General features: G+C 69.7%; 52 protein-coding genes and 1 pseudogene (1 of these 53 running past the window's edge). 35 read left to right on the top strand and 18 right to left on the bottom strand.

Annotated elements, in window-relative coordinates:
- From ACFYQA_RS21890 to ACFYQA_RS21880, 3 genes are all read right to left on the bottom strand, one after another.
- Positions 1–1065, bottom strand: the 5' portion of a protein-coding gene (locus ACFYQA_RS21890; protein WP_386395693.1) for a pyridoxal phosphate-dependent aminotransferase. It extends 147 nt beyond the left edge of the window; the window shows 1065 of its 1212 coding nt (coding positions 1–1065); its start codon is at positions 1063–1065; its stop codon lies off the left edge, out of view.
- Between the two features lie 181 nt (positions 1066–1246).
- A complete protein-coding gene (locus tag ACFYQA_RS21885) occupies positions 1247–2857 on the bottom strand; it encodes an amidohydrolase family protein (protein WP_388920243.1) in 1611 nt (536 codons plus the stop codon).
- A 10-nt stretch (positions 2858–2867) separates the two neighbouring features.
- Positions 2868–4145: an amino acid deaminase gene (locus tag ACFYQA_RS21880; protein WP_388920241.1), complete on the bottom strand. Its 1278-nt coding sequence runs from the start codon at positions 4143–4145 to the stop codon at positions 2868–2870.
- Positions 4146–4394: 249 nt separating this feature from the next.
- On the opposite strand from ACFYQA_RS21880, the gene ACFYQA_RS21875 reads away from it, so the two are divergent.
- From ACFYQA_RS21875 to ACFYQA_RS21855, 5 genes are all read left to right on the top strand, one after another.
- Positions 4395–5504 carry a sugar kinase gene (locus ACFYQA_RS21875; RefSeq protein ID WP_388920238.1) on the top strand — a complete coding sequence of 370 codons (1110 nt, stop codon included), beginning with the start codon at positions 4395–4397 and terminating at the stop codon, positions 5502–5504.
- Positions 5501–6259: an IclR family transcriptional regulator gene (locus ACFYQA_RS21870; protein ID WP_388920235.1), complete on the top strand. Its 759-nt coding sequence runs from the start codon at positions 5501–5503 to the stop codon at positions 6257–6259. The genes ACFYQA_RS21875 and ACFYQA_RS21870 overlap by 4 nt, the downstream gene beginning before the upstream one ends.
- Before the next feature lie 31 nt (positions 6260–6290).
- Entirely contained in the window at positions 6291–6737 is a 447-nt protein-coding gene (locus ACFYQA_RS21865; protein ID WP_388920232.1) for a RidA family protein, read from the top strand.
- Positions 6738–6867: 130 nt separating this feature from the next.
- A complete protein-coding gene (locus ACFYQA_RS21860) occupies positions 6868–8355 on the top strand; it encodes a GntP family permease (RefSeq protein ID WP_388920229.1) in 1488 nt (495 codons plus the stop codon).
- A gap of 148 nt (positions 8356–8503) precedes the next feature.
- Entirely contained in the window at positions 8504–9400 is an 897-nt protein-coding gene (locus tag ACFYQA_RS21855) for a hypothetical protein (protein WP_388920226.1), read from the top strand.
- Between the two features lie 34 nt (positions 9401–9434).
- Here ACFYQA_RS21855 and ACFYQA_RS21850 read toward each other — a convergent pair whose 3' ends face one another.
- A complete protein-coding gene (locus ACFYQA_RS21850) occupies positions 9435–10781 on the bottom strand; it encodes a M14 family metallopeptidase (protein WP_388920223.1) in 1347 nt (448 codons plus the stop codon).
- Positions 10782–10980: 199 nt separating this feature from the next.
- On the opposite strand from ACFYQA_RS21850, the gene ACFYQA_RS21845 reads away from it, so the two are divergent.
- Positions 10981–12312 (top strand): Nramp family divalent metal transporter, encoded by a 1332-nt coding sequence (locus ACFYQA_RS21845; RefSeq protein ID WP_388920220.1) that lies wholly within the window; start codon positions 10981–10983, stop codon positions 12310–12312.
- Between the two features lie 25 nt (positions 12313–12337).
- Here ACFYQA_RS21845 and ACFYQA_RS21840 read toward each other — a convergent pair whose 3' ends face one another.
- From ACFYQA_RS21840 to ACFYQA_RS21825, 4 genes are all read right to left on the bottom strand, one after another.
- Complete coding sequence (locus tag ACFYQA_RS21840) at positions 12338–13597, bottom strand: hypothetical protein (protein WP_388920217.1); 1260 nt, start codon at positions 13595–13597, stop codon at positions 12338–12340.
- A 76-nt stretch (positions 13598–13673) separates the two neighbouring features.
- Positions 13674–14183 carry a SigE family RNA polymerase sigma factor gene (locus ACFYQA_RS21835; protein ID WP_388920214.1) on the bottom strand — a complete coding sequence of 170 codons (510 nt, stop codon included), beginning with the start codon at positions 14181–14183 and terminating at the stop codon, positions 13674–13676.
- Positions 14184–14260: 77 nt separating this feature from the next.
- The gene (locus ACFYQA_RS21830; RefSeq protein WP_332430319.1) at positions 14261–14452 is read right to left on the bottom strand and encodes a hypothetical protein; all 192 of its coding nucleotides are present in this window, start codon (positions 14450–14452) and stop codon (positions 14261–14263) included.
- Positions 14453–14464: 12 nt separating this feature from the next.
- Positions 14465–15316, bottom strand: a complete 852-nt coding sequence (locus ACFYQA_RS21825) for a helix-turn-helix domain-containing protein (protein WP_388920211.1) — start codon at positions 15314–15316, stop codon at positions 14465–14467.
- A 239-nt stretch (positions 15317–15555) separates the two neighbouring features.
- Here ACFYQA_RS21825 and ACFYQA_RS21820 point away from each other — a divergent pair, with 239 nt between their 5' ends.
- Positions 15556–16059, top strand: coding sequence for an ATP-binding protein (locus tag ACFYQA_RS21820; RefSeq protein WP_388920208.1), 504 nt, complete (start codon positions 15556–15558; stop codon positions 16057–16059).
- 211 nt (positions 16060–16270) lie between these two features.
- On the opposite strand, the gene ACFYQA_RS21815 is transcribed toward ACFYQA_RS21820, so the two are convergent.
- The gene (locus ACFYQA_RS21815; RefSeq protein ID WP_388920205.1) at positions 16271–18028 is read right to left on the bottom strand and encodes a chitinase; all 1758 of its coding nucleotides are present in this window, start codon (positions 18026–18028) and stop codon (positions 16271–16273) included.
- A gap of 477 nt (positions 18029–18505) precedes the next feature.
- On the opposite strand from ACFYQA_RS21815, the gene ACFYQA_RS21810 reads away from it, so the two are divergent.
- From ACFYQA_RS21810 to ACFYQA_RS21735, 16 genes and pseudogenes are all read left to right on the top strand, one after another.
- A complete protein-coding gene (locus tag ACFYQA_RS21810; protein ID WP_388920359.1) occupies positions 18506–19411 on the top strand; it encodes a hypothetical protein in 906 nt (301 codons plus the stop codon).
- Between the two features lie 104 nt (positions 19412–19515).
- Entirely contained in the window at positions 19516–20223 is a 708-nt protein-coding gene (gene cpaB / locus ACFYQA_RS21805) for a Flp pilus assembly protein CpaB (RefSeq protein WP_386395710.1), read from the top strand.
- 9 nt (positions 20224–20232) lie between these two features.
- A complete protein-coding gene (locus ACFYQA_RS21800) occupies positions 20233–21501 on the top strand; it encodes a CpaE family protein (protein WP_388920202.1) in 1269 nt (422 codons plus the stop codon).
- Positions 21502–21619: 118 nt separating this feature from the next.
- The gene (locus ACFYQA_RS21795) at positions 21620–21952 is read left to right on the top strand and encodes a pilus assembly protein (RefSeq protein ID WP_332432980.1); all 333 of its coding nucleotides are present in this window, start codon (positions 21620–21622) and stop codon (positions 21950–21952) included.
- Between the two features lies 1 nt (position 21953).
- A complete protein-coding gene (locus tag ACFYQA_RS21790) occupies positions 21954–22436 on the top strand; it encodes a TadE/TadG family type IV pilus assembly protein (RefSeq protein ID WP_388920199.1) in 483 nt (160 codons plus the stop codon).
- Positions 22437–22535: 99 nt separating this feature from the next.
- Positions 22536–23873: a CpaF family protein gene (locus ACFYQA_RS21785; RefSeq protein ID WP_388920196.1), complete on the top strand. Its 1338-nt coding sequence runs from the start codon at positions 22536–22538 to the stop codon at positions 23871–23873.
- Between the two features lie 10 nt (positions 23874–23883).
- Positions 23884–24828 (top strand): type II secretion system F family protein, encoded by a 945-nt coding sequence (locus ACFYQA_RS21780; RefSeq protein ID WP_388920193.1) that lies wholly within the window; start codon positions 23884–23886, stop codon positions 24826–24828.
- Positions 24829–24886: 58 nt separating this feature from the next.
- Positions 24887–25774 carry a DUF5936 domain-containing protein gene (locus tag ACFYQA_RS21775; RefSeq protein WP_388920190.1) on the top strand — a complete coding sequence of 296 codons (888 nt, stop codon included), beginning with the start codon at positions 24887–24889 and terminating at the stop codon, positions 25772–25774.
- A 23-nt stretch (positions 25775–25797) separates the two neighbouring features.
- Positions 25798–27504: a sensor histidine kinase gene (locus ACFYQA_RS21770; RefSeq protein ID WP_388920187.1), complete on the top strand. Its 1707-nt coding sequence runs from the start codon at positions 25798–25800 to the stop codon at positions 27502–27504.
- Positions 27505–27551: 47 nt separating this feature from the next.
- The gene (locus ACFYQA_RS21765) at positions 27552–28463 is read left to right on the top strand and encodes a response regulator (RefSeq protein WP_388920184.1); all 912 of its coding nucleotides are present in this window, start codon (positions 27552–27554) and stop codon (positions 28461–28463) included.
- Positions 28464–28623: 160 nt separating this feature from the next.
- On the top strand, positions 28624–28821 hold the full coding sequence (locus ACFYQA_RS21760) for a Flp family type IVb pilin (protein WP_388920181.1): 198 nt from the start codon (positions 28624–28626) through the stop codon (positions 28819–28821).
- Positions 28821–29420 carry a pilus assembly protein TadG-related protein gene (locus ACFYQA_RS21755; protein ID WP_388920178.1) on the top strand — a complete coding sequence of 200 codons (600 nt, stop codon included), beginning with the start codon at positions 28821–28823 and terminating at the stop codon, positions 29418–29420. The genes ACFYQA_RS21760 and ACFYQA_RS21755 overlap by 1 nt, the downstream gene beginning before the upstream one ends.
- Before the next feature lie 34 nt (positions 29421–29454).
- Entirely contained in the window at positions 29455–30036 is a 582-nt protein-coding gene (locus ACFYQA_RS21750; RefSeq protein WP_388920175.1) for a hypothetical protein, read from the top strand.
- 8 nt (positions 30037–30044) lie between these two features.
- Positions 30045–30692 (top strand): OmpA family protein, encoded by a 648-nt coding sequence (locus tag ACFYQA_RS21745; RefSeq protein ID WP_388920172.1) that lies wholly within the window; start codon positions 30045–30047, stop codon positions 30690–30692.
- Positions 30693–30786: 94 nt separating this feature from the next.
- Positions 30787–30921: pseudogene (locus tag ACFYQA_RS21740) on the top strand (transposase); the annotation flags it as partial.
- Between the two features lie 389 nt (positions 30922–31310).
- Positions 31311–32024, top strand: a complete 714-nt coding sequence (locus ACFYQA_RS21735; RefSeq protein ID WP_388920169.1) for a hypothetical protein — start codon at positions 31311–31313, stop codon at positions 32022–32024.
- 255 nt (positions 32025–32279) lie between these two features.
- Here ACFYQA_RS21735 and ACFYQA_RS21730 read toward each other — a convergent pair whose 3' ends face one another.
- On the bottom strand, positions 32280–33812 hold the full coding sequence (locus tag ACFYQA_RS21730) for a S1 RNA-binding domain-containing protein (protein ID WP_388920166.1): 1533 nt from the start codon (positions 33810–33812) through the stop codon (positions 32280–32282).
- Positions 33813–34460: 648 nt separating this feature from the next.
- Here ACFYQA_RS21730 and ACFYQA_RS21725 point away from each other — a divergent pair.
- Positions 34461–36035: a hypothetical protein gene (locus ACFYQA_RS21725; protein ID WP_388920163.1), complete on the top strand. Its 1575-nt coding sequence runs from the start codon at positions 34461–34463 to the stop codon at positions 36033–36035.
- A 137-nt stretch (positions 36036–36172) separates the two neighbouring features.
- On the opposite strand, the gene ACFYQA_RS21720 is transcribed toward ACFYQA_RS21725, so the two are convergent.
- Positions 36173–37033 (bottom strand): ABC transporter permease, encoded by an 861-nt coding sequence (locus ACFYQA_RS21720; protein WP_388920160.1) that lies wholly within the window; start codon positions 37031–37033, stop codon positions 36173–36175.
- Positions 37030–37950, bottom strand: a complete 921-nt coding sequence (locus ACFYQA_RS21715; RefSeq protein WP_388920157.1) for an ABC transporter ATP-binding protein — start codon at positions 37948–37950, stop codon at positions 37030–37032. Before ACFYQA_RS21715 ends, ACFYQA_RS21720 begins: the two co-directional genes overlap by 4 nt.
- Before the next feature lie 133 nt (positions 37951–38083).
- Here ACFYQA_RS21715 and ACFYQA_RS21710 point away from each other — a divergent pair, with 133 nt between their 5' ends.
- Both ACFYQA_RS21710 and ACFYQA_RS21705 read left to right on the top strand, forming a co-directional pair.
- Positions 38084–39256, top strand: coding sequence for a sensor histidine kinase (locus tag ACFYQA_RS21710; RefSeq protein ID WP_388920155.1), 1173 nt, complete (start codon positions 38084–38086; stop codon positions 39254–39256).
- On the top strand, positions 39253–39909 hold the full coding sequence (locus ACFYQA_RS21705) for a response regulator (RefSeq protein ID WP_388920152.1): 657 nt from the start codon (positions 39253–39255) through the stop codon (positions 39907–39909). Before ACFYQA_RS21710 ends, ACFYQA_RS21705 begins: the two co-directional genes overlap by 4 nt.
- Before the next feature lie 361 nt (positions 39910–40270).
- Here the strand turns inward: ACFYQA_RS21705 and ACFYQA_RS21700 are convergent, their stop codons facing one another.
- Both ACFYQA_RS21700 and ACFYQA_RS21695 read right to left on the bottom strand, forming a co-directional pair.
- Complete coding sequence (locus tag ACFYQA_RS21700; RefSeq protein ID WP_388920149.1) at positions 40271–40462, bottom strand: hypothetical protein; 192 nt, start codon at positions 40460–40462, stop codon at positions 40271–40273.
- A 10-nt stretch (positions 40463–40472) separates the two neighbouring features.
- Positions 40473–41324 carry a helix-turn-helix domain-containing protein gene (locus ACFYQA_RS21695; RefSeq protein WP_388920146.1) on the bottom strand — a complete coding sequence of 284 codons (852 nt, stop codon included), beginning with the start codon at positions 41322–41324 and terminating at the stop codon, positions 40473–40475.
- Positions 41325–41617: 293 nt separating this feature from the next.
- Between ACFYQA_RS21695 and ACFYQA_RS21690 the strand changes: the two genes are divergently transcribed.
- Entirely contained in the window at positions 41618–42133 is a 516-nt protein-coding gene (locus tag ACFYQA_RS21690) for an ATP-binding protein (RefSeq protein ID WP_388920144.1), read from the top strand.
- Between the two features lie 98 nt (positions 42134–42231).
- Positions 42232–42525, top strand: coding sequence for a hypothetical protein (locus ACFYQA_RS21685; protein ID WP_388920141.1), 294 nt, complete (start codon positions 42232–42234; stop codon positions 42523–42525).
- Positions 42526–42568: 43 nt separating this feature from the next.
- On the opposite strand, the gene ACFYQA_RS21680 is transcribed toward ACFYQA_RS21685, so the two are convergent.
- The gene (locus ACFYQA_RS21680; RefSeq protein ID WP_388920138.1) at positions 42569–42988 is read right to left on the bottom strand and encodes a DUF192 domain-containing protein; all 420 of its coding nucleotides are present in this window, start codon (positions 42986–42988) and stop codon (positions 42569–42571) included.
- A gap of 44 nt (positions 42989–43032) precedes the next feature.
- The gene (locus ACFYQA_RS21675) at positions 43033–44577 is read right to left on the bottom strand and encodes an alpha-1,2-mannosidase (protein ID WP_388920136.1); all 1545 of its coding nucleotides are present in this window, start codon (positions 44575–44577) and stop codon (positions 43033–43035) included.
- A gap of 102 nt (positions 44578–44679) precedes the next feature.
- Between ACFYQA_RS21675 and ACFYQA_RS21670 the strand changes: the two genes are divergently transcribed.
- From ACFYQA_RS21670 to ACFYQA_RS21660, 3 genes are all read left to right on the top strand, one after another.
- Entirely contained in the window at positions 44680–44805 is a 126-nt protein-coding gene (locus tag ACFYQA_RS21670; protein ID WP_388920368.1) for a hypothetical protein, read from the top strand.
- 368 nt (positions 44806–45173) lie between these two features.
- Entirely contained in the window at positions 45174–46733 is a 1560-nt protein-coding gene (locus ACFYQA_RS21665; protein ID WP_388920133.1) for an alpha/beta hydrolase, read from the top strand.
- Between the two features lie 308 nt (positions 46734–47041).
- Positions 47042–47848, top strand: a complete 807-nt coding sequence (locus tag ACFYQA_RS21660; RefSeq protein WP_388920130.1) for a class I SAM-dependent methyltransferase — start codon at positions 47042–47044, stop codon at positions 47846–47848.
- 23 nt (positions 47849–47871) lie between these two features.
- Here the strand turns inward: ACFYQA_RS21660 and ACFYQA_RS21655 are convergent, their stop codons facing one another.
- Positions 47872–49152 carry a winged helix DNA-binding domain-containing protein gene (locus ACFYQA_RS21655; protein ID WP_388920127.1) on the bottom strand — a complete coding sequence of 427 codons (1281 nt, stop codon included), beginning with the start codon at positions 49150–49152 and terminating at the stop codon, positions 47872–47874.
- Positions 49153–50098: 946 nt separating this feature from the next.
- Between ACFYQA_RS21655 and ACFYQA_RS21650 the strand changes: the two genes are divergently transcribed.
- From ACFYQA_RS21650 to ACFYQA_RS21635, 4 genes are all read left to right on the top strand, one after another.
- Positions 50099–50872 carry an isoprenyl transferase gene (locus ACFYQA_RS21650; protein WP_332430347.1) on the top strand — a complete coding sequence of 258 codons (774 nt, stop codon included), beginning with the start codon at positions 50099–50101 and terminating at the stop codon, positions 50870–50872.
- 353 nt (positions 50873–51225) lie between these two features.
- Positions 51226–52551, top strand: coding sequence for a PhoH family protein (locus tag ACFYQA_RS21645; RefSeq protein WP_388920123.1), 1326 nt, complete (start codon positions 51226–51228; stop codon positions 52549–52551).
- 492 nt (positions 52552–53043) lie between these two features.
- Positions 53044–53769, top strand: a complete 726-nt coding sequence (locus ACFYQA_RS21640) for a transglycosylase SLT domain-containing protein (RefSeq protein WP_388920120.1) — start codon at positions 53044–53046, stop codon at positions 53767–53769.
- A 144-nt stretch (positions 53770–53913) separates the two neighbouring features.
- Positions 53914–55401 carry an AI-2E family transporter gene (locus tag ACFYQA_RS21635; RefSeq protein ID WP_388920117.1) on the top strand — a complete coding sequence of 496 codons (1488 nt, stop codon included), beginning with the start codon at positions 53914–53916 and terminating at the stop codon, positions 55399–55401.
- Positions 55402–55489: 88 nt separating this feature from the next.
- Here the strand turns inward: ACFYQA_RS21635 and ACFYQA_RS21630 are convergent, their stop codons facing one another.
- A complete protein-coding gene (locus ACFYQA_RS21630; protein ID WP_388920114.1) occupies positions 55490–56038 on the bottom strand; it encodes a carboxymuconolactone decarboxylase family protein in 549 nt (182 codons plus the stop codon).
- Between the last annotated feature and the right edge of the window lie 245 nt (positions 56039–56283).

Raw genomic sequence — 56283 nt, 5'->3', positions numbered from 1 at the left:
GCGCAGCAGGTCGAGGACCATCTGCCGGTCGTCCTTGATCTTGAAGACCTTGGGGTCGAGGCGCGGGAAGAGGTACAGCGCCCCCTTCGGCTTCACGCAGGTCACGCCCGGGATCTGGGTGAGCAGCTCGTATGCCGTGTCCCGCTGCTCGCGCAGCCGGCCGCCCGGCAGTACCAGGTCGTTGATCGTCTGACGTCCGCTGAGCGCGGCGACCACGCCGTGCTGGCCCGGCATGTTCGCGCACAGGCGCATGTTCGCCAGGATCGTCAGGCCCTCGATGTAGGAGTCGGCGTGCGCGCGGGGCCCGGAGATAGCCATCCAGCCCACCCGGTATCCGGCCACCCGGTACGCCTTCGACATGCCGTTGAAGGTGAGGGTGAGCAGGTCGGGTGCGATCGCGGCGGTGGGGGTGTGCGTGGCGTCGTCGTAGAGGATCTTGTCGTAGATCTCGTCCGAGCAGACCAGCAGGTTGTGCCGGCGGGCGATGTCGGTCAGGCTCCTGACCATCGCCTCGTCGTAGACCGCGCCGGTCGGGTTGTTCGGGTTGATGATGACGATCGCCTTGGTGCGGTCGGTGACCTTGCTCTCGATGTCGGCGAGGTCCGGCATCCAGTCGGACTGCTCGTCGCAGCGGTAGTGCACCGCCGTACCGCCGGACAGGGCGACGGCCGCCGTCCACAGCGGATAGTCCGGGGAGGGGACCAGTACCTCGTCCCCGTCGTCGAGCAGCGCCTGCATCGCCATCACGATCAGCTCGGAGACGCCGTTGCCGATGTAGACGTGCTCGACGTCGGTCTCGATGCCGAGGGTCTGGTTGTGCATCACGACCGCCCGGCGCGCGGCCAGCAGCCCCTTCGCGTCGCCGTAGCCGTGCGCCGACGACACGTTGCGGAGGACGTCCTCCAGGATCTCGGGCGGGCACTCGAACCCGAACGCGGCCGGATTGCCGGTATTGAGCTTGACGATGCGGTGCCCGGCCGCCTCCAGCCGCATCGCCTCCTCGAGCACCGGGCCCCGGATCTCGTAACAGACGTTGGCGAGCTTGGTCGACTGGATCACCTGCATGAGGGGAGCTTACGGCCAGGTAGTGCCGTTCGGGCCGTGTTCTCCACCACGTGAGACGTGTCGGTTCGGGTGATATGCCCGGCTGCCCGCCCTGGGCGGCGGCGGCCCCGGGTGCCGCCGTCGGCCTGCCGCCGGGCCGCCGCCGAGGCCGCCGAGGCCGCCGTGGAACCGGGCGGGCGGTTCAGCGGGGTGACCTGCGGACCGCCCGTCCCGCCAGGACGTCGGTGCGCCGCCCGTCCTCGATCACGAACCGTCCGTCGACCAGCACGTACGGGATGCCCGTCGGCAGTGCCCGGGGCTGCTCGAAGGTGGAGCCGGCGGCCACCGTCCGCGGATCGAAGAGCACCAGGTCCGCCCGGTAGCCCTCGCGGACCAGCCCGCGGTCCGCGAGCCGCAGCCGGGCGGCCGGCCGGGACGTCAGGTGCGCGACGCACTCCTCCAGCGACAGCACGCCCAACTCCCTTACGTACCGACCGAGATACCGCGGGAAGGTGCCGTACGCGCGCGGGTGCGGCTTGGCGCCCTGGAGGATGCCGTCCGAGCCGCCGGTGTGCACCCGGTGCCGCATGATCTCCCGCACGTTCTCCTCGTGGCCGACGTGCTGGAGGATCGAGGGGGCCAGCCTGTCCTTGAGCAGCAGCTCGCGGGCGAGGGCCCACGGGCTCTCGCCGCGCAGCGCGGCCGACTCCTGGACCGTGCGGCCCACGTACTCGCCCAGCGCGGGGTCGCCCACCCCGGAGATCTCGATGGTGTCCCACTCCATGGGCACGCCGTGGCAGCCGTCCGAGCCGGTGACCTCCAGGTGGTGCCGGATCCGCTCGGCCGTCGCGTCGTCCGCGAGCCGCCTGAGGGTCTCCTCCGGGCCGCCCTCGCTCGCCCAGCTCGGCAGCACCGCGGCCAGCGTGGTACTGCCCGGTGTGTACGGGTACGTGTCGAGGCTGATGTCGGCGCCGGCGGCGAGCGCGTCGTCCAGCAGGGCCAGCAGCTCGGGCGCCCTGCCCTTGTTCACGCCGAAGTTCATCGTCGCGTGCGCCAGGTGCAGCGGGCAGCCCGCCTCCCGGGTGAGCGTCACCATCTCCTCGTACGCCTGGAGCGCGCCCGCGCCGTAGGAGCGGTGGTGCGGGCAGTAGTAACCGCCGTACCGGGCCACCACCCGGCACAGTTCGGTGAGTTCGGCGTCCTTGGCGTACATGCCGGGCGTGTACGTCAGCCCCGACGACATGCCGACCGCGCCCTGTTCCATGCCCTCCGCGACCAGGTGCCGCATCCGGTCCAGCTCGGCGGGGGTGGCTTCCCGGTCCTCCCAGCCGACGACGAGGGCGCGGACCGTGCCCTGTGGGATCAGGTACGCGGCGTTGACCGCGATGCCCCGGTCGAGCCGGTCCAGGTACTCGCCCACCGACCGCCAGTCGAAGTCGATGTCGTTCCCGTCGCCGTTCCATCCGGCGATCGCGCGGCGGACCTCGCCGAGCGTGCGGTCGTCGACCGGCGCGTACGACAGGCCGTCCTGGCCCAGCACTTCGAGGGTGACGCCCTGCGCGGCCTTGGCGCTGTGGTCGGGGTCGCGCAGCAGCGCCAGATCGCTGTGGGCGTGCATGTCGATGAAGCCGGGGGAGAGGACGAGCCCCTCGGCGTCCAGTTCGCGGCGGGCCTTCGGGCGCTGACAGCCCGCTGCCGCCGCCTCCTTCACGATCGAGACGATGCGGCCGCCGTCGACGACCACGTCAGCGCGGTACGCGTGGTCGCCGGAGCCGTCCACGACGTCGGCGTCCCGGATGACGAGTTCTTCCATGCCACGCCTCCTAGAAGAACGTACGGATGTAGTCGACCACCGTGCCGTCCGCCTCCGCCAGAGGGATGAGTACCCATTTGTCGAAGGAGGTGCACGGGTGGGAGAGGCCGAGGCCCAGCCAGTCGCCGACCTCCAGGTCGGCCTCGGGGGCGGTACGCAGCCAGGCGTGCTGGTCGGAGAGGGAGGTGACCGAGATCCCGGTGGCCGGGCGCTCCGTGCCGCCTCGGCGGACCACCTGGGCGAACGGCAGGTCGAGGTCGTAGGCCGCGTCCCGCTTGCCCGCGTTGGCGAAGGCCTGCCCGGCGGACGGCCGGGACACGATCTGCGTCCACAGCCGGAACGCGGGTTCCAACGCGCCTTCCTCCGGTACCCGGTTGAACGGGGTCAGCTCGCGGTAGTGCCCGTCGTCGTGCGAGACGTACGCGCCCGAGCGCAGCACCTTCAGGACGGGGAGGGAGAGTTCCGGGACGTCGGCGAAGACGTCGGCGACCGCGTCGAACCAGGCGCTGCCGCCCGCGCTCACCATGATCTCGTCGAGGCCCGCGAACCGTCCCGCCTTGTCGAATTCCACCGCCAGGGCCACCAGGCGCCGCAGCCACGCCCGCACCCGCTCCGGGTCGGCGTCCGGCACCTCGCCCTCGTACCCGGCGACCCCGACCAGCCGCAGACCGCGCGCGCCCGCCACCGCGTCGGCGACGGCGGCGCACTCCGCCTCCGTCCGCACCCCGGTCCGTGCGCCCTCGCCCCCGGCCAGTTCGACCACGACGTCCACCGGGCGGGCGGACCCGGCGAGGGCCGCCTCCATCAGTTCGACACCGCGCACGGAGTCGACGTAGCAGACGAACCGGAAGTCGGGGTCGGCGTCCAGGTCGGCGGAGATCCACCGCAGGGCCGCCGGGTCCACCAGCTCGTTGGCGAGGAACACCCGCCGCACACCGAACGCCCGCGCCACCCGAACCTGGTGCGGCACCGCGAGCGTGATGCCCCAGGCGCCGTGCTCGATCTGGCGCCGGAAGAGCTGCGGGGCCATGGACGTCTTGCCGTGCGGGGCGAAGGCGAGGCCGTGCCGGGCCGCGTACGTCTCCATCAGCGTCAGGTTGTGCTCCAGGCGCTCGGCGGACAGCGCGAGCACCGGGGTGGTGAAACCGCCGGTGAACAGGTTCCGGCGCTGGGCGGCCAACTCGCCGACGGTCAACCCGTCGGCGTCCGGCGGGAGGCCCTTGAAACGGTGGTCGACGCGTTCCTCCGTGAGGAGTGTGTAGGCGTCGGAACCGGGGTCGAGGACCATCAGAGCCTCCCTGATCTGGTGTGTTGCATTCCTTGCAACGCCCATTGCGTATGTCGCTTACCGCTGTCTAACATCTCGGCCACACGGGGTCAATGGAAACGGGTCCCGACGGCCGACGAGGACAATGCGAGCAGACACCGACGATCCGCCCCCACCCGGCCCCGCGCCACCCGCCCCGCCCCGCGCCACCGACACCGCCCCGCGCCACCGATCCCGCCTGAGCCCGCCGTACCGAGGAGCCACCCCACCGTGACCGCCACCGGACCCCGCACCGCCCCCGACGTCGACGTCGTGGAGACCGTCGATGTCGTCGCGCTGGGCGAGTCCATGGTGACGTTCCTGCCCTCCCGGCCGGGCCCCCTCGCCGACGTGCCCTCCTTCGAGCGGGCCATCGGCGGCGCGGAGTCCAACACCGCCTGCGTCCTCGCGGCGGCCGGCCACTCGGCGCGCTGGATCAGCGCGGTCGGCCGGGACGGCTTCGGCGACCACCTCCTGCGGGCGATCGGGGCGTACGGCGTCGATGTGTCGTCCGTCCGGCGCGACCCGCACCGCCCCACCGGCGTCTACTTCCGCACCGCCGGCGACCGCGCCTCCGACGCCCACGAGGTCGCCTACTACCGGGCGGGCTCCGCGGCGTCCGCGATGACCGCCGCCGACGTCGACCTGGAAGCGGTGCGCGCCGGGCGCGTCCTGCACCTGTCCGGCATCACCGCCGCGCTCTCCCCCGGCTGCCTGGAACTGATGCGGGAGCTCACCGCCCCCCGTCCGGGCCGCCCGCTCGTCTCCTTCGACGTCAACCACCGGCCCGGACTGTGGCGCGACAGCGACGCCCGCGACCGCGGCTCCGGCCCCGAGGTGCTGCTGGAACTGGCCCGCGGCGCCGACCTCGTCCTCGTCGGCGACGACGAGGCGCGCGAGGCCTGGGGTCTGCGGGACGCCGCCGCCGTGCGCGAGGCGCTGCCCGAACCGGAGATCCTCGTCGTCAAGCACGGCAGCCGCGGCGCCACGGCCTACGGCCCGCACGGCGCGGAGACCTTCGTCCCCTCCCTCGGCGTGGACGTCGTCGCCGCCGTCGGAGCCGGGGACGCCTTCGCCGCCGGGTTCCTCTCCGCCACCCTGCGCGCCCTGCCCGTACGGGACCGGCTCCGGCACGGCCACCTCACGGCCGCCGCCGCCCTCACCGTCCCCGGCGACCTCGCCGCGCCCCCCGCCCGCGACCTGGCCGACCGGCTGGCCGCCCTGGACGAAGCGGCGTGGGGGAAACTGCGTCTCGGCCCCGGCTGGACCGAGACCGCCACCGCGGGCGCGCACACGGATGCGGGCGCGGACCGGGCCGAGGAGGAGGTACGTACCCCATGAGCCAGACCGTCGACCGCGCAATGAGCATCCTGCCGCTGCTCGCCGAAGGCCCCGCCGACCTCGGGCAGGTCGCCGAACGGCTCGGCGTGCACAAGTCCACCGCCCTGCGGCTGCTGCGCACCCTGCACGAGCACGGACTCGTCTACCGCCAGTCCGACCAGCGCTACCGGCTCGGCGCCCGCCTCTTCGCCCTCGCCCAGGAGGCGATGGAGAACCTCGACGTCCGCGAGATCGCCCACGCCCACCTCGTCCGCCTCAACGAGCAGTGCGGCCACACCGTGCACCTCGCCGTCCACGAGGAGAACGAGGTCCTCTACATCGACAAGGTGGAGAGCCGCTACCCGGTCCGCATGTACTCGCGGATCGGCAAGCCCGTCGCCATCACCGTCGCCGCCGTGGCCAAGCTGCTCCTCGCCGACCTGCCCGAACACGAGCGCCGCGACCTCGCGGAGAAGCTCGACTACCCCCTGTACACGTCCCGTTCGACGCCCAGCCCGGCCGCGTTCCTGCGCGAACTGGAGAAGGTGCGCGAACAGGGCTGGGCCACCGACCTCGGCGGCCACGAGGAGTCCATCAACTGCGTCGCCGCGCCGATCCGCGGCGCCGACGGCCGGGTGGTCGCCGCGATGTCGGTCTCCGCGCCGAACGTCGTCGTCACCGCCGACGAACTCCTCACCCTGCTCCCGCTGGTCCGCCGCACCGCGGACGCGATCAGCAGCGAGTACTCCGGCCGGACCCCGGCAGAACTCCAGTGACTCCAGTGACTCCAGCGAAGGACCGCCCCTCATGACCGAGAAGACCGAGAAGGCCGACAAAACCGAGAAGACCGAGAAGGTCGCCCTCACCCCGAGTACGCACACCACCCCGCCCGCGAAGTTCTCCCACGGCGTGCGCAAGGGCAACATCCTCCAGGTCGCCGGCCAGGTCGGGTTCCTCCCCGCCGAGGAGGGCAAGCCGCCCACGCCCGCCGGTCCCGGCCTGCGCGAGCAGACTCTCCAGACCCTCGCCAACGTCAAGGCGATCCTCGAGGAGGGCGGCGCGACCTGGGACGACGTGATGATGCTCCGCGTCTACCTCACCGACGTGGACCACTTCGCCGAGATGAACGGCATCTACAACACCTACTTCGAGGAGCAGGGCCTCACCCAGCCGCCCGCCGCGCGCACGACCGTCTACGTCGGCCTGCCCGCGGGGCTCCTCATCGAGATCGACGCACTGGCCGTACTGGGCTGACGCGCACTCACCTCTTCCCGTAACCCCCTCACACCCCGTGTGCCACGGCACGGCGTCCGCCACCTCTGTGACGCCGTGCCGCGATCCCCCCTGCCCGAAAACTTCATGCGCTCAAGCAGAGGACCCCCTGATGTCCCACCCGTCCCTTTCGCTCGCCGCCGACGCGGCGGCCGAGACACCCCCGCACACCGGAGGACTTCTCCTCCTCATCGACGGCACCGCCGGTCTGCTGACCGTCGCCGCCATCGGCATCGCGCTGCTCCTCTTCCTGATCATCAAGGTCCGGCTCCAGCCGTTCGTCGCCCTGCTCGGCGTCTCCATAGCCGTCGGCCTGCTGGCCGGTCTGTCGGTCACCGAACTCTTCGGCACGGTCCAGCGCTCGGACGCGGTGTCCACCATCGAGTCCGGCATGGGCGGCATCCTCGGCCATGTCGCGATCATCATCGGCCTCGGCACCATGCTCGGCGCGATCCTCGAAGTCAGCGGTGGCGCCGCGGTCCTGGCGTCCCGGCTGCTCGGCCTGTTCGGCGAGAAGCGGGCCCCGCTCGCCATGGGCATCACCGGCCTGATCTTCGGTGTCCCGGTCTTCTTCGACGTCGGCATCTTCGTCCTCGCGCCGATCGTGTACGCCGCCGCGAAGCGCTCCGGCAAGTCGATCCTGCTCTACTGCCTGCCCCTGCTCGCGGGCCTGTCCGTCACCCACGCCTTCCTGCCCCCGCACCCCGGCCCGGTGGCCGCCGCCGGACTGCTCGACGTCGACCTCGGCTGGGTCATCCTCATGGGTGTCGTCACCGGCCTCCCGGCCGTCGTCGCCGCCTGGGTCTACTCCGCCTGGATCGGCAAGCAGATCTTCGTCGCCGTACCGCAGGACATGGTCGAGGCCGCCGAGGAGTCCCGCCAGGCCGTCCTCGACGAGCAGCGCGCCGCAGGCGTGGCGCCGCGTGAGACGCCCGTGCCGCTCGGCACCGTCCTCGGCATCATCGGTACGCCGCTCATCCTGATCCTCGCCTCGACGTTCTCCTCGATCGCCCTGGACGAGTCCACGCTGCGCTCGGTCGTGGAGTTCTTCGGCCACCCGTTCGTCGCGCTCACCATCGCCCTGTTCATGGCGTACTACCTGCTCGGCATCCGGCGCGGCTGGTCCCGCAAGTCCCTGGAGACCGTCTCGACGTCCTCGCTGAAGCCGGTCGGCAACATCCTGCTGGTCGTCGGCGCCGGCGGTGTCTTCGGCGCGGTCCTCAAGGGGAGCGGTGTCGCCCAGGCACTGTCCGACACGTTCAACGACGTCGGCCTGCCGGTGATCGTCCTGTCCTACCTGATCTCCGTGGTGCTCCGGGTCGCGCAGGGCTCGGCGACGGTGGCGATCGTCACGACGGCGGGCATCGTCGCCCCGCTGCTGTCCGAGGGGGACCACTCCCAGGCGTTCGTGGCGCTGGTCATCATGGCCATCTCCGCGGGCTCCATCTTCGCCTCGCACGTCAACGACGGCGGGTTCTGGATGGTCGCCAAGTACTTCGGCATCAGCGAGCGGGACACGCTGAAGACCTGGACGGTGCTGGAGAGCGTCCTGTCGGTGGCGGGCTTCGTGGTCGCGGCGGTACTCAGCCTGTTCGTCTGACGCCGCGTTCGTCCGACCCCGCGCGTTCGTCCGACCCCGTGTGATCATCCTCCGATTCGTACGAACGGTGGGGCGCATGTAGGCGTCTGATAACGAAGTGAGGGGCTGGCTGTGCTCCACACAGGATCGTCGACCATACTCATCCGGTGTGGAGCAGCGCATAGGTTCGAGCAGCCAGCCCCAGCCCCTGGAAGGCGCCGGATTCGACCCGGCCTTCATCCCTGGGCTCACCGCACCCGTGTCCGGCACGTCCGACCGCAAGGCGGACGTGAAGGACGCGAAGGACGCGAAGGACGCGAAGGACGCGAAGGGCGAGGAGGAACCCGAGGACGCGAAGCCCGCCTCGGAGCCGGAGGACGTGGCGCCCGAGGCGGACGCGGACCCGGCCACGGAATCGGGGAAGGAACCGGCGACGAAGAAGGAGCCGGAGCCTGAGCCGGAGGCCGGGACGGCGTCCGCGAAGGCGACCTCGCTGGAGAAGCCCGAAGCTGCGGGGACCTCCGAGGAAGAGCCTGTCCCCGACGGCCCCGTCTTCGAGGCGTCCGACCGCCGTGCCGGGATCGTCGTCGATCACAGCGGCGTACGGCTCCGACTGGACGACCAGGCGTGCGAGTTCGGCTGGGACGAGATCGGCGCGGTGGAGACGGAGACCGCCCGCTTCGGCAAGCGGTACACGGTCACCGTCCACACCACGGAACGCCGTTGGTACCCGATCGAGATCGAGGCCGCGTCCCGCAGCCGCTTCGCCACGTGGGACACGGAACTGGACGCGGTCCTGGACGCCTACTTCGACGACGGGGCACCTGAACCCGAGGCGGCCTCGTCCGATGCGGACACGCCCGATACGGACTCCCCCGACTCGGACTCCCCCGACTCGGACACGCCCGACTCGGACACGCCCGAGGCGGACCCGTCCGACACGGACTCCTCCGACACGGACACGTCCGACGAGGGCGTCGACACCGAGACGTCCGAGCCGGACGCCGGCATGGACCCGTCCGACGACAAGGACAAGTCCGAGCCGGCCACCGACCCCGTGGCCTAGGCACCACGACGACTCCTCGCGCCGGGCGGCATCGCTAACTGCAGTACTGCGCCGCCTTGCCGATGGAGCGGTACATGCAGTCCGCGTTCTCCAGGAGTTGCAGGACGGCGTCCCGGTTCCGGGACGTCTCCCGCTCGATGACCTCGTCGGGCGGGTAGAAGCCGCCGCTCGACGAGGACCTCGGATACATCTCGTAGGTGTAGCCGAAGATCTTGTGCGTGCCCCACAGGTAGTCGTCGATCGACCCGTCCGTGATGTACAGGTCGCTGGACTGCTGGGCCGTGTAGCCGTTGCTCGCGGCCATCTTCTGGCCGACCGTGCGGAAGGCGGCCTGGTCGTCGGCCGTCATCCCGGTCGTGGTGTCGGAGTAGGTGTAGCCGAACGGCCACAGCACCAGCTCGCTGTACGTGTGGAAGTCGACACCCGCCTTGATCTGCTGCACCCCGCCCACGACCCGGCTGCGCACGAAGTCGGCGACGACCTTCACCTCGGGCGCGGACTCGGGAGCCGAACCCCGATAGGTCTCGGAGGACGTGGAGCCGGAAGAACCGCCGCAGCAGCCCCAGCGGTAGTCCCAGTTGCGGTTCAGGTCGGTGCCGACGTTCGACGAACCGGAGTTGGGCTGCCGGTTCTTGCGCCATGAACGGTAGGAGCCGGTGGCGATGTCGTACTCGCCGCCGTCCGGGTTGAGGTCCGGGACGATCCAGATCTCCCGGCCGTTGACCATGTTGGTGATCCGCGAGTCGCTGCCGTATCCCGCGCCGAGTTCGCGCAGCAGATACAGCGCCATCTCCACGGTCAGGTGCTCGCGCGCGTGCTGGTGGTGGGTGAACAGGACCTCGGGCTCGTTCTCGTCCGCCGTCACGTTGTCGCTGATCTTGATGGCGACGATGTCCCGGCCCTGGTAGGACCGGCCGATCACCCGCTTGCTCATGATGTTCGGGTACGCCGACAGCCGCTGGTCGATCTCCGCGTTCATCTCGGCGTAGTTGTGGTAGCGGGAGTCGGCCGAGGGGAAGTCGAACAGGCGGATGTCGTCGGCGGCGGAGGAGCGGTCGGGTGCCGCGCCCAACGGTGTGATCTCGTAACCCTGTTGGCGCAGCCGTCCGATCTGGTCCGCGCGGCCGGAGACGACCACCGTCTCCTCGTCGGCCTCGTCCACGGTGACCCCGGACTGCTGGATCGCCGTACGGGTCACGGCGGTCGTGTGCTGGTGGATCTCGTACTGGCGGATGTCGTCGGCGGAGGGTGCCGCCCGTTTCGCGCTGTCGGCGCCGGCTTCCGTGGCCGCCATCGACACGGGCGCGGCGAGGGCCAGGGCGAGGAGTACGGCGAGCGCGGCGGAGCGTCTGCCGCGCTTGCCGCGTGTGCGAAGTCGCATGAAGTGTCCTTGTGGGAGGTGGGGTTGCTCATGGCGACGTGCGTGGTGCGGTGCCGATATAGTCCGCGCATGACATGATCAGGTCAATATTGCGTCCGGGTTCGCCACCCGCGGCCACGCGCATCCCGTCACGTACATCCCGTGAAGATCCCGGCACGCCCTCTTGCCCGACCGGCACCCATCCGCTTTCTTGGCCCTCATGGCGGACACCACGGGAAACACCCAGGACACCGGAGCCCCACCCGGCGCCGGCTCCGGCACCCAGCCCCGCAAGTCCAGTTGGAGGTACATCGGCCCCGGCATCGTCGTCGCCGCGACCGGGGTGGGCGCCGGCGATCTGGTCGCCACCCTCATCGCCGGCAGCAACTTCGGCTACACCCTCCTCTGGGCGGCGGTCATCGGCTGCCTGGTGAAGATCTCCCTCGCCGAAGCGGCGGGCCGCTGGCATCTGGCCACCGGCCGCACCCTGTTCGACGGCTGGGCGAGCCTGGGCCGCTGGACGACGTACTTCTTCGGCGTCTACGTCGTCATCTGGGGCTTCGTCTACGGAGCGGCGGCGATGTCGTCGAGCGCGCTGCCCCTGCAGGCCCTCTTCCCGGACGTGATGGACCTCGAAGGGTGGGGCATCGCCTGTGCCCTGGTCGGCCTCGCCTTCGTCTGGTTCAACAGGTACGCGGTCTTCGAGAAGGTCATGACGGTCCTGGTGGGTGTCATGTTCGCGGTGACCGTCTACCTGGCGATCAGGGTGGCCCCCAACCTCGGGGACGCCTTCGCCGGACTGCTTCCGGTCCTTCCCGACGCGGACGACTCGGTCCTCTACACCCTGGGCCTGATCGGCGGCGTCGGCGGCACGATCACGCTGGCCGCATACGGCTACTGGGTCAACGCCAAGGGCTGGACGAACACCGGCTGGATGAAGGTGATGCGCCTCGACAACCGCGTCGCGTACGTCACCACCGGCATCTTCGTCGTCGCGATGCTCTTCGTCGGCGCCGAGCTCCTGAACTCGGCGGGACTCGCGCTGGAGAAGGGCGACAAGGGCCTGGTGCAGCTGAGCGACATCCTGGAGGAAAGGTACGGCGCCGCGACGGCGAAGTTCTTCCTGATCGGCTTCTTCGCCACGTCGTTCACGTCGCTGATCGGCGTGTGGCACGGGGTGAGCCTGATGTTCGCCGACTTCGTGACGCGCGGCCGGAAGAAGGTGAAGGTGTCGACGGGCGAGGCCATCGCGTCCGGCCGCCCGGAGAAGTCCTGGCCATTCCGCGCCTACCTGCTGTGGCTGACCTTCCCACCCATGATCCTCCTGTTCGAAGGCCAGCCCTTCCGCCTCATCATCCTCTACGGCGTCCTGGGCGCCGCCTTCATGCCCTTCCTCGCCCTGACCCTGCTCTGGCTCCTCAACTCCACCCGCACCCCCCGCGAATGGCGCAACGGGATCCTCAGCAACAGCATGCTCGTCATCGCCGGCCTCCTCTTCCTGGTCCTGTGCGTCAAGCAGGTCTGGGACCAGCCCTGGTCGGAGTTCTTCTAGGGTCTTTCGTTCGGATCAGGCCGGGTCAGGTCAGGTCGTCCCACCGGGGACTGAGGGCGATCGTCCGGAGTTCCTTCATGCTCAGCGCGGGAGCGTCACGTGTGGCGTCCTCGTGCTGGGCACCGGTGTTGAAGGCGCTGATCACCACGCGTCTGCCGTCGGCGCGCATGGTGTCGACGGTCCACATGACGACACCGGCGGCGCCCTTCTCACCCGGCCCCTGGTGAGTCGCGACCCGGGTTCCGTCGGGCAACGTCTCGGCGGACCCGTAGAGCTGTCCGGCGTCACCGCGCATACCGTGCTGGACGTTGATCTGGACGAAGCTCTTCCCCTCGCCGTCGTCGAGGACGAGATAGGCGTACCCCTCCTCCTGGCCGCCCTTCGACACCACCTCGAGACGGTCGGGGACGAGCCCGGCGAGTGTCTCCCGGACCGCCGGTCCGGCGGCGCTCGGCGGCGGTGTGCTCGGAGCCGCCGACGGCTTCCCGGCCCTCTCCGGAATGGCGTCGACAGCGGCCCGCCACTGCGGAGCCGTGGCGATCTCCTTGAGCTGTGCGGCGGACAGCGGGGGCGCGGGCCGGCTGACGGGCGCGTCCTTCTCGGCGGCCGAGTTCCACTCGCTCACGTCGACCTGCTGCCCCTGGGGGGTGACCAGTACGGAGTTCCACCACCTGGTGTCCACGCGCCGGTCCGGATACACGTACCCCTTGAACAGCATGAGCTTCGACCCGTCCGCCAGGGTGCTGGTGGCACAACTGTCGTGCGGGGTGAACACCTGGTCCGGGCACCGGGTGGCTTCGCGGGCCTGGGAACTTCCCGGCTCGATGCGGGAGAGACCGACGCCGACGGCTGCGGGCCCCTCGCCGTCGTCGTACACGACCTGGGCGAACGGCCCGCCGACCGAGGCGGTCCCGCGCCCGCCCTCCCCGCTGAACTCCCCGTCGGGGAGGAGCTCCTTCAGTGTGCGGATGAGCTCCTCACCGGAGACGGGCGCCGGAGTGCCTTTGGCGCCGGCGGCGACCTCGGCTCCCGAGGCCGCCGACGTCCGCCCGTCCTCCCCGACCCCGTTGCCGCCCGGCAGGAGGAGTGCCCCGCCCACTCCTACGAGCGCGATCCCGGCCGCGCCCCCGAGAACGGCGGCCCGCCGCCGCATCCGCATCCGCCTCCCCCGGGTCCGCCCCCCGACGCTGAGGGCACCCCGGTCGGCCTCGAAGGCGCCGCCGGTGTCGTGCAGAGCGGCGGAGAGCCGTTCCTCGAAGGGGTCGCTGTGCTGGTCGACGGACATGACGAACCACCGCTTCCGTGAGGTGAACCTGGAGGAGAGTGAGGAGAGGAGCGAGGAGGGGACGGCCCGCGACCGGTCAGGCCCGGGCGTACTCACCGAGGTCCTCGCCGAGCAGTTCCCGCAACCGGGCCAGGGCGCGCACGCTGCGCGTCCGCACCGCCGCCGAGCTGACGTTCATCGCGTCGGCGGTCTCCTGGACCGAGCGGTCCTCCCAGTACCGCAGGACGATCACCGTGCGGTCCTTGGCGGGCAGCCCGGCAAGGGCGTCGAGCAGGGTGAGTCGCAGGGACGGGTCCTCGTCGGCGTCCGGCCGCTCCGGGAACGCGGCGGTCGAGCGCTCGCTACTGCTGCGCCGCCGCTGATGAGTGAGGAACGCGCGAGTGAGAACGGTCTGCGCGTAACCGGCGGGGTTACCCACGCGGGAAACCCGCCCCCAGTGCACGTACACCCGCCCGAGAGTCTCCTGGACGAGGTCCTCGGCAAGGTGCGTGTCCCCGGCGGTGAGCAGACACGCGGACCGGTACAGATGCCCGGCCCGCGCCGCCGCGAAGTCCCCGTACCCGCCCTCGCGACCGTCCTGCCCCATGCACGCATCCCCCTGGCTCTCCCCGTTGCTCCCACCTCATTGATGCGCCGGGCCCCGGGAAATGTTTCACTCCCATGTCACAGCAGGTGGTCGGCCTTCCCCGCCTTGATGTCGAGGATCATCCGCCGCAGGGCGTCACGGCTGTCGGTGAGGTGATCGTCCTCGGCGCCGGCTATGGCGATATAGCCGTTGCCGTCCTGGTCGGTTCCGAGGCGGAAGCAGGCCGACCCCTCGGCGCAGAACGGTTCTTCCCAGGCGATGTCGGGCATGGCGGCGTCTCCCTAGAGCTGTTTGGCGATGTCCTGGATGAAGCTGTGGGAATCCGCGGGCGACAGGGAGTGCTGCTCCATCCAGTCGAGCTGAGCCCGGTATTTGGACAACTGCGCTTCGTGGTAGACGAATTCCGGACCGTGGGTACTGTCGATCTGTACGGTGTCGAGGCGCCGTACCGGCCCTTCCATGTAGACGACGGTCTGGCCTGCGCCGGGAAAGGCTCCGGCCGTGAACGGAATGACCTGCAATGACACATGAGGCAGGCTGGACATGACGAGCAGATGCTCCAACTGCCCATGTGCCACCTTCGGTCCGCCGAACTGCATGCGCAGAGCCGCTTCATGGAGTATCCCGACGTATGCGGTGGGGTCGTCACCCTCCAGCACTCGCTGGCGTTCCAAGCGGTGGGCCAGCCGCAGTGCGACCTCGTGCTCCGGCAGTGGAGGCAGTGCGGCCTTGAACACGGCTTGCGCGTGAGCAGTCGACTGGAGCAGTCCGGGCATGTGAATCAGGTGCACACTCCGTAGCCGTACCGCGTGGTGCTCCAATTCGGCGATGTCGAGCAGCCCGACCGGGAGGCTGCCCCGGTACTTGTCCCACCAGTCCTGTCCTGCGGACCGTGCCATCTCGACAAGGGCGTCAACGTAGGCATCGTCATCGCAGTCGCAGTTGCAGGCCAGCGTGCGCAGCCGCTCGGGGCTGATGGTGCGGGTCCCGGATTCGATGTTGGAGATCTTGCCTCGGTCCACGCCGAGCAGTCCGGCGGCGAACTCGCCGGTCATACCGGCGGCCGTACGCATCCTCCGGACCTCTGCACCCAGCCTCTTCTGCCGTTCGGTCGGCGACGTCCTCGCGCCCATGCTGCCCCTCCTCTGGCTCGCGCCACTCTATGGGGTGCCTTTGTTGCCAAATATAGGGGCAACATAACCCCGTCATGCTTACATTGAGTAGCGCACAAGCTACCTGGCGCAGTCGGCAGTGCATTGCGTGAGCCTGCCCGCGCGACGGAGCCACCGACTGCCGCCGACCGTCATCGACCACTGACCGCCGACTGCTGCCCATGACAGGGCGCTGCCGTACCCCACCGAAGGAGCCACCGATGTCTCCGTCCCGCTGCCCCGTCGCACCCATGCTCTCCGCCGATCCCGCGGCCCCCGTCCCCGAAAACCTGGCCTACAGCTTCACGTTGCCCGCACGGCTCACGAGCCCGGGACTGGCGCGAGCGGCGTCGCGGGAGATGCTGAGGGCGCACGGACTGACGGACCTGCTGGACCCCGCGCTGCAAGCGGTGAGCGAACTGGTGACGGTGGCCTGCCGGTTCACGGAGTCGACGGACGTGTACCTCTCCCTCCGCTACCGTGCCTCCGCCCTCCGGGTGGTCGCGTACGACAGCCACCCGCGCCACACCCACCCCCGCCTGGCCACTGCGTGTGAAGCGCGTCGTCGCGCGGCCCTGCGCTTCCTGTCCTGTGTCTGCCGAGCCTGCGACGGCACCTGGGGCTTCGGCGAGGCGCGCGAACCGGGCGGCGGTACCCGCATGTGGGCAACGCTGCCCAGTGCGGGCGCGAGGTCGTACGGCAGCCCACCCGCTGTGCCTCGCTGAAAAGCGTGAGCACTTGGCGGCCGACTGTCACGTGAGCGCTCGAATGAGCGGCATCCGGACAGTGGCGGTCGAAGTGCTCACGCTTTTCGGGAGAGGGTGCGGTGCTCCCGGTCACCACCGGCGGGTGTGGTGCGGCAGAGGGTGCCGCTCCGCCCGTGACGACGCGGCCGTGGTGCGGCACCCTCGAGGCGGGGTGATGGGAGGGGTCGGGTTACGGCAGGGCGTGGACGTGCGGGCCGACCGCGTTGGACCAGGCGTTGCCGGAGGTGGCGTCCCAGTTGGTGGACCAGGTCATCGCGCCGCGCAGGGACGGGTAGGTCTTCGACGGCTTGAAGGAACCGCAGTTGGTGCCCCTGGCCAGGCAGTTCAGGGCGTTGTTCACCACGGTCGGCGAGACGTAGCCGCTGCCCGCGCCGCGGGTGGAGGCCGGGAGGCCGAGGCCCACCTGGGACGGGTCGAGGCCGCCCTCCAGTTGGATGCAGGCCAGCGCGGTCAGGAAGTCCACCGAGCCCTGGCTGTAGACCTTGCCGTCGCAGCCCAGCATCGAACCGCTGTTGTAGTACTGCATGTTGACGACCGTGAGGATGTCCTTCACGTTCAGCGCGGTCTGGAAGTACGAGTTGGACGTGGACTGCATGTCGATGGTCTGCGGAGCCATCGTCAGGATCATGTCCGGGCCGGCCTTCGCGGACAGCGACCGCAGCGCCTGCGTCATATAGGTCGCGTTGAGGCCGTTCTCGAGGTCGATGTCGACGCCGTCGAAGCCGTACTCCTGCATGACGGCGTAGACCGAGTTCGCGAAGTTCGTCGCGGAAGCGGGGTTGTTCACCGACACGGCGCCCAGTTCACCGCCCACCGAGATGATGACCTTCTTCCCGGCCGCCTGCTTCGCCCGTACGTCCGCCTTGAACTGGGCCACGGTGTAGCCGTTCAGACCCGCCGAGTCCAGGTTGAAGGTGACCGCGCCCGGCGTGCCCGTCGCGTCCGCGAAGGCGACCGCGATGATGTCGTACTGCGCGGGCACGTCCGAGATGCGCTGCACCGCGGCGCCGTTGTTGAAGTTCTGCCAGTAGCCGGTCACCGCGTGCCGGGGCAGGTCGCCGCCGCCACCGCCGTTGCCCTCCGTCGTCCGGGCCGTCACGGCCGTCGACTTCGGGGACTCGCCCGCCGCGTTGGTCGCCGCCACCTGGAAGGAGTACGAGGTGGAAGCCGCGAGGCCGGTCACCGTCGCCGACGTGCCCGTCACCGCAGTGATCTTCGTACCGTTGCGGTAGAGGGAGTAACCCGTCGCTCCCGATACGGGGTTCCACCTCAACGACGCCGTCGACGACGTCGTACCCGAGACGCTGAGGCCTCCCGGCGTGCCGGGAACGACCGGATCCGGGTCACCGCCTCCGCCCCCGTCGGGGCCGAAGACCGACAGGTCGTCCGTGTAGTAGGGCTGCTGCCCGTACCAGCCGTGGGTGTAGACCGTCACCGATGTGGTGGCGGAGCCGGTGCGGAAGCTCGTCGTCAGCTGCTTCCAGCTGGTGGAGTCCGGGGTCCAGGTGGAGACGTCCGTCGTGCCGGTGCCGGTCACGCCCAGGTAGGCGTAGCCGCCCTGTACCCAGGTGCTCAGCGAATAGGTGGAGTTGGGTCGCACGGCGACGGTCTGCGTACAACGGGCGTTGTCCTGGCCGGCCGGGGTGGCCTTGAGCGCGGACGTGCCGCCGTGCACGGGGGACGGGACGGTCGTCCCGCTGTTCGCCGAACAGGTCCAATTGCTCAGACCCGACTCGAAACCGGCGTTCTTGACGTTGTTCACGTCCGCCGCGGACGCCTGGCCCGCGCTCACGAGGGGGAGGGTGAGAGCGAGGGCGGAGGCGAGGGCGCCCGCCCAGAGGCGGCCCCTGCGGCCGGCCGGGCTCCTGCCTGCGTCTCTGTCTCTGTTTCTGTCTCTGGGTTCGGTCGTGGCTGGTGCGCGGTCCACTGAAGCCTCCGGTGGGGGGAAGGGGCGGGATACGGGGGTACAGAGGTAGGGGGAGTGGAGTGGGAGGAGAGCCATGGGGACGGCAGTCGTCGCCACTGGACCCATAAGGTGGTCCAGACCAATAGGGTTGTCAATGGGTCCAGACCAATTGCGGGGAGTCGGGTCGACTTCGCTCGCTCGGCACTCCGGGGCGCCGGTCGCCCTCACGGCGGGATTCCGGCGTCAAGGCAGTGCACGGGATCTCCGCCCTGCGCGTCATACCGAGACCGGCGAGATGCTCAACGTGCCCCGTTTTGGCGCAACTTGTGCAACGCCAGTTGCTTACGAGCTACACAAACGCTGTTCTCCAGCCATAAAGCCGTGGTTACAGTGCTCGCATAGTCACGCAGCGAAGTCATCAGGGTGTACCGGAGTGACTTCCGGTGGGCCGAGGGACATGGGGAGAACGGGGAGCCGCGCGTGCCAACTGCCATTGCCGTGACCAGTGCCGACCTGGCGCTGCCACCGCAGGACGAACGAACCCTGCCCGCCGTGGTGCTGCGGGACATCGCCACCCTGCCGCTCGAACAAGCGCTGACCGAACTCCAGGCACTCATCGAGCAGCACGGGCACGTCATCGTGGTCTGCTCCAGGGCAACCCCCGTCGCCGTCCTGCGGCGGCTGCACACCCTGCGCTCCCTGCTGGAGAGCGACCGGATCGCCCTCTTCAGCCCCGATCTGCCCCCGCTCGGAATCGCCGTACTGGCCCGCCAGTTGAGGCAACTGGGCTCCTGCGATCTCAGCCCCGGCGTGCTCGCCTCGGCCGGCCGGCTGCTGGTCCACTACATCCACTCCGGTGCCGTGCTCGGCTCCGTCGCCCGGCTCGACCGGATCCCGGTGAACCTGAAGCAGCACGCCAAGTCCTGGATGCCCGGCAGTCAGTTCGCCGTCCTCGCCCACCCGCAGCCGCAACTCGTCCGCCTCGGCCCCGAAGCCGCACTGGACGGACCGGAGTTCGGCACCTGGATGCTCGTCGCCAAGGGGCAGCTCCAGTCCGACTGGGTCACCGGCACCCTGGCGTCCTCCTGGAAGGTGCAGGGACTGCGCGAGGCGCCGCTTCCCGCCGAGTCCCCGAGCTGGTGGGGGACCGGCAAGGTCATCGAGTTCTGCACCTACCTGCCCGACCTCTCCGTCCTCTACCAGCTGGTCACGAGCGTGCGGCGCGGCATCTGCCACTGGTGCGGCATCGACGTCATCGGCGACCGGTGCGTGTTCTGTTCGGCCACGCCACCGTCCGTACCCGCCCACGACAGCAGCCACGACAGCAGCCGCGACAACAGCCGCGGCAGTACCCGCGGCATCAACCGTGGTGCCGGCAGCAGAGCCCTCGTCCGCGGCACATGAAGGGGCGTACCTGAACCGGCGTACGGCAGCGCCGTACCCCCACCCGAACCGCGGTCTCCCACCGTCCCGCTCGGCCCACATCCCCCAATGAGGTTGCACGGTCTATGAACTCCCGTCAGCGCCGCGGCGTGATACTCCTGCTCCTGTCGATCCTGTGCGCCCTCGCCGCGTTCGCCGGCGTGCTCTCCGTCATCAACGACGTGGAGTCCAAGGTCGGCCCCGAGGTCACCGCGTACCGGCTGAAATCCAACGTGGCGCCCTATACGCCGCTCAGTACGGGCCAGTTCGAGAAGATCGAGATGCCCGAGCGCTGGCTGTCACAGAACGCGGTCACCGATCTCGGCGACATCCGGGGCAAGATCGCCGTCACCACGCTGCGCGAGGGCTCCCTCCTGCAGAGCGACATGATCGTGAACCAGCCCGCCCTGCAACCGGGGCAGCAGGAGGTCGCCATCATGATCGACGCGGCCACCGGTGTCGCCGGAAAGATCACGCCGGGTTCGTCGGTCAACGTCTACGCCACCTTCGAAGGGGAGCGTGAGGGCGCCCCCGCCCAGTCCAAGATCATCGTGACCAACGCCAAGGTCCTCGACGTCGGCCGGATCACCGCCCTCGAACCCGACGAGAACGACCGCGGCCGGCAGCCCACGGACGCCGTCCCCATCACCTTCGCGCTGTCCACCATCGACGCCCAGCGCATCACCTACGCCGAGTCCTTCGCCCAGCGGGTCAGACTCGCGCTCGTCGCCCCCGGCGGCGACCCCACGGTCCCGGAGCAGGACCGTACGTACGAACTCGCGAAGGACAAGTGAGAGGCCCGCATGCCCACGAGGATCCTCCCGGCAGTCGGTGACGCGGACGCCGTCCGGTCCATCACCACGCTGCTCAGCCAGCTCCCGGACGCCGAGCCGATGGCCCCGGTGATCGACTCCACCCAGCTCGTCGACACCCTCGCACGCCTGGCCGCCGAGTCGATCGACGAGCTGCCCGAGGTCGTGGTCGTGCACGAGCGGATCGGCCCGGTCCCCGCACTGGAACTGATCCGCGAAGTGGCCCTGCGCTTCCCCGCCGTCGGGGTCGTCCTCGTCACCTCCGACGCCAGCCCCGGCCTGTTCCAGGCCGCCATGGACTACGGAGCCCGCGGCCTGGCCGCCCTGCCGCTCAACTACGAGGAACTCGCCAACCGCGTCCACGCCGTCGCCCAGTGGTCGTCCGGCGTGCGCCGCCACCTCGGCGCCGGCGGCGACGTGTTCACCGGCGTCGGAGGCACGGTCGTCACCGTCAGCGGCGCCAAGGGCGGCGTGGGCGCCACCCTGACCGCCATCCACCTCGCCCTCGCCGCCCAGGCGTCCGGCCGCAGCGCCGCCCTGGTCGACCTGGACCTCCAGAGCGGCGATGTCGCCTCCTTCCTGGACGTCCAGTTCCGGCGGTCCGTCGTGGACCTCGCGACGATCACCGACATCTCCCCGCGCGTCCTGGCCGACGCCGTCTTCCGCCACGACACCGGCCTCACCCTGCTCCTCGCCCCCGCCGAGGGCGAACGCGGCGAGGACGTCACCGACCGGGCCGCCCGCCACATCATCGGCGCCCTGCGCTCCCGGTACGAGGTCGTGGTCGTCGACACCGGCGCCCAGCTCGTCGGGGCCGGCGCGGCCGCCGTCGAGACCGCCGACACCGCACTCCTGGTCACCACCCCGGACGTGGTCTCCGTCCGGGGCGCCAAACGGACGGTACGGATGTGGGACCGGCTCCAGATCCGCAAGGCGGAGGAGACCACGATCGTCGTCAACCGCCACACCCGGAGTACGGAGATCCAGCCACCGCTCATCCAGAAGATCACCGGCACCGCGGTCGCGGCCACCGTGATCCCCGCCAACTTCAGGGAACTCCAGCAGGTCGTGGACGCCGGCCGGGTCCACGAACTGGAGAACAAGAGTGCGGTGAAGCAGGCCCTGTGGACCCTGGCCGGAGAACTCGACCTGGTCAAGCCCACCGAGGGCGCACACAAGTCCGGCCGGCTGCGGGGAGACCGACCGCGCGGCGACCGCGGCGCGGTCAGCATCCGGAGGCGCAAGGACGGAGGGGGATGAGGTGAAGGGGCAGGAAGCGCACGCCCGCTCGGACGGGGGCCGTGACCGGGACCGTGACCGGGACCGTGACCGGGACCGTGACCGGGACCGGGGTCAGGTCACCATCGAGTTCCTCGGCATGATCCCGACGATCCTCGTGACGCTCGTGGTCCTGTGGCAACTCGTGCTGCTGGGATACACGTTCACCCTCGCGGGGAATGCTGCGGACGAGGCGGTACGGGCGGCCACCGCCGCGGACCCGGGTGCGCGCGACGGCGCCTGCCGGGCGGCGGGGCTGGACAAGCTGCCCGGTGCCTGGGAGGGAGCGGCGACGGTGACCTGCGGGACCGGGGGCGGCTATGTCACCGCCGACGTGACACTGCGCGTCCCCGTCCTCTTCCCCGGCACCGTCGACTTCCCCTTCGAGGTGAAGGGTCACGCGGGCGCGGTGGAGGAGGAGGTGGGGGACTGACATGGCGTACGACGAGAGGCGGGGCGACCGCGGGCGAGGCGAGCGCGGGCGGGGCAACCGCGGGCGGGGCGAGCCAACGCGGTCCGACCGCAGGCGGGGCGAGCCGACGCGCACCGGTGGTCGCTCGCGGGACGAGCGCACACGACACCGGGACCGCGGGCAGGTGGCGATCGAGTACCTGGGCTTCCTGCCGGTCCTGATCATCGTCGCCATGGCCGCCGTACAGCTGGGCCTGATCGCGTACACCGCCCAGCAGGCCGGCACCGCGGCCCGTGCGGGGGCCCGCAGTGCCTCGCTCGACAAGGCGGCGGGGCCGGCCTGCACCGTCGCGGTCAGCAGCTGGCTGGCCGGCCGCACCGAATGCGGGGAGTCCGGGGGCGGCGACGAGGTCACCGTCACGGCCACGATCGACATCCCCTCGATCGTGCCGGGCTGGGACTTCGGCCCGGCCCGGAAGACCGCCACCATGCCCGTCGACCACTGACCACTGACCACTGACCACCCGCCACCCGCCGGAAACCGACCACAGCAGTAGGAACCACGAACCACGAACCACGAGCCAGGAACGAGGAGCGCCGGACTCATGAGTCTGCGGGCACGTATCAACTCCCCCGAGGAGAAGGGCAACCGGGGCGAGGACGGCCATCTGGTCGCCTCCTACCGCGCCAAGCTCCTCGAGGAGATCGACCTCGCGGAGATGAGTTCGCTGGCCGCCGCCGAGCGCCGGGCGAGACTGGAGCGGGTGCTCGGGCACATCATCAGTCGCGAGGGCCCGGTCCTGTCGACCGTGGAGCGCTCACAGCTGATCCGCAGGGTCGTCGACGAGGCACTCGGCCTCGGCATCCTGGAACCGCTCCTGGAGGACCCCTCCATCACGGAGATCATGGTCAACGGCCCCGACGCGATCTTCGTGGAGCGCGGCGGACGGGTCGAGCAGCTGCCGATGCGCTTCGCCTCCCACGACCAGCTGATGCAGACCATCGAGCGCATCGTCTCGACGGTCAACCGCCGCGTGGACGAGTCGAATCCGATGGTCGACGCGCGCCTGCCGTCCGGCGAGCGTGTCAACGTCATCATCCCGCCGCTGTCCCTGACCGGCGCCACCCTCACCATCCGCCGCTTCCCGCGCTCCTTCACCCTCCACGAGCTGATCGGTCTCGGCTCGCTCGACGAGCACATGCTGTACCTGCTGGCGGGCCTGGTGCAGGCCCGCTTCAACGTGATCGTGTCGGGTGCGACCGGCACCGGGAAGACGACCCTCCTCAACTCCCTCTCCGGCCTGATCCCCGAGGGCGAGCGCATCATCACCATCGAGGACTCCGCCGAACTCCAGCTCCAGCAGCCGCACGTGATCCGCCTGGAGGCACGCCCGCCGAACGTCGAGGGCAAGGGCCGCATCACCATCCGCGACCTGGTGCGCAACTCGCTGCGCATGCGCCCCGACCGGATCGTCGTCGGTGAGGTCCGCGGCGGTGAGTCCCTGGACATGCTCCAGGCGATGTCCACGGGCCACGACGGCTCGCTCGCCACCGTCCACGCCAACAGCGCGGAGGACGCGTTGATGCGGCTCCAGACCCTCGCCTCCATGTCGGAGGTGGAGATCCCCTTCGTCGCGCTGCACGACCAGATCAACAGCGCCGTCGACGTCCTCGTCCAGCTCACCCGCTTCGCCGACGGCGCCCGCCGCATCACCGAGATCGCCCTGCTGGAGAGCCACGGGGGCGAGCCGTACCGGCTGGCCACGGTCTCCCGGTTCAACGCGCAGCCGATGGCCTCCGACGGCCGTATCTACGGCGTGTACGAGCACCACCCGCTCCCGCGCCGGGCCGCCGAGCGCCTCTACATGGCGAGTCAGCCCGTCCCGCAGGCCTTCGGCATCGCCCGCTCCCTCGACCAGCTCACGACCCGGGAAGCCAGGTAGGACCGCCGCCATGGATCTGCAGAACCTGATCATGCTGACCACCGGCATCGCACTGCTGACCTGCGTCCTCGCGGTGGCCGGCGTGCACCTGTACGCCGCGGGCAGGGCTCAGCGGCAGGCGCTGGTGGACCGGTTGGCGCACACCGGCCGGGTCACGGTCAACGGGCGCCGGCGCCACTTCCCCACCCTGGACCGCAGGCTGCGCCGTACGAGGTTCGGCAGGAAACTGGAACTGCGTCTGACGGCGACCGGCCTCGACATCACCCCTGGCGAGTTCTTCGCCGGCATGATCGCCCTGGGTCTGGGCCTCCTCCTCACCGGCCAGGCCGTCCTGGCCCCGTTCTTCGGCCCGCTGGCCGGACTGCTCGGCATCTGGGCGGCGTTCCAGTTCCTCGACTGGCAGCGCCAGAAACGCATCGAGAAGTTCATCAACCAACTCCCCGAACTCGCCCGCATCCTGGCCAACGCCACCCAGGCCGGCCTCGCCCTGCGGACGGCGATCGGCATGGCGGCGGAGGAGATGGAGGCCCCGGCCGGAGAGGAACTGGCCAAGGTGGACAACCAGCTGGCCCTCGGCGCCTCGATGGACGACGCCCTGGGGGAACTCGCGGAGCGGCTCCCCTCTCGCGAACTCGTCGTCCTCGTCACCACCCTGGTGCTGTCCAACCGGGCCGGCGGCCAGGTGGTCAGCGCCCTGCGGAACCTCACCGAGACCCTGGAGGAACGCAAGGAGACCCGGCGCGAGGTCCGTACCCAGCTCTCGCAGGTGAGCATGACGTCGTACGCCGTCCCCGTCCTGGGGGTCGGCTCGTTGTTCCTGATGAACGGGGTGAAGGACGGCGCCCTGGAACGCATGACCGACTCCCCGGTCGGACAGGGCGCCGTCATCGTCGCCTTCGGCCTGTACGCGATCGGCTTCGTCCTGATCCGCCGCCTGTCCCGCATCGACGTCTGAGCAGCCTGACCGTGGAAGGCGGAGAGAAACGTGGAAGGCAGAGGAGGGAGTGACTGACATGGGACTTCTGCTGGCGCTGGTCATGGCCGTCGCCGTATGGGGCGTCTTCGCCGGCGTGCGCATGTACCGCGCCGATGCGAAACTCCCCGCCGACCTGGTCCTCGCCCTGGAGGTCGGCGGCACCCGCACCGGCGCGGTGGACTCGCTCGTCGACCGCATGGGCATGCGCTACGCCCCGGCCGTCCTGCGCGTCATGGGCCCCCAGCGGGTCGCCAAGTACCGCCGCAGGATCGACCTCGCGGGCAACCCCGGCGGCCTCACCATCGACCGCTACGCCGCCCGCCGCGCGGTCTACGGCTTCCTCGGCGGCCTCGGCTTCCTGGTCTTCCTCATGCGCGGGCAGTTCTTCGTCGCCCTGCTGCTGCTCGCCTTCGGCGCGTTCTGGACGGAGGTCGGCATCTGGTCGGCGATCCGCATCCGCCGGGACGTGATCGAACGTACGCTCCCCGACTTCCTGGACGTCCTCGCCGTCGTCGTCAGCGCGGGCCTCGGCTTCCGGCAGGCCCTGGACCGGGTCGCCACCAAGTACGAGGGCCCGTGGGCGGACGAACTGCGCATCACACTCCGCCAGATGGACCTCGGTATGAGCCGCCGCCAGGCCTTCACGGAACTGCGCCGCCGCAACGACTCCGAACAGGTCGCCATGTTCGTCACCGCGTTGCAGCAGGGCGAGGAACTCGGCGCCCCCATCGTGGAGACACTGGTCGCCCTCGCGAAGGACATGCGCCGCACGGACGCGCAGAACGCCCGCCGCAAGGCGGCCCGCGCGGTCCCCAAGGCCACCATGATGATCACCACGTTCATGGTCCCGGCCACGATGATCCTCCTCGGCGCGGGCCTGATCCTCGGCTCCGGCACCGACTTCGGCTCGATCACGGGTGAGTAGGGGCAGGGACGGTGGACGGTGGGATGACGACGACCGGGGAGCACGGGCGGCACTTAGGACGTAGGGGCCGGCTGGAGCGCAAGGACCGGCAGAGGGGCCGAAGAGGGCTGTGGCGCCGCGCCCGGCCGCCCCGGACGGCCAGGCCCTCGGCGGGCGTCCCGGCCCTCCCGGAGTATTCGGCCCTCCCGGAGTACGGCGTCAGGGGCATGCCGGACACCCCGGTGCCACCAGGGGCGCCGGTGCCACCGGTGCCACTGGGGTCGCCGGTGCGGCCGGTGAACGGCAGCCGCCCTGCAAGGCACCGAGGAGCCCTCCACCCACCCGCACCGGATGTCGACCTCCAGATCAACGCCCTCCAGGCCCTGTGCCGGCAGGTGTTCGGCTTCCGGCTGGCGATGATCGCGCTCGCCGCCCCCGCCGCCCTCCTCAACGCGGGGCCGGGCTGGGGAGTGCGCCTGGTCGGCATCGCGGTCGTGGTCACCTTCATGGCGTCCTACGTCCTCGTACGGGACTGGGAACGCTTCGGCCCCCTCCTCCTGCGCCACCCCAGCCTGCTCGCCGTGGACACCCTCTTCGGCTCCCTCCTCCTCGTCTCCGCCGGCCCCGACAGCCTCCTCGCCTACGCCGGCGTCTGCACCCCGCTCCTCGCGGGTCTGGTCTACGGCTGGCGGGGAGCGGCGGTGTTCGCCTCCCTCCAGGGCCTGATCCTGCTCCTGGCCCACGCGACCCTGGCGGACCCGCACACGCAGCTCACGGAGACACTGTTCCTGCCGGGCCTCTGCGTCATCACGGGCGCGGTCGGCTCCAGCCTCCGCAACCTCATGCTCCGCTTCGGCACGGCCACCCGGGCCCTGACCACGGTCCAGGCCCGCCTGGCCGCCACGGAGGCGGTCAGCGAGGAACGCGCCCGCCTGGCCCGCGAGATGCACGACTCGGTGGCGAAGACCCTGTACGGCGTCGCCCTGGCCGCCGACGGCCTCGCCGGTTCGGCGAACGCCGGCCACGTGAACGTCCCGCTGGTACGGCAACAGGCGGAACTGGTCGCACGCTCGGCCCGCAGAGCCGCCGCCGAGTCCCGCGAACTCCTGGCGGACCTGCGCGGCGAACCGCCCCGGGGCGCGACGGGGGGTACGGGCACGGGAGTGGGTGAGAGCACGGGTGCGGGAACGAGAGAGAAGACGGATCCGGGAACGAACACGGGAACGAACACGGGAACGGACACGGGAACGGACACGGGAACGGACACGGGGCAGAGTGTGGACCTGTTGGCCGAACTGGCACGCTGCACAAGCGACTTCAGTGCCCGTACCGGCCTCCCGGCGGCATTCGGCCGGACCGGCGACAACACGGCCCCGTTGCACCGTCCCGCCATGGTCCCCCTCCCGGTGGCCCGCCACGTCCTCACCATTGTCGGAGAGGCCATGGAGAACGCCCATCGCCACGCCTGCCCGACCCGGGTCGCCGTCGGCGCGGGCGTCCACGGCGGCCTGCTCCGCGTCATCGTCCACGACGACGGCCGCGGCCTCCCGCCCGGCACGAACCTCGAACAACTCCGCAAGGACGGCCACTTCGGCCTGGTCGGCATGGTCGAGCGCGCGGCGGCGATCGGCGCCCGCATCCGCGTCGGCCGAGGCACCCAGCCGCGTGGCACCGAGGTCCGCCTGGAACTCCCCTTGGCGCCCGCCGGGCCACGCACAGGCACGTTCATGCCGGCGAAGGCGGCCCGATGACCCCGTACACCCACCCCCCCGTACACCCCCGAGAGGAGGCACCCCCGATGACACGGACGATGCCGAACCAGGCGCCCCCGGCCACCACGACCCTGCGGGTCCTCGTCGCCGACGACAACCCGGTGGTCCGCGCGGGCCTGACGGCCCTGCTCTCCGGCCGAGGGGGGATAAGGGTCGTGGCGGAGGCGGCGGACGGCAGGGAGGCCTGTGAGGCGGCCCGCGACCACCACCCGGACGTCATCCTCCTCGACGTCCGGATGCCGGGCATGGACGGCATCACAGCGCTCCCGTACCTGGTGCGGATCGCCCCGGTGGTGATGCTGACGTACAGCGGGGAGTCGGAGATCGTCGAGGAGGCACTGCGCAGGGGAGCGGGCGGGTACCTGGTCCACGGCGAGTTCACGGCGGACCAACTGGTCTCGGCGGTGAGGGACATCAGCCGCGGCCGCCCCCACTTCACCCCCACGGCGGCGGAAGCGCTGCTGGCCCAGCTCCGCAAGACACCCTCGGGCCCGCCCCTGCCGGAAGGCCTGGGAGGCCGCACGGATGCGACTGCATACGGACTTTCCGCGACGAAGCTGCCGCATATGAACCTCCAACAAGCAGCACCACCAGGCAGATTCGGCGCACCACGGCTCGCACCCCCACCTATTTCTTCACAAAACCTTTCGCAACTGCAACCGAATGTGGGACAGTCGTCGTCAGGGTGGACAAGTGGTCGTCCGGCTGCCGCTTTCGACAGGTCGAGGTTCCAGCTGAGCAGCAGGGAGGCGGAGATCATGAACCACATCGCATCCGGCATGAACAACCAGCAGATCGCCGCCACTTGTTTCATCAGCGAGAAGACGGTCAAGAACCACATCAACCGCATCTTCGCCAAGCTCCACAGCACCAGCCGTTCCGAAGCCGCCGCGAAGTGGCTCGGCACGGCCCCGGACTCCACACGAGAACTGGGGTGACCTGCGGTGACGTCAAGGGACGTGAGGTGGCGGACCGGCAACTGGGCCCGGGATTGGGCCCAGGGGCCCTCTGGTGCAACAGGAAAATCGCCGTACGTTGCTGATATCGAATGCGGCACCCTGAAGGAAGCCGCAACCGCGTCAGCCGGAGGGGAACACCATGAGCAACTGGATCAACACCACGGTCACCTACCTCCAATCCCGCACCGCCCGCAACGACAGGGGCCAGACGGCGGTGGAGTACCTGGGCATCATCGCGGTGGTGGTAGCGATCGTGCTGGCGATCACGGGGACGAGCATCGGTCAGACGATTTTCGACGCGATCACAACCAAAATCGGCGAGGTCACCGGAGGCTGATGCGGTCCCGCAAGCACGGCGATGCAGGGCAGGCTTTCCCTATTTACATCACGGTGGTGGGGGGCCTGCTCTTTCTCGCGTTCGCGTACTTGGCGGTCGGGCAGGCAGCGGCCAACAGAAACGGTGCTCAGACGGCCGCGGACGCGGCCGCACTTGCTGCGGCTCAGGACAGGCGTGACCAACTAACGGGCGCCTGGGTCGAGGACCTTCTCGATCCGACCGAGTGGCAGGCGATCTTCCACGGCAGTGCCGAAGGGCTCGACGATTCGTGCTGGCGCGCACAGCAACTCGCGGCGCAGAATGACGCGGCTGTCCAGGGGTGTGAACTGGACGGTCTACTGGGCTACACGGTCGAGGTCGAGACGACCGACACCGTGGGGGACTCCATTGTGCCCGGCACCGAGAGCATGAAGTCGAAGGAAACGGCCACTGCGGTGATCGATCCTCGTTGCGCCTTCGATGCCCTGGCAGAGGATGCTCCCGAGGACACACTGCCGCTGCTCACCTGCAAGGGCGAAGAGTGGGAACTGGATCCGAAGGGTCCAGTGGAACTCCTTCCCCAGCCCGAGGACCTTTTCGATGTCCACCTGGCCGACTGACCAACGAACGACGAGTGACTAAGGAAGCAGTGGGATGAGTATTCGGTTCGCAACGAAGGCCCGGAGGGGGATGGTCGCGCTCACCGTTGCGGCCGGACTGTCCCTCGGTGTGGTCGGCTGCGGAGGGGGTGAGGACGACGACAAGGGGGCGGCGGCCACGGCTTCCGCTTCCAAGGGCAACGGTTCTGCTCCAAGTGCCCAGGAGGAACAGGCGGACGATCCCATCGCCGAACTAAGGGGGTCGGACGGGCTGATTCTGCAGGTCACTTCTGCAGAACGTGATGCTGGAGGCTTCGTCACTGTGAACGCGTTTTTGAAGAACGACGGTGCCAAAAGCGTTACGGTTCCCGCTGCACTGAGTGGCAACGAAACCGAGATTGTGCGAAACGGCCGGTCGCTCGGTGGCGCCACTTTGGTCGACTCGAAAAGCAAGAAGCGTTTCTACGTACTGCGCGACACTGAAGGTCGCCCACTGACGACGACAGGCTTCTCGGCAATCAAGGCCGGTGAGAGCCTCTCCGTTTTTATGCAGTTCCCCGCGCCGCCCGCAGATGCATCCGAAGTCACCTTCCAACTGCCGACGTTCGCCAGCGGCACCATCCAGATCTCTGGGTGAGGCAGACCATGACACGTACCCACCTGAGTCCGGTACAGCCAAGGTTCTCCTTGGTCGTCGCTACTACCACCGTCCTGCTGGCCACCAGCCTCTACGGCGCCACCAGTGCTACCGCCGCCGACGATCCCAGCGTCCCCCCGGGCACCGAAGCCACCGCCTCCGCACCCGTCGAACTCGACCCCAACGACCCGGACCTGAAGCTCCCGGACGGCGCCACCCTCGCCGAACCGAAGGTCCTGGACATCAAGCAGGTCGTCGAGGAGCAGAGCGGTGACGAGCGCCGCGAGGACACCAATGCGGAGGTGACGTTCGCGCTGCAGGCCGAGGTGCTGTTCGGCAAGGACAGCGCGAAGCTCGGCGCCCAGGCGAAGGTCCGTATCGGCGCGATCGCCGAGGAGATCAAGAAGCAGAACGCGACGAGGATCCGCGTCTTCGGCTTCACGGACAACCTGGGCTCCTCGGCCCACGGCGACGCCCTGTCCCGCAAGCGCGCGAACGCCGTGCACACCATCCTGGGCCAGGAGCTCAACGACCCCAACGTCACCTACGAAGTACGTGGATACGGCGAGCAGTACCCGATCGCCGACAACTCCACGGAGGCCGGCCGCAAGAAGAACCGCAGGGTCGAGATCTCGTTCCCCCGCACAGCGAGCTGACGGCCTGGGCCCCGGCCATCGCCCGCACTGTAGGGTCTCAAAACTCGCTGCATAATCTCAGCGAGAACTGCACGAAGGCGGCACTTGTGTCGCCCCGGGTCTGTACTGGTCGGCGACGACCAGGCGGCATGTCGGGTTCGAGTCGTGGCTGGAGCGTGATTGCGCGATCTTGATGGATTTCGATCCGCAGGTCGTGGGGTTCGCCTCGCAGCCGTTCTGGCTGTTCTGGCTGTTCTGACGTGATGAGGCGTCGGGCCGGGGCGGTCGCACGTGTCGGACTTCTTCGCGCGGGCAGCGGAGGGGACCGTCGACTCGATGTTCTGAGCGAGGACCCGTTCGGTGATCCCCACCGTCCCTCCGAAGCCAGGATCGAACTGGTCGCCTCTCCCGAAGCTGTCGTTCCCACCGGCTTGTTCGCCTCACCACGCTGGCGAAACCACCCCCAACCGCCCGCCGAAGCAGCGCGGCGTCTCGCCATCACTCCCGATCACCTGCCCTTGTTGACGATCACGTAGTGCCCCCGAGGGCCGGCTGATGGGCTTTCGGGCGGAGCTTCCCTCTGGCCGCGAGCGGAAAACCGTTCGACGGGCCGGGCCGGAGTCGTCATGATCCGCACTCGTGACGACTCCGAAGCAACTCCTGGTCCGGGCCGCTGCCCACAACAACGCCGAGTGGTGCGCAGCGATGAGCCGATCACACGGCTTGGCAGGCGAGTTCGGGGCGCAGGCGTGGACCGCTCCGTCTCGCACGCCGCTCTACTACCCCGACGCGGTGACGCTGGTGCCGGGCGCCGACCGGACCGCGCTGGCAGCCCGGATCGACACCACCGCACCCGGCGCCTCCATCAAGGACAGCTTCGCCGACCTCGACCTGACGGAGGTGGGCTTCCAGATGCTGTTCGAAGCGCAGTGGATCCACCGCCCGGCGAGTAGACCCGCCCCCGCGTCGGACCTCGGCTGGGATGTGGCGGGCGACCCGGACACGCTGCGGGCCTGGGCGCTGGCCTGGGACGACGGGAACGGCAACGCGGACCTCTTCCGGCCCGAACTGCTCGACGACCCCGCCACCTGGGTGCTCGCCGGACGGTCAGCCGACGGCCGGGTGATCGCCGGCGCGGTGGCCAGCCTCAGCGACCACATGGTCGGAATCTCCAATGTCTTCGCACTGGACGGCGGTCCTGACGCGGCCTGGCCGGTCGTGCTGGACGCAGTGAACTGGCTGTTCCCCACCCTGCCGGTGGTCGGCTACGAACAGGGCGACGACCTGGCGGCAGCCGTCCGCCATGGCTTCGAGCCGGTAGGTCCGCTGCGGATCTGGCTGCACGGCCAGTAACCCGACCGCTCCAGGGCCGCACGCCGCCATCGCGACCATCATCCCCATGAAAAGGCGTGACCGTCGACACGGCTTCACCGACCCGGAAAACGCCGCTTTCGGCGAGAACTCCGGGTGGAGACATCTCGCCGTCCCTGGCACAACCCAGCTCAGAACGCATCAGCGTCGTCATGATCGACGAGGCACGTGCCGGACATCGTCACCACGTCCTCTGAAGCATCCCGACAAGCACGGCAGAAATCCCACTTCTGTCTGTCATACGTCGGGTTTGTCCTGGTCGGCGGAGATCGCTTGCCGGTGTGAGAGCGTGATGCGGCGCCGGACCGGGTCGATGTCCAAGATCTTGACCAGTAGAGCGTCGCCGACGTGGAGGGCGGGATGCGAACTGTCCGAGGGCCCGTCCGCCAGTTCGGAGGTGTGGACCAACCCCTCGAAACCGTTCTCCACCTCTTCAATGCGTACGAACGCGCCGAACGGCACGAGCTTGGTGACGCGGCCGACGATGGTCTGGCCGATCCGCCCGGCCAGCAGTGGCATCGGATCTTCGGTCAGGGCCTTGAGTGACAGTGAGACGCGTTCGCGGATGGGATCGACGTCGAGAATTTCGGCGCTGATCTCCTGACCGACGGCAACGACGTCGGAGGGGTGGCTGAAGGGACGCCATGACAGCTCGGGGATATTGATCATCGCCTCGAAGCCGCCGATGTCCACAAAAGTGACCCGGAAATCGGCGATCCGGGTCACCCGGCCGGTGACGATCTCACCTCGGTGAAGAGTCTTGAGGAAGGCCCATTTCCGGGTGCTCGGGGTGGGGTCGATCTCCCAGCGAGCCCGTACCACTCCGTTACTGTCGGGCAGGACGGCGGCGAGCAGTGGGACGCGTTCTTCGGCGTACATGGACAGGATCATTGCGGCGGAAGCGCCGGAGAGACGGGCGGTCAGCTCCGGGAACTCGTCCTCGTCGGCGCTGGCGCTGTGCATCCGCCCATCCCTGTCCTGCCAGACACACTCGACGTGGCCCTCGGCGGGGAGCGTGGCGAGGACCGCGTCGATGTCGGAGGACAGGTCCGGCCATATGGCCATCCGGGCTCGGGGAGCGAGCCCGGCGCGGACCGTGTCGATGTTGTCGGGGGTGAGGCGGTGCCATCGCTCGGAGTTGTAGGCGTACTGCTCTTCCAGGACTCTGGCGTTGCTCCCATGCATCGACCAGCGCAGATGGGCCCAGAATTCGTCGTCGGCCGGCCGCTGGGGGCCTTCGTCCTCGGCTTCGAAGGCGTACGGAGAGGCGTCGGTCCGTTCCGGGAACAACCCGAGCGCGCGGGTCCGGGCCACCGCGGTTTCGCAGGGCCGGCTGCTGCCGATGTACATGTACTGGTCCCAGCCCACGTGCACGGCGAAGGTGTCCTCCACCTCCAGCCGACACCAGGCGCCACCGTCGCGCAGCATGACCCGTACAAGATCCATCGCGGTACCGACCGACACCTCCGCACCGTCGTGGAAACCATCCGGCCCAGTCGGGAAGAGACCGTCCAGCCCGAAGCCGTCCATCGGCGGCTCCAGCCCGAAGCTCACGAATGGCACCGGGAGGTGCGGCTCGCGCACGGCCAGGTGCTCGATGCCGGTGTCTGAGGCGAACGCCTCGATCGCTTGAAGGTAGGCACCCTCGACCTGGCCGTGGTCGCTGACCGTGTCCTCGGCACCGGTGTAGTGGCCGTGTTCATCACGGTCGGCGGGGTCGTACTTGGTAACGCGATAGACGTAGGGCAGCACGCCCCCATCTTCCAGCATGGTTCGGACGCGGCCCTGCGCAATGCCATTACGCACGGAGGGGCCAAGCACTCAGGCCGCGAATTCCGAGCCGATGTTGTTCCACATGAAGTCGCTCCTCCAGTCCGTCCTGCCGGCAGCCCAGCCGAGCAAGGCGGTCAGGACCTTCTCCTGGGAGATGGTCCGTGTCTGATAGTGCTCGGCTTCTACGCCGTCCCGGAACTCGAGTTGGTACGTGGGTCTGGAAGGCCGCCCGTCAGCACATCGCCGCCCGTCCGCCATGAGCGCCAAAGCGGTCGTGAGGAAATGCCACTTGTCCTGAGACAAGAGCCCCGGCCACTGCGTGAGACAACCTGAGAAACAGCTGGTCAGCGCGACGTCCTATGACGTGTGCCGCGAGACCCTACATCTCGGCCCCGATCTCAAGCCAGGGATCGGGGTTTCTCAGGTGCCCCAGTGCCCCAGTGCCCCAGACAGGCCAGAGGGACCGTGCGGTCGGCGCACACCCGACGTGTCAGCAGGAATCCACGATCAGGTGTTGCGGCGACCGATTGAATCCACCACAACGCGTTCCACGCCGTCCGTGCGTCGTTTCCCCGCCGCTCCCCCTCTGTTGGCCATGCCTGGCTACTCTCCCCTCGCCCGGTCCGGTACAGGAGAGGTACGTCCATGAGCACCCCGGTCCACCGCACCTCACCTCGGCAGTCCGTGGCTGCCCTGGCGTCGACCCGGCAGCGCCGGGACCGGAGCCGGGCAGGGAGTCCGTCCGGAAACCCGGCGGAGCGAGCCCTCTTGGAGATCCAGTCCAGCGCCGGTAACCGAGCCGCGACCGCGGCGGTGCAGCGCGCCAGGGGCGCGGCGAAAGGGAAGGCACCGGAGAACGGCAACGCGGCCGCCGGATCGAAGAGTTATCGCGACCGGATCGCCGCGATCCTCGACAGGCTCAAGAAGAATCTCGAATTGATCGACACCTTCGTCAAGGGCGCCCACGTCCCCGCCAACGCGGGCTTCTCCCAGCAGGCCTCCGCCACAGTCAACGACGGCCTCAAACATTCCGCCGGCTCCTCGGGGACCGCCGCCGCGTCGGAGAACCTCGTCACGGAGACCGCCGGCGCCGTGCTCAGTGGCATGGAGGCGGCCAAAGCCAGGAAGGACGCCAAGAAGCACAAGAAAGGGGCCGCCTTCCACACCGCGGGCAAGAAGGCCGGCTCAAAAGGGGCTGACGCGGTCGTCGGTGCCGCCGGCGCGGGAAGCTACGTCCTCGGTATCGCCAAGGAGCTGACCAAGGTCCAGAAGGCGGCACACGCCATGACAGCGGCCGAGGCGAGCGGTATCGGATCCGGTGTCGTCGGCGCGGTGAAGGGCGGCCGTGCCGCGAGCCGCTTCGGGCTGACGGCCCGCAAATACCATGCCCTGAAAGGGCTCGGAAAGTCCGACCACATCGCCGAGGAGGCACTGGTCCGGCTGAACCAGGCGCGGAATGACGCCGAATGGGCCGCGGCCGAGGCATACGTCGCGCTGGATGCCCACTGGGACCACGAGGACGAGGGCCGGCTGGAGCGCGTTTCCGAGGCCATCGATGTGGCCTGGGCGGCGATGGGTGAGGCCCGTGACGCCGCCAGGGACGTCCGGCGTGCCGAAGACGTGAACACGATGAACACGGTGCACACGTACGCGCTCGGCAAGCAGCGCAACAAGATGGGCAAGCAGGCGTTCACCGCCGTGGGCGAGACCACCAAAGCCGCGGGCGGCATCGTGACGGCGGTCGCCGCCACAGCGGGAGGAGCCGGGCTGGCGAGCAACCCGGTCGGCTGGGGCCTCGCCGCGGGTGCGGCCGGCCTCATCTTCGGCGTCACCGCCTACAGGGCGGGCCGCGCGGGCAAGAAGCGCTACGACGGGGCCCGCCACCCTGAACGCTGGGCGGCGGAGGGAGAGACCTCGGCGGAGCCCGCCTCCCGCGAGGATGCGCTGAAGGAGGGCCTGAAGTTCTGGAAGAAGGTGGAGAACGGTGAACGCCAGGCCATGGCGCGTAAAATCTACGGACTGGCGGCGGGTGCTGACATCCAGGGGAGTGGCGACACGACGGCCGAAATGCGGGGCTCGGCCAGAGCCCTCCTCATCGCTCTCAAAGCAGGCCCCACCCACCACCGGCTGACCCCCGACGAGTGGGCAGAATCTCTCAACGACCCTGCGAAGACCGCCGCTTGGGTCAAGGAGATAGCAGAACAGCTGTCCTCGGCGTGACCGGGACGCACTACCGCGCCCGGCAGCGCGAGATCGGAACGCGGCGGCGAAGGCTGCCGGTGGGCCACGTGCGAGTACGGGCCAAGAGCCTGCCGCAACGACCCGGTGTACATCTTTGGCAGTCAGGCTCTGCGGGCTCACAGGTCGTGCCGGCGGACGGCGACCACAGCGACGACTGCTGCGGTGAGGGGCCAGGCCGCGTACACGATCCACGACCCGCTGATGGTCGCCGGGTAGGGGGCCGATCCGAAGGGGTCGCCCATCTGCACCAGTCGTTCCCACGCACTGCGGGGCAGCGCGTGAAGGATTCCGGACGACCAGCGGTAGCGGTCGCTGAGGAGGAACGGCAGCAGCAGCAGAATGCCGGTGAACGTCACGAGGGTGGCTGCCGTGTGCCGGATGAGGGCGCCGAGGCCCATGCCGACGAGCGCGCACACCGGAGCGAGCAGGGCGGACGCCGCGACGGCGCGGAGCGCGCCGGGGTAGCCGAGGGACAGGCCGATACCCCGACCGGACAGAATGGCCTGTGTCACGCCGAACGAGGTTGCCGCGACGACCGTGCCGTAGACGAGCATGACTGCCGTCACGACGGCCATCTTGGCCGCTACGACCGATCGGCGGGCCGGTACCGCCGCGAAAATCGTGCGGATCTGTCCGCTGCTGTACTCGCCGACGATCGTGAGGGCGCCGATGCTGCCGGTGGCGAGTATCAGGACCATGCAGGCGCCGATGGTGAAGGCGTCCCGCATGGCCCAGATCGGAACGAAGAGGGCCCGGATCCCTTCGTTGTAGGTCGGCCAGTTGTTGTAGTCCGCGACGGCCGCGCTGATGTTGATGGCGATGATGATCAGCGCGCTGGCCCCGAACGCCCAGGAAATGGACCGCAGCGACCAGAGCTTGATCCACTCGGCGGCGAGGAGGTCCCGGAAGCGGGCGTCGGGCTCGGCGGCGCGCACGGCGGTCGAGACGGACGTCTGCTGTGTGGTGGTCGAGGTCATCGGGATTCTCCTGCGAGGTATTCGACGCTGTCGGCGGTGAGTTCCATGAACGCCTCCTCCAGTGAGGAGGTGCGGGGGGCCAGCTCAAGGAGCACGATGCGGTGGTGGGAGGCGAGTTCCCCGATGCGGGCCGCGCTCAGGCCGGTCACGGTGAGCAACCCCTGTGCGCCCGAGCCGTCCGGCTGTACCGAAGCGCCCTCGGCTTCGAGCACAGCTGCCAGCGCGATGGGGTCGGGCGTCCGCACGGTCACGCTCTGACGGGTGCCGCGGGCCGCGAACTCCGTCACGCTCTCGTCGGCGATCAGCTCGCCCCGGCCGATGACGATCAGGTGCTCGGCGGTGTTCTGCATCTCGCTCATCAGGTGGCTGGAGACGAACACGGTGCGCCCCTCGGCGGCCAGTCGCCTGAACAGGCCGCGTACCCATCGCACGCCCTCCGGGTCCAGGCCGTTGACCGGCTCGTCGAACAACAGCACCGGAGGGTCGCCGAGCAGCGCCGTGGCAATGCCGAGCCGCTGCCTCATACCCAGGGAGAACCCGCCGATGCGGCGCCGGGCCGCAGGAGTCAGCCCCACTTCCTCAATGACCTCGTCCACCCGGCGCCGAGGGATGCCGTTGCTGCGGGCCAGGGCGGACAGATAGGCCACTGCGCTGCGACCGCCATGCACGTCATGGGCGTCGAGCAGGGCACCGGCATGACGCAGGCCGCGCGGGTGGTCCCGGAACAGGTGACCGTCGATGGTGGCGGTGCCGCTGGTGGGTTCGGTCAGGCCGAGGAGCATCCGCAGCGTGGTGCTCTTGCCGGCACCGTTGGGACCGAGGAATCCGGTGACGTGCCCGGGGCGCACGGTGAAGGTCAGTCCGTTGACGGCAGTGGTCTTGCCGTATCGCTTGGTCAGTTCGTTGACTTCGATCACCCGGCCAACGGTGCCGGGGGGAACGTCCGTCCGGCATCGGCCCGTCGGCTGCACTCGCGGGAGGGCTTGTATCCCGTGGGCGTACGCCCACGGGTCAATGTTCCGCCACTGGTCAGGCGATTACGATCGCCCCATGTCCGCCAAGCCGCGTCCCCTGCTGTCCTGGCACCTGCGGCCGGCCGCGCGGGCGGCACTGGCCTGGTGCGGGGCGATCGCCTACCCCTTCGCACTGTTCTTCGCGGCACGCGGCACACCCTTCGACTCACCCGGCTTGCCCTCCGTCTCGGCGGCCGCGGTCACGGTCCTGCCTCTCGGACTGCTGCGCCGCCGCCCACTGCCGGCCCTTGCGCTGATGCTCCTGGGTACGTACGTCACGGCGACGACAACCCCGTTCTGGCAGGTCGTGTATCTGCTGGTTCTGGCGAACGATCTCGCCGTCGGATACATCGTGGCCACCCGGCAGCGTCGCATCGCGGTCACCGCTGCCGTCATGACGCTCGGCGTACAGGTCGCCTTCGCGGCACGCCTCGGGACCGGGACGGACGGCTTCGCCCGCACGGTCGTGGTCCTCGTCCTCGCGCTCGCCGCCGCCTGGATGACCGGCCATTCGATTCGCGAACGCCGAGAGCACGCCGCGGCACTGCGCTCACAGACCGCCGCCCAGGCCGTCGCCGCCGAACGGCTCCGGATCGCCCGTGAACTGCACGACATGATCGCGCACAGCATCGGCGTCATCGCCATCCAGGCAGGCATGGGCCGCCGGGTCATCGACACACAGCCGGACGAAGCCCGCAACGCGCTGGCCACCATCGAAGACACCAGCAGGGAAACCCTCGCCGGGCTGCGACGTACCCTGGGCGCACTGCGCCGCGCCGAACCGGGCCCCGGGGCGGAGGCCGCGCCGCGCGAGCCTGCCCCGGGGCTGGCCGATCTCGACCGGCTGACCGCGTCGACGAGGGACGCGGGCGTCCATGCCGACGTGCGACGGCTCGGACAACGACGGCCCCTGCCCCCCGATATCGACCTGGCCGCCTTCCGGATCGTCCAGGAGGCCCTCACCAACGTCGTACGCCACGCGGACACCCCCGCCTGCCGCGTCACCATCGGCTATCAAGACGGCGAACTGGTCATCGAGGTCGCCGACGACGGCCGCGGCGGCCTCACCTCCGGCACCGGATACGGCATCACCGGAATGCGGGAACGCGTCACCCTGCTACGCGGCCAGTTTACCGCCGGGCCGCGACCCGAAGGCGGCTTTCGCGTGATGGCCCGGCTCCCCCTCTCCGAAGGAGTGCACATTTCATGACGGTCCGCGTCGTGCTCGCCGACGACCAGCCACTGGTCCGCAACGGTCTGCGCGTCCTGATGGCCGACGCCCCCGACATCGACGTCGTGGGAGAGGCCGGAACCGGCGCCGAAGCGGTCCAGCTGGTCCAGGACACCGAGCCCGACGTGGCAGTGATGGACATCCGCATGCCGGGCATGGACGGCATCGAGGCCACCGCGCTGATCACGGCAGCCGCTGGGGCGACGCGCGTCCTTATCCTCACCACGTTCGACGACGACGAGTACATCTATGGCGCGCTCCGAGCGGGTGCGAGCGGGTTCCTCGTCAAGGACATGGCACTGGACGACATCCTCGCGGCTATCCGCGTGGTCGCCGCCGGAGACGCCCTGATCGCCCCGAGCGTCACGCGCCGCCTGATCGCAGAGTTCGCCGCCCGCCCCGAACCCGCCCCGCATCCACGACCGGTCGGGAACATCACCGAGCGGGAACGCGAGGTACTGACCCTCGTCGGACGCGGCATGTCCAACAGCGAGATCGCCGCCCACCTCTACATCAGCGTGGCCACGGCAAAGGCACACATAGCGCGGCTACTCACCAAACTCGAAGCCCGCGACCGGGTTCAACTTGTCATCACCGCCTACGAGACAGGCCTGGTAACCCCATCTCGGTGAACATCAAGCACCTCAGTCGCCGAAGCTCGCCGGCCGAAGCGACGAGGCCCGAACTCTCATGAACGGTCCTTCGTCCGAGCAAGATCAAGGACGGGGCGCCGAACCCTTGATGATCTTGAATGAGTTCTCGGAACCCGTTCTCACTCAAAAATGAGAGCGACCCCCTCTGGTTCGCCGCTCGTCAACGGCACCCCACGGTGCAAAGTAGGCGTCGGCCCTCTGCACCCCCCGCCGGAACACCATTGTCCGTTTGCAGCAGCTTCGGGAGAACAGGCTCGATGGGGTCGCCGACTTCCTGGCGCACTACGAAGCCGATTGAGGAGGAGGCCGATCGGTCCGCCGGCCCCACCGTCCGAGCGGCCTACAGAAGGTGGTCGGCCTTGCCTGCCTTGATCTCGAGGATGAGGTCGCGGAGGGCTTCTCGGGTGTCGGTGAGGGGGGTGTCCTCCTGACCGGCGACGGCGATGTAGGCGTTGCCGTCGGTGTCGGTGCCTATGCGAAAGCAGTTGGCGCCCTCGGCGCAGAAGGGTTCTTCCCAGGTGATGTCTGCCATGTGGTGCTCCTCAGAGGTCGCTGGCGATGTTGTGGATGAAATCGCGTGAATCGGCCGACGAGAGCGACGCCTCTTCCATCCAATCCAGGTGAGCACGGTACTTGGCCAGTTGGGTCTGACCGTGAAGGAACTCTGGTCCGTGAGCCGAGTCCAGTTCCGCCGTGTCGAGTTGGGGTACTGCCGCCTCCGCATAGGTGAGACCCTGGCCGGCTCCGGGGAAGGCTCCGGCCTTGAAGCGGATCACCCGCACGTCGATGTTCGCGAGTTCTGAGAGGTCGCAGAGGTGGTCGAGCTGCGCGCGCATGGTCTTCGTGCCGCCGAACTCGACGCGCAGTGCGGCCTCGTGCACGTAGCCGACGTACGTGATCGGTGCTTCCCGGTGCAGGACCTGTTGACGCTGCATGCGATGCGCCACTCGCAGTTCGATCTCGGCCGGTGACAACGGTGGCAGGGCGGCGGCGAACAGCCTGCGTGCATAGGCGTCGGTCTGCAACAGGCCCGGCACATGCAGGGCCAGTCCGCCCCGGACTCGTCTGGCTCGCCACTCCATCTCGGCGATGTCCAGCAGTGCTGCGGGGAGTTGACCGCGATACGACTCCCACCAGCCCCGGGCCCGGTCGCCGGCCATGTCCGCGAGGGCCTCGACGTATTCCTCGTCGCGGCAGTCGTAGTTGCACGCGAGGGTCCGCAGACGTTCGGGAGTGATGGTCCGGACCCCTGCCTCGATATTGGAGATCTTCGCCCGATCGAGGCCGAGCAGCCCGGCGGCGTACTCCGTCGACACCTCTGCTGCGAGACGCATCTTCCGTAGTTCCGCGCCCAGTCGTCGCTGTCGTTGAGTGGGCGTTGCCCTCGGCGGCATCTGTCACTTCCTCCAATGGTCGCAGCGTCAGTCTGCCCCTTGTCGGTCCGGTAGGTCCACCCAGATGAGTGGCAAATTCAGCTGATGGGTGGCAATTTGCCACCATCGCCGCCTACTGTTGGCGATGCAGCAGTCGCGATCCGTGACGCTTGGAAGCGCATCACGCGAGCCCACCCGCACCCTCCTGCCCTGGGAGGGGTGTGCCCGCGTCAGGGAGACAGGCCACCGGCCGGACCGCGTCACAGACCAGTAAGCAGAAATCAGCAATCAGTCGTCAGTCCTCGGGAGTTGCCATGCCTGAACCCTCGTCCCTCTGTCCGATCGCCGCGCACGTCGACCGGCCGCCCGCCCCGCCTACCCCCGACACCCTCGCCTACAGCTTCACGCTCCCCGCCGCCCCGCGAAGCCCCGCGATCGCCCGCTCGGCGACGAGGACGATCCTGCGGGCCCACGGCCTGGACGACGTGATGGACGCGGCGGTACAGGTGGTGGGTGAACTGGTCGCGTGCTCATGCCGGTTGGCGCCCTCCGCCGAGGTGTACGTCTCCCTGCGGTACCGGGACGACGCCCTCCGCGTGGTTCTCTACGACGCCCACCCCCGCCACACGCACCCCCGGCTGCTCGCGGCCTGCGACGCCCGCCGCCGGGCGGCACTCCGTGTGCTGGCCTGTGTGGTCAAGGCCTGTGCGGGGGAGTGGGGCTTCGGGGACGCGCGGGAGCCGGGTGGCGGGACCCGGATGTGGGCGGTTCTCCCCAGGAGCGGTGCACGCGCGTACGCGGCGGGCGGTCCTCGGGGCTCCCGCTCGTGAAGTGCCGGGCGGCTGCCGCGACCAGGGCCTGATCAGGCCCGATTCAAGCGGAAAACCCTAGGCCGTGTCCGGGGATCATGAGGCCATAGGGTCTGACCGTGATTAACCTCCAGGTCCGAGGCGAGAACGGCACGATCGAGGCCCGCGCGAAGCACGGTGTGGTCTGGGGTCCTGAGCTGGCTGGTCTTGATCAGTCAGCATTTCCAATGCTGGGACACCTGTTGCCGTACGCGGACACCGTTTTCAACCACCGGCAGGTGTCCACCCTGTTGGAGGAGGTCCCGCGGCTGCCTGCAGGCGTGCTGACCGATGAGTTCGTGCGCGAGTTGATCGAACTGGGTCAAGTAGTTCTCGACGGGCAGGGCCTGTACCTGTGGTTCCTCGGGGACTGAGGCTGCAGGACTGCTCAGCCCCGGAGCCATAGCCGGACAGCCGCTAGGCGTGCGGCGTGGTGGGCGTCGCCCGCCCGGTATCGGGGTCGGGGTCGGAAGGGTTCGTCACCACGGTCACCCGCACTCCGCTCCGCAGCCCCCATCCCGCCATCGCCCCGGCCTCGGACTCGACGACATGCCGCGCCCGTACCCTCGGCAGTCCGAGCCGCCCCGGTGGCATGGTGCGTACGGCGATGACGCGGAGACGCCGGTCGAGATAGGCGACGTCGATGGGCATGCGCATACGGAAGGTGTGGATGCTGTTGGCGGGGGAGAGGAGCAGCGCGCCGTCGAGCGATGTCCGTCCTAACAGCCCCTTGGTACGGGCGCGGTAGGAGGCGGCGATCTCCAGGGGTACGCGCACGTCCGGTCGCCCCTCGTCACCCGGCACGACCAGCTCCCCGCGCCCGTCCCGCCATGCCACCGTCACCACCTCCACCCCGCCCCTTCTGTTCCTTCCCTCTATGGTCAGTTGTTGCGGAGGCGGGCCGCAAGGGCGGCCAGGGTCTGGGCGGTCTCGGTCAGGCTCGCCACGGCGGCGTCCAGGTCCGAGGCGAGGCGGGGCGCCGGGAGGCCGGCGGCGGGTGCGGAGGGGACGGGCGTACCCCGGTAGCCGATGGGGCCCTCGTTGTAGCGCTGGTAGTAGCCGGTGAACCCCTTGCCGGTGGGGGCTTCGATGAAGCGGACCCCGGTGAGCTGGGTCTCGTTGCCGCCGGAGTTGCGGGTGATGTCGAGGCGGTAGTGGCGGAAGGCGGGCATGTCGGCGTGGGGGCGCAGGAAGAACTCCCTCGTCTCGAAGCGGTCGGTGAACCGCTCGCCGATCCGTACGTCCAGGGGCGTCCAGGCATTGCCGTCGTGGGAGCCGAGGAGGGTCCAGTCGCGAGGGTCGCGCTCGGCGCAGTCGTTCGCGGACGTCAGGGTGTACGAGGTGATGGCGGCGGGACGGGCGAGGGTGAAGTCGAGCAGCGCGACGTCGTCGCCGGCCAGCCACTTGTCCCGGGACTCGTCGATGAGGTTCGCCGCGACCTCTCCCGCTTCCTCGAACTCGTCGCTCGTCTCGACGCCGGTGGTCTCGACCTCGTTCGACAGCGTGTGCAGCACGGCCACGCCGGAGTTGCCACGCTGGTCGCGCCAGGTCACCCGCTCGACGGGGGCGGGGCCGCCGTCGTCGACCAGGATTTGCAGGTCGTGGGAACGGTGCCAGCCGCCGCCCCAGCCCTCCTCGGTGCGGAAGCGGTGCAGGTGGTGCGAGCCGGAGATCGGGGCGTTCGGCATGCCCTCCGCGTACGGCCACCTGCCGGTGAGACGGCCCCGGTACTCGTACGCCGTACCGTCGGCGGCGCGGTGGACGCCGTGGAAGTCCGACATGTTGGACTGGAAGCTGATGGCCGTCTCGGTCCCGTCGTCGTCCTGCCAGCCGAGCTGCGCGGGCAGTGAGCGCTCGTCCCGGTCGATGTGGAACAGCAGCCGGGGAGCCGCCTGCCAGGGGCGGGACGAGGAGCCGTGGGCGGGGCGTCGCTCGGTCCGGTACGTGAAGACCGAGTCCTGAGCGGCCTGTGCGGTCCGCGCACGCTCGGAGCGGCCGCGCTCGCCGACGGGGTCCAGCGTGATCCGGTAGAGCCAGAACATGCTGCGGGCCTTGGCGGAGGAGCGTATCTCCAGGGTGTTGGTACCGGCCTTGAGTAGATGTCCGGGCACCGCGAAGACGTTGTCCTGCGGGAGGTCGCCGCCGCCGGGCACGGTGAGTCCCTCGGCCAGCGCCTCCCCCTGGAGCAGGACGTCGACGGGGGCGTAACCCGGCTCGGAGCCGAGCTTGGAGACGAGGGCGGTCATGGTGAGCGTCGCCTGAGGAATGTCCGCCGGATCCTCCACCTCGAACTCCAAGGTCACGGACCCACCCGCGCCGAGCGCCAGATGGGACCCGGCGAACCGGCCGTCCTCGTGCCGGACCTCGGCGTTGGCCAGCCGGGCCGGGTGGACGGAGAAGTCCGCGAAGGTGGCTTCCATACTCATGACAACAACTCCTGATGAGGCGTCAACAAAGTGAGATGCAGCGCGCGATGGCAACGAGCGCGCCACGGCCGACCTCATGAGCAGTGAACCTAGTGCCACCCTGTGACAACGCCTTCGCTCGACGGCGACGCCTGGAGCATCGGGGGTGCGGGCGGCGTCCTTCCCGACGGCACCTTCGGCGCCACGCAGGACGTCGTCGTGCAGGAGATCCAGGCCGTCAACCGCTGACTCGCGTGCTTTTCCTCGCTGCCGCGCAGATCCGCGCCCGACCTGCCGGCCCGGACGTCCCTGTTCACCCCGCTGGACAGGCCAAGCACCAGACACCTTGCCGCCTGCGCTCCATCGCCGCCCGGCCGGTGACGCCGGTCATCACCACGCCTGTCCCCGGGCCGCGGCAATTCGCTCGTTCGGCCGTACTGCCTCGCGTGCGCTGCCGGATCGCTGTGTCGTTGACACGGACGCGTGCCGAGGACCAGGCATTGGCAGGCCCTCGGGCGCTCAGCGACGAAGAGCGAGAGGGACGGAGTACGCCTATGCCTCCTATACGCGGGTTCAGAGCGGGCCGCCGACGTCATGCAGCGGTCATCGCAGCGCTGGTGACCTGCTCGACGGCACTGACCGGGCAGGACCTCGCGGCGGCCGGCGGTGAACCCCCGTCCTCCGTGCCCGCCCCGCGGTTGGACTGGAGCCCCTGCGTTCAGGGCAGCGAGTTCGACTGCGCGACCGCGAAGGTGCCGCTGGACTACGACAACCCGGGTGGGCGGGCCATCGAGCTGGCGGTCGTCAAACGGAAGGCCACCGACCCGGATCGGCGCATCGGCACCCTCTTCTTCAACCCGGGCGGCCCCGGCGGGCCCGGAACGGTGCAGATGCCACAGAACTACGAGCGCTTCCCGCGCGAGGTGCGGGAGCGGTTCGACATCATCAGCTGGGACCCCCGCGGGATCGGCAGCAGCACCGCGGTGAACTGCTTCGCGAGCCCCGAGGAAGCCGCAGACTGGAGCGCGAGCAAAGCGGCGGGCTTCCCGGTGGGAGAAAAGGAGCGGGCGGCCTTCATCGCCGCGTACAAGGATCTGGCCCGGCGTTGTGAGCAGCGCGACCCCGAACTCCTGCGCCACGTGTCGACCACCGACACCGCCCGGGACCTCGACCAGCTCCGCCGGGCGGTGGGAGAGTCACAGCTCACCTACCAAGGGATCTCCTACGGCACGATCCTCGGCGCCACCTACGCCAACCTCTTCCCCGACAAGGTCCGCGCCATGGTCCTCGACAGCAACATCGACCCCGAGGCATGGACGAACCACGCATCCGACGACGACCCCCGGCTCACGACCTTCCTGCGCATGGGCTCGGACCGCACCGCGGCAGCGACCCTGGACCAGTTCCTCACCCTGTGCGGATCCACCACCACCGCCCACTGCGCCTTCTCCGCCGGCAGCCCGGAAGCGACCCGGGACAAGTTCGACCAGCTGATGCAGAAGCTCCGCAAGCATCCTGTGGGCGCCTGGACTTATGCCGGCACGGTCGCCGACGTGGTGAACAGCCTCTACATCGTCCACCCCGGATGGACGGACCTCGCCGGCAGGCTGCAGGACCTGTGGCAGGGCCGCGTCGCGGAGCCGTCCCCGTTCCCGCCCGCACCCGCGGTCCCGCATCCGAATCCGTACCTGGGTGAGGAACAGGGCGCTGCGGTCCTGTGCGGCGACAGCCCCAATCCGCGTGACCCGAACGTGTACCACGGCCTGGAGGAGGCCGCCGCCGCCCGTGCGGGCGACACCGGACGCTTCTGGACCTGGGCCGTCGAGGGGTGTTCGACCTGGCCCGCGGTCGCCGCCGACCGCTACGTCGGCCCGTGGAACAAGCCGACGGCACACCCCGTCCTGGTGGTCGGCACCACCTACGACCCCTCCACCCCCTACACGAACGCGCAGGCCATGGCCAAGCAACTGGCCAACGCCCGCCTGCTCACCCACAACGGGTACGGGCACACCGCACTCCTCAACCCCAGCAGCTGCATCAACACGTACACCGGCCGCTACTTCGTCGACGGCACCCTCCCACCGGCCGGAACAACGTGCCGCCCGGACACGCCCCCCTTCTCCGTATCCAGGCCGACCGGCGGCATCGCCACCGGCGGCGGCGGGACGGCCGGCTGAGCTGTGCGGGCCTGCGTCACGGGTCCGTTCCCAGTGGGACGTGTGGCGATGGGTTCGGCCGGATGCACCCGGCGAGTCGTCACTGATCTCTCTGGTGTCGTTACGCATCGCTGGACAGCGGTGTCGTAAGGCAGGTGGTGGACCGCGGGCCGTGGACTGTGGACCGCGACTGCCTGCCCCGGGGAAATCCTGGAGCGGGTTCGGTCGGCTTCTGTGAGGATCGAGGGATGCCGTACGGACGTCGCTCGGGCCGTTCCTCATTCTCCCCTTCCTCCTCATCCTCCTTACCCTCCCTCTCCTCATCCTCCTTGTCCTTTGACGAGCTGCTGGCCGAAGGCGTGGCCGTTCCCACCGAGGGGTGGGACTTCTCCTGGTTCGCCGGGCGGGCCATCGAGGCTCGGCCCTCGTGGGGGTACGCGAGGGCCATGGCCGGGCGGTTGGGCGGGCAGCCGGGCCGGCGGTCGGGCCGGGCGGCCGGGGCTGTGCTCGATGTGCAGACCGGGGGAGGGGAGGTGCTGAGCTTCGCTCTCGACGAAGCCGGGCGTGCCGCCCCCGAGAGCCGTCGGCCCGCGATTGTCGTCGCCACCGAGGGGTGGGCGCCCAACGTCGTCAAGGCCGCCGGGCTCCTCCGGGAGCGGGGCGGCTTCGTCGTCGCCTCCGCGGACGGGCCGTTGCCCTTCGCCGACGGGGTCTTCGATCTCGTCGTCAGCCGGCATCCGGTGAAGGCCCACTGGCGGGAGATCGCGCGGGTGCTGCGGCCCGGCGGCGGTTACTTCGCTCAGCACGTCGGACCCCGCAGCGCCTACGAACTCGTCGAGCACTTCCTCGGGCCGCAGCCGGACGAGCAGAGCGATGCCCGGCATCCCGAACGCGAACGCCTGGACGCCGAGGCCGCCGGGCTGGAGATCGTCGACCTGCGGGCCGAACGACTGCGCATGGAGTTCTACGACATCGCCGCCGTCGTGCACTTCCTGCGCAAGGTGATCTGGATGGTTCCGGACTTCACCGTCGAGGCGTATCTGCCCCGACTGCGCGAGCTGCACGAACGGATCGAGACCGAGGGCGCGTTCGTCGCACACAGCAGCCGCCACCTCTTCGACGTACGCAAACCCTGACCACCCTCGAGCCGGTGCGGCGCCTACGCGTGCGCGCCGACGGTCACCTTGCCCACGACCAACTCCGGCTTCGCTTCCAGTACTTCCCCCACCCGCTCCGCCTGTTCCGCCAGCTCCCTCCGCTGCCGCCCCGTCAGCGGCTTCAACGGCTCCACCGTGATCGTCGTACGGCGGCCGCTGCGGCGCTGGTGCCATACGCCCGCCGCCACACCGTCGACGAGCAGCACCGGGTAGTTGCCGGCCTGCCCACCCGCCAGCGCGCGTTCGTACGCCTTTCCCGGGAAGAGGCGCTCGCGCGGCTGGACGGCGATGAGGTACGCGTCGAAGTAGGGCAGGAGGCGTACGCCCCGGGCCGGGGAGAAGGGCTGGTCCTGCTCCCGGCTCCGGCCCTGCTCCCGGCTCCGGCCCTGCGGGAAGGCCGTGTCGCCCGCCGTCACCCACCAGTCGGCACTGCCCTCGAACAGGACCTTTTCGATCGCGCCCCCGGCCGCCAGGCCCCGGAAGACCTTCGCCGCCCAACCCGCCGGCGCCGCCAGCCACTTGGCGAAGTGCTGCGGGGTCGCCGGGCCGTAGGCGTGCAGGTAGCGGCGCACGAGGGTGCTCAGTGCCGCGTCGGCGTCAGGGAGTGCCACGGTGTCGACGGCCGGCGGGCGGGTGTACGTGACCTTGCGGCCGCGGTCGGGGCCGAAGCTCAGCGTGCCCGCCCAGCCCGCCCGGTGCAGCACCTGTCGCCAGCGCGGCCACATGCCCTGGAACGCGGGCATCACCAGGTCGCCCGCCCAGGGGCCGGTGCGGGCGACGACCTCCTCGCTCAGTTCGTCCATCGTCAGGCAGGTGCCGTCCAGCGCGTCCCCGATCGCCGCCACGACCTGCCGCGCCTGCTCCTCGGTGAGTCGGGCGCCGGGTGCGGAAGCGCTCGGTCCTGTCGGTACCGCGCTCAGTGCGGCGCACCACAGTGGCAGTTCGTGGGTGGGGAGGAGGTGGACCGTCCCGCGGGGGCCGAACGTCTTCACCAGTGAGCGGTCCTCCCACAGCGCGGACCGTACGTCCGCCCGTGTTGCGCCGGACCTGCGCAGCCCCACCGATACCTCGGCCGCCGACAGCACCTGGGCGTGCGCGCCGAGCATCGTGGACACCACCTCCGCGATCGGCGTGCTCCGCGGCGCGGGAGAGGTCAGGAACTGCCGCTCGAACCGCCGCGCACTCGCCTCGGCCCATGTGAGGGTCGTCTCGGGCGCCGTCTCAGTCCCTGCGCCCTGCCCCGGCCCTGCGCCTGTTCCTGTCCCTGATCTCGGCCTCGTCATGTCTTCGACGGTAGAGGTGATTGAGGACAGGTACCGTCCGCAACCGGCGGGCCCGGCCCGTGCTCGGGGGTCACTTCCGGGCATGGCTCGCTTTTCAGTCGGCTGCCGGGCTCCGTTCAAGCCGCAGTTATTCGCCCGAGCAAAGCTGTGCGGACGGCGTCGCGCAGTGGAGGGGACCGCGCGGCGCCCGAGGTGTCGTGCCGTCACCCGGCCGTCGCGTCGTCGGCGGGTCAAGTGGGCGTTCCTCGCCGGGTCACCCGTCGGAGGGGCGGCCGGAAGGGTGGTCGTGGCGGGGTTCCGTTGAGGGCGCGTCGGATGACCCAGGGCAGGATGACCCGCTATTGGCGGTTTCTTCCAGGAGGAACTGCTGTATTTCGGCCACCGGAACGCCCGGAATGTGCACTTCCGTGGCCCTCGGGGCGTTGCCGGGCGATTCCGGAGAGTAGTTGTGGCACGCCAATGTACGCAGCATCACTCACGAAGGGTTATGGTGGGACTCCCCCCCTCGGGCCGGTCCGTATCCCCCCCCACGGACCGGCCCGTTTTTTCTTTGCCTGCGTCCGGAGGTCCGGCCGCGGCTCCCCGTTCCGGCCCCAGACGGGTCCATCGGGCGGGGCGGGCCCCTGCTCGGCCGTCCGATCGCCCCCTGTGTCCGCCCCTCCGGCGCGACATCCCTGCACCCATCCGGGCGGACTCACAAGCAGATCCACGGGCAGGCCCTCGCCCGGGTGCCCGCTCCGGCGGCCCGCCCGGGCGCCCGGACGGGCCGCCGGACCATCCCCACCCCGACGTTCAGGCCCTCCGCCCCCGCAGGGGTAGGCTTCGCCTCCGGGGACTGCCACAGGGAGACAGGGTCCGCACGCGGCCGAGGAGTACCGGGCCGCATGGCGTGGACCGCGGCGGGTGCCGCTCCTGTCCGATCCGTACGTGAGGGGCTGACGATCACGTGAACCTGCGCGACAAGCTGCGCGGCCTGCTGGTCAGGCTGTACACGCGCCGGGTGGGAGGCCGCCTGGACCACGCTCAGGTGCCGAAGCACATCGGCGTCATCATGGATGGCAACCGCCGTTGGGCGAAGGCCTCGGGTTCCAGTACCGTCCACGGCCACCGGGTCGGCGCGGACAAGATCGGTGAGTTCCTCGGGTGGTGCTCCGACACGGATGTCGAGGTGGTCACCCTGTGGCTGCTGTCGACGGACAACTTCGACCGGCCGAAGGACGAACTCGTCCCGCTGCTCGGCATCATCGAGGACGTCGTGCGCAGCCTCGCGGCCGACGGCCGCTGGCGGGTGCACCACGTCGGCACCCCCGATCTGTTGCCCGCCGGGATGCAGACCACCCTCAAGGAGGCCGAGGCGGCCACCTCGCAGGTCGACGGCATAGTGGTCAACGTCGCCATCGGGTACGGCGGTCGCCAGGAGATCGCCGACGCGGTGCGCTCCATGATTCTCGACGCCCACGAGAAGGGCACCTCGATGGAGGAGCTCGCCGAGGCCGTCGACGTCGACATGATCGGACGTCATCTCTACACCCGCGCCCAGCCCGACCCGGACCTTGTCATCCGAACGAGTGGCGAGCAGCGGTTGTCCGGATTCATGCTGTGGCAGACCGCGCACTCGGAGTACTACTTCTGCGAGGTCTTCTGGCCGGCCTTCCGCAAGGTCGACTTCCTGCGAGCCCTGCGCGACTACGCGGCCCGCCACCGGCGTTACGGCGGCTGAGGCCACGGCCGCGGCACCGTTCGGCGGCCGAGCGCTGCCGGGACGGGGCGGGTGAGCCGTTCGGAGGAACGGACGTCACGAGGAGTTCATCCGGGCGCCGCCGGGTGCTCGGGCATGGGCGCGATGGTTCGAGGGCATAACTCAGACAGGTCGACACCCGAACCACGGGTGTCGGATCTCAGCGGGCGGCCCGGGGCCGTCCGCCCGGGAGGCCCTTTGCACCAGCCCGACCGTGCGGTCACGGCACGGACGAAGCAGCGGGGGGCCGGTTCTCGGCCCGTGCATCGGCGCCGTCAACCGGTCCAGCTCCGCTCCGTCGCTCCCCGACCTCTTCCGAGGGGGTACGTCCTTCCGTGGTGACCAGCACAAAGCGCCATAAGCCCGACCGGCGCACCTATGTCATCGACACCAGCGTCCTGCTGGCCGATCCCAACGCCCTGAGCCGCTTCGACGAGCACGAGGTCGTGCTTCCCGTCGTCGTGGTGACGGAATTGGAGGCCAAGCGGCACCATCCCGAACTCGGCTACTTCGCCCGGCAGGCGCTGCGCCTGCTCGACGACTTCCGGGTGCGGTACGGCCGCCTCGATGCTCCCCTCCCGATCGGGGACCTCGGCGGAACCCTGCGTGTCGAGCTCAACCACTCGGACCCCGGCCTGCTGCCCAGCGGCTATCGCCTGGGGGACAACGACTCCCGCATCCTCGCGGTCGCCCGCAATCTGCAGGCCGAGGGATTCGACGTCACCGTCGTGTCGAAGGATCTCCCGCTCAGGATCAAGGCGTCCTCCGTAGGACTCCTCGCCGAGGAGTACCGCGCCGAGCTCGCCCTCACGGACGCCTCCGGCTGGACCGGAATGTCCGAGCTGACCCTGCCCGGCGAGCAGGTGGACATCCTCTTCGAGGAGGGCCACGTCTACGTGCCCGAAGCGGCCGATCTGCCCGTGCACACGGGGCTGACCATCCAGTCGGAGCGCGGCAGGGCGCTCGGCCGGGTCACCCCCGAGGGCAACGTCCGTCTGGTGCGCGGTGACCGGGAGGCATTCGGCATCAAGGGCCGGAGCGCCGAGCAGCGGATCGCGCTCGACCTGCTGCTCGACCCCGATGTGGGAATCCTGTCCCTCGGCGGCCGGGCCGGCACCGGCAAGTCGGCGCTGGCGCTGTGCGCGGGCCTGGAGGCGGTGCTCGAGCGCCGTCAGCACCGGAAGGTGATGGTCTTCCGGCCGTTGTACGCGGTGGGCGGGCAGGAGCTCGGCTATCTTCCCGGCAGCGAGGCCGAGAAGATGAGCCCCTGGGCGCAGGCCGTCTTCGACACGCTGTCGGCGGTCACCAGCCGCGAGGTCATCGAGGAAGTCACCGCGCGCGGCATGCTGGAGGTCCTGCCGCTCACGCACATCCGGGGCCGCTCGCTGCACGACGCGTTCGTGATCGTGGACGAGGCCCAGTCGCTGGAACGGAACGTCCTGCTGACCGTCCTGTCCCGGATCGGCGCCAATTCGCGGGTCGTCCTGACCCACGATGTCGCCCAGCGGGACAACCTCAGGGTGGGCCGGTACGACGGAGTGGTCGCCGTCGTCGAGAAACTGAAGGGCCATCCGCTCTTCGCCCACGTGACCCTGAACCGGTCCGAGAGGTCCCGGATCGCCGCTCTTGTGACCGAAATGCTGGAGGAAGGGCAGATCTGAACAATCCGGGACGTCCGGGCGATTCGGGGCGTCTGGTTGACCCCGGGCGTCCGGGCGGTCCGAAACGGCCGGACGCCCGGGCGATCCGGGACGTCTGCCCCGTCCGGTAGTTGGCGCCGTCCGGAAAGGCGAAGAGCCTAGCCGGGCGGCGTCGGCGTGCGTGCCGCTTTCCGGTAATCGCCTGGACCAAACGGGATGTGAGCTTTCACACCCGCGAGGGAATTGCCTCCCGGCTCCGTATTACGGCAGAGTCTCACTCCTGTCAGGCCCCGCATACGACACAGCCTTACCCCCAGCGGTAGGGCGCCACATGAGTACCAGCATCAACTGCATAGCGTTGTCGTATGCCGCCCGAGTACCACGCGGCGCTCCCGTCAGGGAGTTGCCCATCGGGCCCGTACCTCCCGTGACCCGAGTTGGGGAGGCCAGTGCCAGGGGACACGATTGCGTCCGCGAGGGTCACCGAAGCGGTCGATGCTGGAAGGAAACCGTGTGAGCCGGATTTCGGTCCGGGGATTCGCAGTGGCTTCGGCCACGGCGGTCACCGCTGTAGGAAGCGTCGTCGGCGTTGCGTCGGGCAGTACCGCGCAGACCAACAATGACTTTGAGGCGACCGCAGCCGGCACCACGCTGCTCGCTGACATCCCCGCGGGCCAGCAGGTCGAGGTGCAGACCGCTTCCCTGACGCAGCAGGCCGAAACGATGGCCATCGCCGCGGACACGAGTGCCAAGAAGGACGCGGAGGAATCGGCCCGCAAGGCCGCCGCCGAAACCGCGATCGCCAAGAAGAAGGAAGCCGCCGAGCAGGCGGCCAAGGAAGCCAAGGCGGAGAAGGAAGCCAAGGAGCGCGAGGAGGCCGACAAGGCCGCCAGCCGTTCCAAGACGGCCTCCGCGTCCGCCTCCGACTTCGCGGTCCAGAGCTCGTACAGCGTCGCCGAGGTCCAGGCGATGGCCCGGCAGATGATTCCGGCCGACCAGTTCCAGTGCTTCAGCAACATCGTGGACCACGAGTCCACATGGAACTACCAGGCAGTGAACCCCTCCTCCGGCGCCTACGGTCTCGTCCAGGCACTGCCGGCAGGCAAGATGGCGTCGGCCGGTGCCGACTGGCAGACCAACCCGGCCACCCAGATCAAGTGGGGCCTCAACTACATGAACGACCGCTACGACAGCCCCTGCGGCGCCTGGTCGTTCTGGCAGGCCAACCACTGGTACTAGAGCCCTGCTCGGTACCAGCCCCGCTCAACCCCGGCAGAGCCCCGCACCGTCCTACGGTGGGGGGCTTTCGCCATGTACGGTCTGATCGACGCCCCCGGGGGAAGCAGGGGAGTGATGAGGAGAACCGGGGAAAAAGGACGCACCATGTCGCACGTGCCAGGATGGCTCGACCGGATCGGAGCCGGACTGACCGAGGTGAGCAGGCGGTTGGAGGAACGCCGCGCCGCGATGGAACGGGAGAGCCGGGACGGCCCCGAGTCCGGCATGACGACCGCATCGGCCGACGCATCCGACGCACCCGATGCCTCCGACTTCGCCGCTTCCACTTCCTCCGCCGAGCCCGCCGACCGGGTGCCCGTGCCGCCGGGCGGCCACGCCCCCGCAGCCGCGCACGCCCCCGCGACGGTCACCGCGGTCCCCTCCCGCCCCGACCCCGCGCAGGCCGTGCCCTGGGGAGTACGGGTCGCCGCGGAGGCCGGCTGGCGCCTGCTGGTGCTCGCGGGCACGGTCTGGGTGCTCATGCGGGTCATCGGCGCCGTGCAGCTGGTGGTGCTGGCCTTCGCCTCCGCGCTGCTGATCACGGCGCTGCTCCAGCCGACGGTGGCCCGGCTGCGGAAGATCGGACTGCCGCGCGGACCGGCCACGGCACTGACCGCGCTGTTCGGGTTCGTCGTCATCGGCCTCATAGGCTGGTTCGTGACCTGGCAGGTCATGGAGAACATCGACACCCTCTCCGACCAGATCCAGGACGGCATCGACGAGCTGCGCATCTGGCTGCTCAACAGCCCCTTCCACGTCACCGACCACCAGATCAACGACATCGCCAAGAACCTGCGCGAGGCGGTCGGCGCCAACACCGAGCAGATCACCTCGGCGGGACTCGAGGGAGTGACGGTCGTCGTCGAGGCGCTCACCGGCATCCTGCTCGCGGTCTTCTCGACGCTGTTCCTGCTCTACGACGGCAAGCGCATCTGGGAGTGGACGCTGAAGCTGGTGCCCGCCGCCGCCCGTCCGGGGGTCGCCGGCGCCGGACCGGCCGCGTGGCGGACGCTGACGGCGTATGTGCGCGGCACGGTGATAGTGGCACTGATCGACGCGGTCTTCATCGGCCTCGGCATCTACTTCCTGGATGTGCCGATGGCGGTGCCGCTCGCCGTCTTCATCTTCCTGTTCTCCTTCATCCCGCTCGTCGGCGCGGTGGCGTCGGGGGCGCTGGCCGTGGTCGTCGCGCTGGTCACCCAGGGCGTGTTCACGGCGGTCATGACGCTGGCGGTGGTCCTGGCGGTGCAGCAGATCGAGGGCCACATCCTCCAGCCGTTCATCCTCGGCCGCGCGGTCCGCGTCCACCCGCTCGCGGTGGTGCTGGCAGTCGCCACCGGCGGCATGGTGGCGGGCATCGGCGGTGCGGTGGTCGCCGTACCGCTGGTCGCGGTGACCAACACCGTCGTGGTGTATCTCCGCGCGTACGCCCAGGAGCCGGCCGCGCGTTTCGCCCCGAAGCCGCGGGGTGCCACGGCGGTGACGGCGGCCACGGCCCACCCCGGGACGCCGGCTCCGCCCGGTGCGGCGGTTCCCCACGTCCCGCCGGCCCCGGCGGTTCCGGTGGTCCCGGCGGTTCCGCCGGCGGAGTGAAGAACGAAGGGCGAGCGGTGATCGCCGGTGGAACGGCGCGCGCGGAGTCGCCCGTGAGCTGTTCGTGAGCTGCTCGGCTGCTCGGGAGTCACTCCGCGAGGGCCGCCTCCGCGAGGACCGCCTCCGCGTCCAGGGTGGCGGCGACGGCCTCGATCACCGCGGCGATCTTGTACGCCTCCTGGACGACCTCGCGCTCGACGCCCGCCCTGCGCAGGACCGATTCGTGCGCGTCGAGGCACAGTCCGCAGCCGTTGACGGCGGAGACCGCGAACGCCCAGAACTCGAAGTCGACCCGGTCGACGCCCGGGTCGCCGAGGACGTTCATCCGCAGGCCCGCGCGCAGGTTGCCGTACTCCTTGTCCGACAGCAGGTGGCGGGTCCGGAAGAAGACGTTGTTCAGCGCCATCACCGAGGCGGTGGTCTTCGCCGCCCGGTACGCCTCGGGCGACAGGACCGCCCTCGCCTCCGGCGCCAGCTCGCGCAGCACAACGGCCGAGCGCGAGGCGATCGCCGTCGACAGCACCGTGCCCCACAGCCGCTGGACCGGCAGGTCCGAGCTGCCGATGGCCGCGTCCAGATTGAGCGTCAGATCCCGTGCGTACTCGGGGAGGCGGGACTTGAGAGATTCGAACGACATGGGGGAGACGCTCCTCTTGGCGGGGAAGGTTCCCGGACCACCAGGGCTTCCGGATCACAAGGGCTTTCCGTGCGTCCCGTGCGTTCCGTGCCTCCCGCGGGCCGGACGCGGTCCATGCTGCCAGGGGCGGGGGGGGGGGCCCCCCGCCCCCCCCCCCCCCCCCCCCCCCCCCCCCCCCCCGCCCCCCCCCAAGGTTCTGCAGATCGTCGAGGGAACGAACCAGATCCAGCGCATGGTCATCGCCC

Origin of the sequence: Streptomyces sp. NPDC005774 (genome assembly GCF_042871645.1) — a bacterium.
Lineage (GTDB): Bacteria > Actinomycetota > Actinomycetes > Streptomycetales > Streptomycetaceae > Streptomyces > Streptomyces pratens.
Note: the sequence above shows the minus strand (reverse complement) of the source record. Positions and strands in the feature narration are given on the sequence as shown.

What these genes read in the sequence shown, in the direction of transcription:
- ACFYQA_RS21885 (WP_388920243.1), bottom strand. Translation starts at nt 2,857, where the DNA reads ATGGAAGAACTCGTCATCCGGGACGCCGACGTCGTGGACGGCTCCGGC.
- ACFYQA_RS21880 (WP_388920241.1), bottom strand. Translation starts at nt 4,145, where the DNA reads ATGGTCCTCGACCCCGGTTCCGACGCCTACACACTCCTCACGGAGGAA.
- ACFYQA_RS21870 (WP_388920235.1), top strand. Translation starts at nt 5,501, where the DNA reads ATGAGCCAGACCGTCGACCGCGCAATGAGCATCCTGCCGCTGCTCGCC.
- ACFYQA_RS21865 (WP_388920232.1), top strand. Translation starts at nt 6,291, where the DNA reads ATGACCGAGAAGACCGAGAAGGCCGACAAAACCGAGAAGACCGAGAAG.
- ACFYQA_RS21860 (WP_388920229.1), top strand. Translation starts at nt 6,868, where the DNA reads ATGTCCCACCCGTCCCTTTCGCTCGCCGCCGACGCGGCGGCCGAGACA.
- ACFYQA_RS21850 (WP_388920223.1), bottom strand. Translation starts at nt 10,781, where the DNA reads ATGCGACTTCGCACACGCGGCAAGCGCGGCAGACGCTCCGCCGCGCTC.
- ACFYQA_RS21845 (WP_388920220.1), top strand. Translation starts at nt 10,981, where the DNA reads ATGGCGGACACCACGGGAAACACCCAGGACACCGGAGCCCCACCCGGC.
- ACFYQA_RS21840 (WP_388920217.1), bottom strand. Translation starts at nt 13,597, where the DNA reads ATGTCCGTCGACCAGCACAGCGACCCCTTCGAGGAACGGCTCTCCGCC.
- ACFYQA_RS21835 (WP_388920214.1), bottom strand. Translation starts at nt 14,183, where the DNA reads ATGGGGCAGGACGGTCGCGAGGGCGGGTACGGGGACTTCGCGGCGGCG.
- ACFYQA_RS21830 (WP_332430319.1), bottom strand. Translation starts at nt 14,452, where the DNA reads ATGCCCGACATCGCCTGGGAAGAACCGTTCTGCGCCGAGGGGTCGGCC.
- ACFYQA_RS21825 (WP_388920211.1), bottom strand. Translation starts at nt 15,316, where the DNA reads ATGGGCGCGAGGACGTCGCCGACCGAACGGCAGAAGAGGCTGGGTGCA.
- ACFYQA_RS21820 (WP_388920208.1), top strand. Translation starts at nt 15,556, where the DNA reads ATGTCTCCGTCCCGCTGCCCCGTCGCACCCATGCTCTCCGCCGATCCC.
- cpaB (WP_386395710.1), top strand. Translation starts at nt 19,516, where the DNA reads ATGAACTCCCGTCAGCGCCGCGGCGTGATACTCCTGCTCCTGTCGATC.
- ACFYQA_RS21800 (WP_388920202.1), top strand. Translation starts at nt 20,233, where the DNA reads ATGCCCACGAGGATCCTCCCGGCAGTCGGTGACGCGGACGCCGTCCGG.
- ACFYQA_RS21795 (WP_332432980.1), top strand. Translation starts at nt 21,620, where the DNA reads ATGATCCCGACGATCCTCGTGACGCTCGTGGTCCTGTGGCAACTCGTG.
- ACFYQA_RS21790 (WP_388920199.1), top strand. Translation starts at nt 21,954, where the DNA reads ATGGCGTACGACGAGAGGCGGGGCGACCGCGGGCGAGGCGAGCGCGGG.
- ACFYQA_RS21785 (WP_388920196.1), top strand. Translation starts at nt 22,536, where the DNA reads ATGAGTCTGCGGGCACGTATCAACTCCCCCGAGGAGAAGGGCAACCGG.
- ACFYQA_RS21780 (WP_388920193.1), top strand. Translation starts at nt 23,884, where the DNA reads ATGGATCTGCAGAACCTGATCATGCTGACCACCGGCATCGCACTGCTG.
- ACFYQA_RS21775 (WP_388920190.1), top strand. Translation starts at nt 24,887, where the DNA reads ATGGGACTTCTGCTGGCGCTGGTCATGGCCGTCGCCGTATGGGGCGTC.
- ACFYQA_RS21770 (WP_388920187.1), top strand. Translation starts at nt 25,798, where the DNA reads ATGACGACGACCGGGGAGCACGGGCGGCACTTAGGACGTAGGGGCCGG.
- ACFYQA_RS21765 (WP_388920184.1), top strand. Translation starts at nt 27,552, where the DNA reads ATGACACGGACGATGCCGAACCAGGCGCCCCCGGCCACCACGACCCTG.
- ACFYQA_RS21760 (WP_388920181.1), top strand. Translation starts at nt 28,624, where the DNA reads ATGAGCAACTGGATCAACACCACGGTCACCTACCTCCAATCCCGCACC.
- ACFYQA_RS21755 (WP_388920178.1), top strand. Translation starts at nt 28,821, where the DNA reads ATGCGGTCCCGCAAGCACGGCGATGCAGGGCAGGCTTTCCCTATTTAC.
- ACFYQA_RS21750 (WP_388920175.1), top strand. Translation starts at nt 29,455, where the DNA reads ATGAGTATTCGGTTCGCAACGAAGGCCCGGAGGGGGATGGTCGCGCTC.
- ACFYQA_RS21745 (WP_388920172.1), top strand. Translation starts at nt 30,045, where the DNA reads ATGACACGTACCCACCTGAGTCCGGTACAGCCAAGGTTCTCCTTGGTC.
- ACFYQA_RS21730 (WP_388920166.1), bottom strand. Translation starts at nt 33,812, where the DNA reads ATGCTGGAAGATGGGGGCGTGCTGCCCTACGTCTATCGCGTTACCAAG.
- ACFYQA_RS21725 (WP_388920163.1), top strand. Translation starts at nt 34,461, where the DNA reads ATGAGCACCCCGGTCCACCGCACCTCACCTCGGCAGTCCGTGGCTGCC.
- ACFYQA_RS21720 (WP_388920160.1), bottom strand. Translation starts at nt 37,033, where the DNA reads ATGACCTCGACCACCACACAGCAGACGTCCGTCTCGACCGCCGTGCGC.
- ACFYQA_RS21710 (WP_388920155.1), top strand. Translation starts at nt 38,084, where the DNA reads ATGTCCGCCAAGCCGCGTCCCCTGCTGTCCTGGCACCTGCGGCCGGCC.
- ACFYQA_RS21705 (WP_388920152.1), top strand. Translation starts at nt 39,253, where the DNA reads ATGACGGTCCGCGTCGTGCTCGCCGACGACCAGCCACTGGTCCGCAAC.
- ACFYQA_RS21700 (WP_388920149.1), bottom strand. Translation starts at nt 40,462, where the DNA reads ATGGCAGACATCACCTGGGAAGAACCCTTCTGCGCCGAGGGCGCCAAC.
- ACFYQA_RS21695 (WP_388920146.1), bottom strand. Translation starts at nt 41,324, where the DNA reads ATGCCGCCGAGGGCAACGCCCACTCAACGACAGCGACGACTGGGCGCG.
- ACFYQA_RS21690 (WP_388920144.1), top strand. Translation starts at nt 41,618, where the DNA reads ATGCCTGAACCCTCGTCCCTCTGTCCGATCGCCGCGCACGTCGACCGG.
- ACFYQA_RS21675 (WP_388920136.1), bottom strand. Translation starts at nt 44,577, where the DNA reads ATGAGTATGGAAGCCACCTTCGCGGACTTCTCCGTCCACCCGGCCCGG.
- ACFYQA_RS21655 (WP_388920127.1), bottom strand. Translation starts at nt 49,152, where the DNA reads ATGACGAGGCCGAGATCAGGGACAGGAACAGGCGCAGGGCCGGGGCAG.
- ACFYQA_RS21635 (WP_388920117.1), top strand. Translation starts at nt 53,914, where the DNA reads ATGTCGCACGTGCCAGGATGGCTCGACCGGATCGGAGCCGGACTGACC.
- ACFYQA_RS21630 (WP_388920114.1), bottom strand. Translation starts at nt 56,038, where the DNA reads ATGTCGTTCGAATCTCTCAAGTCCCGCCTCCCCGAGTACGCACGGGAT.